Source organism: Kitasatospora sp. NPDC015120, from assembly GCF_043080305.1.
GTDB lineage: Bacteria > Actinomycetota > Actinomycetes > Streptomycetales > Streptomycetaceae > Kitasatospora.
Genome location: NZ_JBIBVJ010000003.1, coordinates 590,179 through 647,424 on the forward strand (window position 1 = coordinate 590,179; position 57,246 = coordinate 647,424).

At 74.0% G+C, this 57,246-nt stretch carries 48 protein-coding genes and 3 pseudogenes (1 of these 51 only partly in view); 32 read left to right on the forward strand and 19 right to left on the reverse strand.

All coding sequences use genetic code 11. The features are described 5' to 3' along the window. The 4 genes in view from ACF1AK_RS11400 to ACF1AK_RS11415 are tightly spaced (at most 4 nt apart) and all read left to right on the forward strand, a layout consistent with a single transcriptional unit that may run on beyond the window. A protein-coding gene (locus ACF1AK_RS11400; RefSeq protein WP_391498537.1) for a hypothetical protein crosses the window boundary here: on the forward strand, nt 1-229 show its 3' end. 1,220 nt of this gene lie to the left of the window's left edge; the window shows 229 of its 1,449 coding nt (coding positions 1,221-1,449); the start codon falls outside the window, past its left edge; the stop codon is at nt 227-229. Further along, entirely contained in the window at nt 226-2,247 is a 2,022-nt protein-coding gene (locus ACF1AK_RS11405; protein WP_391498538.1) for a dynamin family protein, read from the forward strand. The genes ACF1AK_RS11400 and ACF1AK_RS11405 overlap by 4 nt, the downstream gene beginning before the upstream one ends. 4 nt (nt 2,248-2,251) lie before the next feature. Continuing rightward, a complete protein-coding gene (locus ACF1AK_RS11410) occupies nt 2,252-3,196 on the forward strand; it encodes a hypothetical protein (RefSeq protein WP_391498539.1) in 945 nt (314 codons plus the stop codon). Then, entirely contained in the window at nt 3,193-4,668 is a 1,476-nt protein-coding gene (locus ACF1AK_RS11415) for a dynamin family protein (RefSeq protein WP_391498540.1), read from the forward strand. The genes ACF1AK_RS11410 and ACF1AK_RS11415 overlap by 4 nt, the downstream gene beginning before the upstream one ends. Nucleotides 4,669-4,711: 43 nt before the next feature. On the opposite strand, the gene ACF1AK_RS11420 is transcribed toward ACF1AK_RS11415, so the two are convergent. The 5 genes from ACF1AK_RS11420 to ACF1AK_RS11440 all read right to left on the reverse strand — a co-directional run bounded on the left by ACF1AK_RS11420 (nt 4,712) and on the right by ACF1AK_RS11440 (nt 9,247). After that, nucleotides 4,712-5,359, reverse strand: a complete 648-nt coding sequence (locus ACF1AK_RS11420; protein ID WP_391498541.1) for a hypothetical protein — start codon at nt 5,357-5,359, stop codon at nt 4,712-4,714. Between the two features lie 36 nt (nt 5,360-5,395). Continuing rightward, nucleotides 5,396-5,809, reverse strand: a complete 414-nt coding sequence (locus tag ACF1AK_RS11425) for a hypothetical protein (RefSeq protein WP_391498542.1) — start codon at nt 5,807-5,809, stop codon at nt 5,396-5,398. Nucleotides 5,810-6,213: 404 nt separating this feature from the next. Continuing rightward, nucleotides 6,214-7,287: a hypothetical protein gene (locus tag ACF1AK_RS11430; protein WP_391498543.1), complete on the reverse strand. Its 1,074-nt coding sequence runs from the start codon at nt 7,285-7,287 to the stop codon at nt 6,214-6,216. Continuing rightward, complete coding sequence (locus tag ACF1AK_RS11435) at nt 7,284-8,060, reverse strand: Crp/Fnr family transcriptional regulator (RefSeq protein WP_391498544.1); 777 nt, start codon at nt 8,058-8,060, stop codon at nt 7,284-7,286. The genes ACF1AK_RS11430 and ACF1AK_RS11435 overlap by 4 nt, the downstream gene beginning before the upstream one ends. A 284-nt stretch (nt 8,061-8,344) precedes the next feature. Beyond that, the gene (locus ACF1AK_RS11440) at nt 8,345-9,247 is read right to left on the reverse strand and encodes a LysR family transcriptional regulator (protein ID WP_391498545.1); all 903 of its coding nucleotides are present in this window, start codon (nt 9,245-9,247) and stop codon (nt 8,345-8,347) included. Between the two features lie 115 nt (nt 9,248-9,362). On the opposite strand from ACF1AK_RS11440, the gene ACF1AK_RS11445 reads away from it, so the two are divergent. The 6 genes from ACF1AK_RS11445 to ACF1AK_RS11470 all read left to right on the forward strand — a co-directional run bounded on the left by ACF1AK_RS11445 (nt 9,363) and on the right by ACF1AK_RS11470 (nt 14,984). After that, on the forward strand, nt 9,363-10,289 hold the full coding sequence (locus ACF1AK_RS11445) for a pseudouridine-5'-phosphate glycosidase (protein WP_391498546.1): 927 nt from the start codon (nt 9,363-9,365) through the stop codon (nt 10,287-10,289). Nucleotides 10,290-10,292: 3 nt separating this feature from the next. Further along, a complete protein-coding gene (locus ACF1AK_RS11450) occupies nt 10,293-11,198 on the forward strand; it encodes a carbohydrate kinase family protein (protein WP_391498547.1) in 906 nt (301 codons plus the stop codon). A 157-nt stretch (nt 11,199-11,355) separates the two neighbouring features. Next, entirely contained in the window at nt 11,356-11,589 is a 234-nt protein-coding gene (locus ACF1AK_RS11455) for a hypothetical protein (RefSeq protein WP_391498548.1), read from the forward strand. Nucleotides 11,590-11,981: 392 nt separating this feature from the next. Next, a complete protein-coding gene (locus ACF1AK_RS11460) occupies nt 11,982-12,794 on the forward strand; it encodes a putative protein N(5)-glutamine methyltransferase (RefSeq protein ID WP_391498549.1) in 813 nt (270 codons plus the stop codon). An 82-nt stretch (nt 12,795-12,876) separates the two neighbouring features. Then, on the forward strand, nt 12,877-13,740 hold the full coding sequence (locus ACF1AK_RS11465) for an NmrA family transcriptional regulator (protein ID WP_391498550.1): 864 nt from the start codon (nt 12,877-12,879) through the stop codon (nt 13,738-13,740). 128 nt (nt 13,741-13,868) lie between these two features. Beyond that, complete coding sequence (locus tag ACF1AK_RS11470) at nt 13,869-14,984, forward strand: AraC family transcriptional regulator (RefSeq protein WP_391498551.1); 1,116 nt, start codon at nt 13,869-13,871, stop codon at nt 14,982-14,984. Between the two features lie 39 nt (nt 14,985-15,023). Here the strand turns inward: ACF1AK_RS11470 and ACF1AK_RS11475 are convergent, their stop codons facing one another. From ACF1AK_RS11475 to ACF1AK_RS11490, 4 genes are all read right to left on the reverse strand, one after another. Continuing rightward, nucleotides 15,024-15,593, reverse strand: a complete 570-nt coding sequence (locus ACF1AK_RS11475; protein ID WP_391498552.1) for a DUF1772 domain-containing protein — start codon at nt 15,591-15,593, stop codon at nt 15,024-15,026. 90 nt (nt 15,594-15,683) lie between these two features. Continuing rightward, nucleotides 15,684-16,364 carry a histone deacetylase gene (locus tag ACF1AK_RS11480; protein ID WP_391498553.1) on the reverse strand — a complete coding sequence of 227 codons (681 nt, stop codon included), beginning with the start codon at nt 16,362-16,364 and terminating at the stop codon, nt 15,684-15,686. 74 nt (nt 16,365-16,438) lie between these two features. Further along, nucleotides 16,439-17,401 carry an NUDIX hydrolase gene (locus tag ACF1AK_RS11485; protein WP_391498554.1) on the reverse strand — a complete coding sequence of 321 codons (963 nt, stop codon included), beginning with the start codon at nt 17,399-17,401 and terminating at the stop codon, nt 16,439-16,441. A 1,021-nt stretch (nt 17,402-18,422) separates the two neighbouring features. After that, the gene (locus tag ACF1AK_RS11490) at nt 18,423-18,827 is read right to left on the reverse strand and encodes an SH3 domain-containing protein (protein ID WP_391498555.1); all 405 of its coding nucleotides are present in this window, start codon (nt 18,825-18,827) and stop codon (nt 18,423-18,425) included. 241 nt (nt 18,828-19,068) lie between these two features. On the opposite strand from ACF1AK_RS11490, the gene ACF1AK_RS11495 reads away from it, so the two are divergent. Further along, nucleotides 19,069-20,952: a serine/threonine-protein kinase gene (locus tag ACF1AK_RS11495; protein WP_391498556.1), complete on the forward strand. Its 1,884-nt coding sequence runs from the start codon at nt 19,069-19,071 to the stop codon at nt 20,950-20,952. 230 nt (nt 20,953-21,182) lie between these two features. Beyond that, nucleotides 21,183-21,668, forward strand: a complete 486-nt coding sequence (locus tag ACF1AK_RS11500; protein WP_391498557.1) for a histidine kinase — start codon at nt 21,183-21,185, stop codon at nt 21,666-21,668. A 283-nt stretch (nt 21,669-21,951) separates the two neighbouring features. Here the strand turns inward: ACF1AK_RS11500 and ACF1AK_RS11505 are convergent, their stop codons facing one another. Continuing rightward, the gene (locus ACF1AK_RS11505) at nt 21,952-22,140 is read right to left on the reverse strand and encodes a hypothetical protein (protein WP_391498558.1); all 189 of its coding nucleotides are present in this window, start codon (nt 22,138-22,140) and stop codon (nt 21,952-21,954) included. Here ACF1AK_RS11505 and ACF1AK_RS11510 point away from each other — a divergent pair. Together ACF1AK_RS11510 and pepN are read left to right on the forward strand one after the other, a co-directional pair. Further along, nucleotides 22,096-22,266, forward strand: a pseudogene (locus ACF1AK_RS11510) (hypothetical protein); the annotation flags it as partial. The gene ACF1AK_RS11505 and the pseudogene ACF1AK_RS11510 sit on opposite strands and share 45 nt — an antisense overlap. Before the next feature lie 301 nt (nt 22,267-22,567). Next, entirely contained in the window at nt 22,568-24,406 is a 1,839-nt protein-coding gene (pepN, locus tag ACF1AK_RS11515) for an aminopeptidase N (RefSeq protein WP_391498625.1), read from the forward strand. Nucleotides 24,407-24,446: 40 nt separating this feature from the next. Here pepN and ACF1AK_RS11520 read toward each other — a convergent pair whose 3' ends face one another. Next, nucleotides 24,447-25,481: a winged helix-turn-helix domain-containing protein gene (locus tag ACF1AK_RS11520; RefSeq protein WP_391498559.1), complete on the reverse strand. Its 1,035-nt coding sequence runs from the start codon at nt 25,479-25,481 to the stop codon at nt 24,447-24,449. A 76-nt stretch (nt 25,482-25,557) separates the two neighbouring features. Between ACF1AK_RS11520 and ACF1AK_RS11525 the strand changes: the two genes are divergently transcribed. The 5 genes from ACF1AK_RS11525 (at nt 25,558) to ACF1AK_RS11545 (ending at nt 29,436) form a co-directional block, all read left to right on the forward strand. Continuing rightward, complete coding sequence (locus ACF1AK_RS11525; RefSeq protein WP_391498560.1) at nt 25,558-26,793, forward strand: MFS transporter; 1,236 nt, start codon at nt 25,558-25,560, stop codon at nt 26,791-26,793. Nucleotides 26,794-27,083: 290 nt separating this feature from the next. Then, nucleotides 27,084-27,569, forward strand: coding sequence for a hypothetical protein (locus ACF1AK_RS11530; RefSeq protein ID WP_391498561.1), 486 nt, complete (start codon nt 27,084-27,086; stop codon nt 27,567-27,569). Between the two features lie 118 nt (nt 27,570-27,687). After that, nucleotides 27,688-27,996 (forward strand): GNAT family N-acetyltransferase, encoded by a 309-nt coding sequence (locus tag ACF1AK_RS11535; RefSeq protein WP_391498562.1) that lies wholly within the window; start codon nt 27,688-27,690, stop codon nt 27,994-27,996. Further along, a complete protein-coding gene (locus tag ACF1AK_RS11540; RefSeq protein ID WP_391498563.1) occupies nt 27,993-28,481 on the forward strand; it encodes an OsmC family protein in 489 nt (162 codons plus the stop codon). Before ACF1AK_RS11535 ends, ACF1AK_RS11540 begins: the two co-directional genes overlap by 4 nt. Beyond that, nucleotides 28,474-29,436 (forward strand): pirin family protein, encoded by a 963-nt coding sequence (locus ACF1AK_RS11545; RefSeq protein WP_391498564.1) that lies wholly within the window; start codon nt 28,474-28,476, stop codon nt 29,434-29,436. The genes ACF1AK_RS11540 and ACF1AK_RS11545 overlap by 8 nt, the downstream gene beginning before the upstream one ends. Nucleotides 29,437-30,274: 838 nt before the next feature. Here the strand turns inward: ACF1AK_RS11545 and ACF1AK_RS11550 are convergent. From ACF1AK_RS11550 to ACF1AK_RS11560, 3 genes are read right to left on the reverse strand one after another with little or no spacing between them, the layout of a single operon-like run. Then, entirely contained in the window at nt 30,275-30,760 is a 486-nt protein-coding gene (locus tag ACF1AK_RS11550; RefSeq protein ID WP_391498565.1) for a SitI3 family protein, read from the reverse strand. Between the two features lie 22 nt (nt 30,761-30,782). Next, nucleotides 30,783-31,364 carry a putative T7SS-secreted protein gene (locus tag ACF1AK_RS11555; RefSeq protein ID WP_391498566.1) on the reverse strand — a complete coding sequence of 194 codons (582 nt, stop codon included), beginning with the start codon at nt 31,362-31,364 and terminating at the stop codon, nt 30,783-30,785. After that, nucleotides 31,364-31,600, reverse strand: a complete 237-nt coding sequence (locus tag ACF1AK_RS11560) for a hypothetical protein (RefSeq protein ID WP_391498567.1) — start codon at nt 31,598-31,600, stop codon at nt 31,364-31,366. Before ACF1AK_RS11560 ends, ACF1AK_RS11555 begins: the two co-directional genes overlap by 1 nt. Between ACF1AK_RS11560 and ACF1AK_RS11565 the strand changes: the two genes are divergently transcribed. Together ACF1AK_RS11565 and ACF1AK_RS11570 are read left to right on the forward strand one after the other, a co-directional pair. Continuing rightward, the gene (locus ACF1AK_RS11565; protein ID WP_391498568.1) at nt 31,587-31,841 is read left to right on the forward strand and encodes a hypothetical protein; all 255 of its coding nucleotides are present in this window, start codon (nt 31,587-31,589) and stop codon (nt 31,839-31,841) included. The two genes, ACF1AK_RS11560 and ACF1AK_RS11565, sit on opposite strands and share 14 nt — an antisense overlap. 95 nt (nt 31,842-31,936) lie before the next feature. Then, a pseudogene (locus ACF1AK_RS11570) lies at nt 31,937-32,098 on the forward strand (pirin family protein); the annotation flags it as partial. 622 nt (nt 32,099-32,720) lie between these two features. Here ACF1AK_RS11570 and ACF1AK_RS11575 read toward each other — a convergent pair. From ACF1AK_RS11575 to ACF1AK_RS11585, 3 genes are all read right to left on the reverse strand, one after another. Continuing rightward, a complete protein-coding gene (locus tag ACF1AK_RS11575; protein ID WP_391498569.1) occupies nt 32,721-33,797 on the reverse strand; it encodes an RCC1 domain-containing protein in 1,077 nt (358 codons plus the stop codon). 153 nt (nt 33,798-33,950) lie between these two features. Beyond that, nucleotides 33,951-34,700: an NAD(P)H-binding protein gene (locus tag ACF1AK_RS11580; protein ID WP_391498570.1), complete on the reverse strand. Its 750-nt coding sequence runs from the start codon at nt 34,698-34,700 to the stop codon at nt 33,951-33,953. Between the two features lie 89 nt (nt 34,701-34,789). Continuing rightward, nucleotides 34,790-35,620, reverse strand: a complete 831-nt coding sequence (locus ACF1AK_RS11585) for an oxidoreductase (protein ID WP_391498571.1) — start codon at nt 35,618-35,620, stop codon at nt 34,790-34,792. Nucleotides 35,621-35,810: 190 nt separating this feature from the next. Between ACF1AK_RS11585 and ACF1AK_RS11590 the strand changes: the two genes are divergently transcribed. The 5 genes and pseudogenes from ACF1AK_RS11590 to ACF1AK_RS11610 all read left to right on the forward strand — a co-directional run bounded on the left by ACF1AK_RS11590 (nt 35,811) and on the right by ACF1AK_RS11610 (nt 42,442). Further along, nucleotides 35,811-36,812, forward strand: a complete 1,002-nt coding sequence (locus tag ACF1AK_RS11590; protein WP_391498572.1) for an AraC family transcriptional regulator ligand-binding domain-containing protein — start codon at nt 35,811-35,813, stop codon at nt 36,810-36,812. Nucleotides 36,813-37,128: 316 nt separating this feature from the next. After that, nucleotides 37,129-37,932, forward strand: a complete 804-nt coding sequence (locus ACF1AK_RS11595) for a restriction endonuclease (RefSeq protein ID WP_391498573.1) — start codon at nt 37,129-37,131, stop codon at nt 37,930-37,932. Between the two features lie 1,342 nt (nt 37,933-39,274). Then, nucleotides 39,275-39,436: pseudogene (locus tag ACF1AK_RS11600) on the forward strand (pirin family protein); the annotation flags it as partial. Between the two features lie 644 nt (nt 39,437-40,080). Next, the gene (locus ACF1AK_RS11605) at nt 40,081-40,470 is read left to right on the forward strand and encodes a hypothetical protein (protein ID WP_391498574.1); all 390 of its coding nucleotides are present in this window, start codon (nt 40,081-40,083) and stop codon (nt 40,468-40,470) included. Continuing rightward, a complete protein-coding gene (locus ACF1AK_RS11610; RefSeq protein ID WP_391498575.1) occupies nt 40,463-42,442 on the forward strand; it encodes a hypothetical protein in 1,980 nt (659 codons plus the stop codon). Before ACF1AK_RS11605 ends, ACF1AK_RS11610 begins: the two co-directional genes overlap by 8 nt. A 24-nt stretch (nt 42,443-42,466) precedes the next feature. Here ACF1AK_RS11610 and ACF1AK_RS11615 read toward each other — a convergent pair whose 3' ends face one another. Beyond that, a complete protein-coding gene (locus tag ACF1AK_RS11615; protein WP_391498576.1) occupies nt 42,467-43,753 on the reverse strand; it encodes a serine/threonine-protein kinase in 1,287 nt (428 codons plus the stop codon). A 73-nt stretch (nt 43,754-43,826) separates the two neighbouring features. Beyond that, on the reverse strand, nt 43,827-45,788 hold the full coding sequence (locus ACF1AK_RS11620) for an N-6 DNA methylase (protein WP_391498577.1): 1,962 nt from the start codon (nt 45,786-45,788) through the stop codon (nt 43,827-43,829). Between the two features lie 132 nt (nt 45,789-45,920). Here ACF1AK_RS11620 and ACF1AK_RS11625 point away from each other — a divergent pair, with 132 nt between their 5' ends. The 6 genes from ACF1AK_RS11625 (at nt 45,921) to ACF1AK_RS11650 (ending at nt 57,114) form a co-directional block, all read left to right on the forward strand. Then, nucleotides 45,921-47,624, forward strand: coding sequence for a PD-(D/E)XK nuclease family protein (locus tag ACF1AK_RS11625; protein ID WP_391498578.1), 1,704 nt, complete (start codon nt 45,921-45,923; stop codon nt 47,622-47,624). Continuing rightward, nucleotides 47,621-48,853 (forward strand): hypothetical protein, encoded by a 1,233-nt coding sequence (locus ACF1AK_RS11630; RefSeq protein WP_391498579.1) that lies wholly within the window; start codon nt 47,621-47,623, stop codon nt 48,851-48,853. The genes ACF1AK_RS11625 and ACF1AK_RS11630 overlap by 4 nt, the downstream gene beginning before the upstream one ends. Continuing rightward, on the forward strand, nt 48,853-52,431 hold the full coding sequence (locus ACF1AK_RS11635; RefSeq protein WP_391498580.1) for a signal recognition particle: 3,579 nt from the start codon (nt 48,853-48,855) through the stop codon (nt 52,429-52,431). The genes ACF1AK_RS11630 and ACF1AK_RS11635 overlap by 1 nt, the downstream gene beginning before the upstream one ends. Continuing rightward, on the forward strand, nt 52,421-55,375 hold the full coding sequence (locus tag ACF1AK_RS11640) for a pPIWI_RE module domain-containing protein (RefSeq protein ID WP_391498581.1): 2,955 nt from the start codon (nt 52,421-52,423) through the stop codon (nt 55,373-55,375). The genes ACF1AK_RS11635 and ACF1AK_RS11640 overlap by 11 nt, the downstream gene beginning before the upstream one ends. 5 nt (nt 55,376-55,380) lie before the next feature. Next, a complete protein-coding gene (locus ACF1AK_RS11645) occupies nt 55,381-56,760 on the forward strand; it encodes a hypothetical protein (protein ID WP_391498582.1) in 1,380 nt (459 codons plus the stop codon). 198 nt (nt 56,761-56,958) lie between these two features. Then, entirely contained in the window at nt 56,959-57,114 is a 156-nt protein-coding gene (locus tag ACF1AK_RS11650) for a hypothetical protein (RefSeq protein ID WP_391498583.1), read from the forward strand. Nucleotides 57,115-57,246 lie beyond the last annotated feature (132 nt).

Here is a 57,246-nt window from a genome sequence, read left to right on the forward strand (position 1 = left end):
GCCGGCCGCGGACGAGCCGCCGCGCTGGCGGACCCGGGCGGTCGACCCGCGACAGGCCGACCTGTCCGGCATGTTCGGCGAGTTCGACGACGACCCCGGACCGCCGCCGCCCGCCCCGCCCCTCACCCCGCCCCTCACCCCGCCCCTCACCCCGCCGCCCGCCCCGCCGACGAGCCCCTCCGGCGACCCGGGTGCCCGGACCGACCCCGCCACGGGAGAACCCTCATGACCCCGCCCCGCCCCGAAGCCCCCTCCCACGCCCGCGTCCTCGACTTCGCGACCCGCACCGCCGCCCTCCTCGAACGCGCCGCCCGCACGGCCGCCGCCGAAGCGCCCGGCGAGGACCGGCCGGCCGGTGCCGCCGACGGCGCCCGGCGCGTGCGCTCGGAGGCCGCCCGGGCCGCGGGCGGCGCCGCCTCCCTGGTCGTCGTCGGCGAGAAGAAGCGCGGCAAGAGCTCCACGATCAACAGCCTGGTCGGCGTCTGGGACCTCCTCCCGGTCGACGCCGACGTCGCCACCGGCGTGCACGTCGTCGTCCGGCACGGCGAGCGCCCGCGCGCCGAGGCCTTCCTGCTGCCCGGCGCCGGCGCCGGCACCGCGGCTCCCGACGGCGCCGCCCCCGACGCCGCGCCGCCCCCGCAGCCGATCCCGCTGGAGCGGATCGCCGAGTACGCCGCGGTCGACCCGGTCACCGGCCGCCCGCACCGCCTCGACGTCCACCACGTCGAGGTCGAACTGCCCGTCCCGCTGCTCGCCGCCGGCCTGGAACTCGTCGACACCCCCGGCGTCGGCGGCCTGGTCAGCGGCCACGCCCGACTCGCCCTGGCCGCCCTGGAGAACGCCGACGCGCTGGTCTTCGTCGTCGACGGGTCCAGCGAACTCACCCGCTCCGAGCTGGACTTCCTCGCCCGCGCGACCGAACGCACCGCCGAGACGGTGTTCGTGCTCACCAAGACCGACAGCCACGACGCCTGGCCCGCCGTCCTGGAACGCAACCGCGAACTGCTCGCCCGGCACGCCCCCCGGCACGCCGGAGCCCCCTGGTTCCCGGTCAGCAACCGGGCCCGCCGGGACGCCGCCGACGCCGCCGGGGCGGGCCGGCTCCAGGAGGCCGCCGAGCTGCTGGACGAGAGCGGATTCGAGCCGCTGGACGCCCTGCTGCGCCGCCGGATCGCCGCCCGCGGCGCCGAGCTGCGCCTCGCCAACGTGGTGCACGTCGCCCTCGCGGCGCTCGCCGCCCCGCTCGCCGACCAGGAGCTGGGCCTGCGCTCGCTCCAGCAGGACCCGACCCTGGCCGCCGAGGTCGAGCGCGCCGAGGAGGCGCTGCGGCTGCTCCAGCCGGACAGCGCCCAGTGGCGGCGTGTCCTGACGACCGGCGCCCGTGATCTCAAGAACACCCTCCAGCTCGGCTTCCGGCGCAGCCTCAACGACGTCCGTCAGCAGGGCGAGGCGAAGATCGCCACCTCCGAACCCGCTGCGCTGGCCGAGGAGTTCCCGGCCGAGCTGGAGGCCCAGGTGGAGGCGGTCTGGGTGCAGCTGGACAACGCCGCCCGGCGCGGCCTGGCCGTCCTGGAGGAGCGGGTCCGGCGCGAGTGCGCCACCGTCCTGGACGCCGGCCGCACGGACGCCGGAGGCCGCGGCGCGGAGCTCGCCGTGGTGGAGGACGGCGCCGTCCTCCACGCCGAACGCGGCGTCGCCCTCCCGGAGATGGTGCTCTCCACGCACCGCGACGGCGGCGCCCTGGGCGTGATCGAGAACGTCATCCCGTCGGTCGGCACCGCCGCCACCTTCGGCACCGTGGTCGCCCTGGTCACCAGCAGCGTGCTGCTGCCCGCCGTGGCCGGCTACGCGATGCTGGCCGTGCTCACCCGCCGCCGTCGCCAGCGCGCCGAACTCGGCCGGGTGCGCGGCGACGCCACCCGCCACCTCAACCGGGTGCTCACCGAGCTGAGCACCGAGATCCCCGCCCAGATCACCGCACACGTCGACGAGCTGACCGACCGGCTCGCCGTCGCGCTCGACCGGGCGATCGCCGACGAGCGGCTCCGGCTGGAGCGCCAACTCGCCGACCACCGGCGGAACCTCGCCACCGAGGCCGCCGACCTCGCCGCCGCCCGGGACCGCGCCAGGCGGCGGATCGGCTCGCTCACCACCCTGCGCGACGAGGGGATCGCCCTCGCCCACGCCCTCGGCGTCACCCCCGCCGATCCCTCCGACCCCGCCGCCTCCGACCCGGACCGGAGCTGACCGCATGGACCCGATCACTCTGCGCGTGGTCGCCCTCGGCCACTCCAGCGCCGGCAAGAGCACCTACCTCGCCGCGGTGTTCACCCACCTCGCCGCCGGCCGCAAGGGCTTCCGGATGGTCACCCCCGACCGCGCCGCCTCCGAACAACTCATCGCCGCCGGAAAGCAGTTGGCCAAGGGGATCTACCCTCCGCCGACCTCCCGGAGCACCGGCCTCCACGCCGGGCTGGAGCACGGCCGCAGGGAGGTCATGGGCTTCCACTGGACGGACTACCGGGGCGGTGCGCTCACCGGCTCGGCCGCCGACGACCCGGAGACCGCCCAGCTGCTGGCGCGGCTCACCGGCGCGGACGCGGTGGTCGTCTTCGCCGACGCCCACCGCCTCGCCACCGACCCCGACTCCCACGACGAGGTGCGCCGCACCGTCGTGCTGCTGCACCGCGCCGTCGGCGACCAGCCCACCCCGCTGCCGATCGTCCTCGCCTACACCAAGTCCGACCTCGTCACCGACCCCTCCGACTGGGCCCGGGCCCGGGCCGCCGCGGCCCCGCTGGAGGAACTGCTCGCCGGCGGCGGACGGGTCCGCGGCACAGTGGTCGCGCTCTCCTGCGGCCGCTCGCCGCGCGGGGTCGCGGTACCGGTCCTGTGGTGCCTGTCCACCCTGCTCGACCACCGGGCGCGGCAGGCGCAGGACCGCCTGGAGACGGCGAAGGGCGTCGTCAAGGACCTGCGCAAGGAGGCCAACGGGATCGACAGCTTGGTCTCCTGGTTCAAGGGCGTGGAGAGCGCGGCCAAGCGGCTCGCGTCCTGGGAGGAACGGCTGCGCGAGAGCAGGGAGGAGGTCGCCGCGCTGCGCCGCCCCGCCCGGCGCCTGGCGAGACTCCTGGAGCGCGAGCAGCGCGGCACCGCCCCGCCGGCCGGCGCCCCCGCCCCGGCGGCGACGCGGTGACCGCCCCGCAGCCCGGCGCCGAACTCGCCCCGGTGGTGGCCGGGTTCTGCGCCGAGCTGGCGGGCCGGCTGCCACCCGGCCCGCCGGCCGACGCGGTGCGCGGCGTCCAGGAGCGGCTGGCCGGGCGCACCCTGCGGATCGCCGTCGGCGGCCGGATGAACGCGGGCAAGTCCACCTTGGTGAACGCCCTGCTCGGCCGCCGGCTCGCCGCCTCGGCGGCCACCGAGTGCACCACCGTGGTCGCCCGGTTCCGGCCCGGCCGGCTCAACCGGCTGCAGATCCGGCTGCGGGACGGCACCGTCCGCTGGCGGCCCGGCGGCCTGCCGCGCGACCCCCGCGACCTCGGGGTGAGCGCCGATCTGATCGCCGAGGTCGTCGTCGAGGCCGCCGGACTGCGGCCCGCCGGGGACTGCGTGCTCGTCGACACCCCCGGCCTGGACTCGCTCAGCGGCCTCGACGAGCCCGCGCTCGACGCCCTGGCCCGCGCCGACGCGATGATCTACGTGATGCCGCACCCCGGCGCGGGCGACGCCGAGGCCCTGGGCGCCCTGCGCGCCCAGGCGGACGGCCGGATGACCGCGCTCAACGCCGTCGGCGTGCTCAGCCGGATCGATCTGCTCGGCGAGGGCCACGGCGACCCCTGGCCGCGCGCCCGGCAGGTCGCCGCGACCAACGCCGCCCGGCTCGCCGGACTGGTCGACGCGGTGCTCCCGGTGGTCGGCCTGCTCGCCCAGACCGCCCTCGGCGACGACTTCACCGAACCGGACGCCGCCCTGGTCCGCCGGCTCGCCGAGGCCCCCGCCGCCGACCTGCGCCGCGCCCTCTACTCCGGCCGGCGCTTCCTCGACTGGGACGGCGCTCCGCTCACCCGCCCCGAACGGCAGCGGCTGTCCGGCCTGCTCGGCGTCTACGGCATCGACACCGCCCTGACGGCCGCCCGCCGGGCCCGCACCGAGGGCCGCCCGGTCGGGGCCGCCGCCCTGCTCGCCGAGTTCCGGGCGGCCTCCGGCATCGCCGCCGTCGTCGAGCACCTGCGGGTGCGCTTCGTCGACGCCGCCGACGCACTGCGCTCGGCCGCCGCCCTGGGCGCCGTCGAGGCGGCCCTCGGCACCGGCGAGGGCGTGCCCGCCGAGGTGCTGCGGCAGGCCCGCACCCGGATCGGCGAACTGCGCCGGCACCCGGAACTGCGCCGCCACGAACTCGCCCGGGCCCTGGCCGCGGTGGCCGGTCAGCGGCTCGAACTCGACGAGGACACCGGCGCCGCCCTGATCGCCCTCGCCACCGGCCGCACGCCCGCCGCCCGGCTGCGCCTGCCCGCCGGCACCCCGCCCGCCGAGCTGCGCCGGGCGGCGGCGCGGGCCGCCCGGGACTGGCGCCGCCTGGAGGACGGCCCGCTGCGCGACGTCGGCCGCTACGCCCGGATCGCCCGTGAGCTGTGCGAGGGCCTCTACTTCGCCCTCCCGCCGTCCTGACCCGTGGCGGAGGCCGGGACGGCGGGGGCGGCGGGGGCGCGGGTCAGAGCCCGGTGGGCGTGGGCGTGGGGACCCCCGGGCCGGTCGGGGGCGTGGTCGGCCGGGGCATGCAGGGCTTGGTGGAAGTCGGCGCCGGCACGCCGGGGGTGGGGGTGGGGAACTCGCACTCGCTCGGGTAGATCGGCCCGATCATCTGGACGCGGCTGACCTGGTACGGCGCCTGCCCGTACCAGCCGTGGAAGGTGACGGTCACCTGCCGGGAGTCGCCGATGAGGAGGGTCGTGGCCAGGGACTTCATGGTCGGCCCGCTGTCCCAGAGCGTCACCTCGCCGGTGTCCGTTCCGGTCCCGGAGATGGTCACGAAGGTGTAGGGGCCGGACATGTACGCGGAGAACTGGTAGCGGGTGCCGGGGACGACCGGGACCGTCTGTGTGCAGCCGGCGTAGTCCGTTCCGCTGGGGCGGCCTTCGACGGTCTGGCCGGTCTGGACGAACTCGCCCCGGCAGTCCCAGCCCAGGGCGAGCGGGTAGCGGAAGTCGCCGTTCTTGATCCAGTCCAGCGGCGCGGGCTGGGCGGTGGCGCTCCCGTGCACGGCGAACGCGGCGGTGGCGGCCAGGACCAGGGCGCCGAGGGCGGCGCCGAGCGGGCTGCCGGCGCGGGCGTGGCGGGGTCTGGGGCGCGTTGAACGCATGACGTCTCCGATGTGTGTGTGGGGGGCGGGCGTCCGTCAGGGGATGTACGTGCGCCGGCAGGTGGGGGAGGGCGCCGGGGAGGACGGGCCGCCGGTCGCCGTCGGGGAGGCCGGCTCGCCGCAGGGGCTCGGTTCGAGGCCGGGGCCGACGAGGGAGACCCGCCGCACGTCGTAGGCCGCCTGCCCGTACCAGCCGTGGAAGTACACGGTCAGCTCGGAGGTGTCCGGCCCGGTGGTGACCTGCACCGACAGGTCGTTCCACTCGCTCTGTCCGGACCAGGTGGAGGCGTTCTCGCCGGCCGCGCCGCTGACGCCGGCGAAGGCGAACGGCCCGCGGACCGTGGCGGAGAGCGTGTAGCTGGAACTGGGCTGGACCCGCACCCGCTGGGAGCAGCGGGCGTTGCTGCCGGCGGTCGGGCGGCCGGGGCGGGGGTGAACGGATGCACGCATGCCGTCTCCGGGTGGGGGAGTGCCGATGGGGCAGCGGTGCCGGGGAGTGGTGCACACCATGGTGGACACGGCCCACCGCCGTCAAGAGGAGGACGGGGCTCCGGGCGGGGCCGCCGCCGAGCGCGAGCGGGTCGCCAACCTGGTTTTACGTACCGGGAGATGATGGACCATCAGGACGCCTTCGGTGGGGCCCCGTTGACGTCGGGGGAGCGGCGGGAGGTGCTCGCGGGCCCGGTCGGCCCTCCTGTGGTGCGTGCGCCCGTGGCCGAGGGCCGGACCCGTGGCGGGCAGGTGAAGCCGGAGGCGGCCGTCGGCCGGCGGTGGGTGTGGATGCCGGTGCCGCGTCGGCGTCCCGCCGGCCCGGTGCCCGTGGGCTGCCGAGCCGGGGGGATCCCCGGGCGGCCTCAGGGGTGCGGGCCGTGCCACCCGGGGTCCGCCGAGCCGTCGTAGGGGTCGTGGGTGTCGTGGCCGTGGAGGTGCCCGTCCTGGGCGTGCGGGTCGTCGTACGGGGTGCCGGCGTCCGCGTGGTGCGGGTCGTGCTGGTGCGGGTCGGCGGCCCAGGCGTCGGTGTCGTAGCCGTCGTGGTGCTGCCAGGGGTCGTCGTGGTGGTGGTCCGTCCCGTGGTGGTCCGTCCCGTGGTGCGGCCGATGCTCGGCGTGGTGCCCGTGCTGGTCCCCGGGCGTGCCCCCGTGGTGCTCGTCGTGGCGCTCCTCGTGGTGCCCGTGGCGCTCCTCGTGGTGCTGCGGCGGGTCGTCGTGGCCGTGGTGCGGCGGGGTCGCGCCGAGGGCGGCGCCGGCCAGGGCGTCGCCGAGGCCGCGCAGCAGTGCCGAGCCCGCCGCCCGGCGGCGGGAGCCGGGCGGGGCGGGCGACGGCAGGGCCACCAGCGCGCCCGGACCGGGTGTGCCGATCCAGGCGCGCTCCTCGAAGCGCTTGGCCGGGAGGGCCACGGTGATCCGGGTGAACGCCTCCACCGGGACACCGCCCCCGCCCGTCGCGAAGGCGTCGGCGAAGAGGTCGTCGGCGACCACCACCGCCAGGTCGGTGTCCGGTGCGCCCTTGAGCGCGGCCCGCGCCTGCCGACAGTCGAGCAGCCGGCAGGCCGTCTCCACCGAGCGCGCCACGAAGCCCAGTGCCGCCCGCTGCACCCCGCCCTGGGCGAGGGCGGCCCGCACCCGCAGCCGCCCGGCGGTGCCCGGCGCCCGGTTGAGCGTGTGCAGGGCGTCGCGCAGGCCGAGGACCAGGCCCGGCAGCGCCCTCGCCTCGTCGGCGTCGGGCGGCAGCAGGAGCAGTTGGCCGTCGCCGCGGTCCTGGGCCTCGCAGCGCGCCCGGTCGACCCCGGCCCGGGCGCAGGCGTGGTCCAGCGCGCGGTCCAGCCGCTCCTGCACCTTCTGCTGCACCCGGTAGGGCCGGCCGCTGTACGCCTCGATGTCGACGACCAGGCAGATCCGCCGCAGCCGGGGGGCCGCCGCGCCGCTCACGCCCGGCCACCGCCGTCCGGCAGGCGCGGCGGCGGGAGCGCGACGCCGGCCGCCTCGGCCAGCAGCGCCCGGTCGCGGACGACGAGTTCGCGGTAGCTGGTGCGCACGGCGCCCTGGTTCCGCAGGGTGCGCAGCGAGCGTTCGACGCTGGCGGGGGAGAGCCGGGCGAGCGCGGCGAGGTCGGCGTGGCTGAGCGGGATGTCGATCCGCAGGCCGTCCTCGCCGGGGGTGCCGTAGGAGCCGAGCAGGGTGTGCAGGGTGCGGGCGAGCCGGGCGAGGCCGGTGCCGTGGCCGGCGTCGACCCGGTGACGGGTGGCCGAGCGGAGTTTGCGGGTGACCGAGCGCTGGACGGCGAGGGCGGCGGCGGGCCGGTCGGCGAGGAAGTCGAGGAAGGCCGTGGCGCCGATCTCCCGGGTGGTGCTGGTGCGCACCGCGAGGACGCTGGCCGAGCGCGGCTCGCCGTCCAGCACGGCCAGCTCGCCCAGGAGTTCACCTGGCAGTCGGACGGCGAGCAGGGCCTCGCCGCCGTCCTCGGTGGCGGCGACCACCTTGACGCAGCCGGTCAGCAGCAGGGCGGTCCGGTCGCCCGGCTCGCCCTCGATCATCAGGGCCTCACCCGGCGCGTAGACCCGCCGGGTGCCGAGCCGCCCGAGTTCCCGCAGGTCGGCGGCGTCGAGCCCGCTGAACGGTCCGCGCGGGAAGGGGGCGAGCGGGGCGTCGCCGGGTCTGCCCGACCCCCTGTCCGGTCCGGTGACGCCGTGCGCGCTGTGCATGGTGCCTGCCCCCACCCCGGTCGGCAACCCCGCCCCAACGGGGCGATTCCGTACGGAAGATAGCGCACCGCCCGGCGCGGTGTCAGTCCCGGAGCGCCGGGCGCCGCCGGTCCGCCCGGGCCCGGGCCCGGTCGGCGGCAGAGCACAACGACCTCTCACTGCCGTACATGTGACGTATCGTTAGGTCGGTTTGGTGCGTTGACGCCGGAGGGGGTCGGAGGAGGGGCGCCGCCGGCGCCGGTCGTCAGGACCGCGGCGGAGCCGGGTACCGTCCGGGGCGGCCGTCAGAGCGCCTCCAGGGCGGCGGCCTCCTCGCGCACCAGCTCGCGCAGCGCGGCGAGCGCGGGGCGGCGGTCGTCCAGGCGCCACTGCAGTTCCAGCGGCAGGGTGGCCCGCCCGGCCAGCCGCACGGTGACCACGTCCCCGGTGAGGTGGCCGGTCATCGAGGCGGGCACCAGCGAGAACGCCCGGCTCTGGGCCAGCAGGTAGAGCCGGGAGCCGACGATCCGGGCCGGGCCGACCAGCACCGGCGGCTCGACCCCGCGCTCGGCGCACAGCGCCAGCACGTGGTCGTAGTAGCGCGGGCTCTGCTCGCGCGGCCACAACAGCAGGGGCAGGTCGCCGAGTTCGTCCAGCCGCACGGCGCCGCGCCAGGCCAGCGGGTGGTCGCGGCTGACCGCGACCCGTACCGGCTCGTCGGCGATCCGCTCCCGCCGGTAGCCGGGCACGTCGTCCAGGAACCGGCCGAGGCCGAGGTCGGCGAGCTCGGCGGCCAGCGTCGGGGAGACCCGGCCGGTGTCCACCGACAGCTCGGACAGCACCAGGTCCGGCAGTTCCCGCTCGGCGCGGCTGACCACGGCCGGCAGCAGCCGGTTGACCACGGTGGGGGAGGCGACGATCCGCGCCGTGCCGAGCCTGGTCTCCTCGTGCAGCCGCACCCGGGCGAGCAGCGCGTCGGCGCGGGCCAGCAGGCCGGCGGACTCGGCGGCCATCACCTCCCCGGCGGGGGTCAGCCGCACCGCCCGCCGGCTGCGGTCGAACAGCTCCACCCCGACGGTCCGCTCCAGCCGGGCCACCTCCTGGCTGACCGTCGGCTGCGAGATGTGCAGCCGCTCGGCGGCCCGGCCAAAGTGCAGGGTGTCCGCCACCGTGAGGAAGACCTCCAGCTGGCGCAGGGTGAGACTCATAGGCCGGAGTCTATGAGAAGGGCCGGTATTCATTCTGGATCCCGATCCGAGCGCTCCCTACCCTGAAGCCACCGCTGCCACACCGTGGTGGCAGCCTCACAGGGAGCACACCGCCATGACCGGACTGCCCATCCGCATCTCCGAGGAAGTCGCCGGGGCCGTCGCCGCCGGCGCGCCCGTCGTCGCCCTGGAGTCGACGATCTTCACCCATGGGCTGCCCCGGCCGCGCAACCTGGAGGTCGCGCTGGAGGCGGAGGAGCGGCTGCGGTCGACCGGCGTCGTCCCGGCCACCATCGGCGTCTTCGCGGGCGTGCCCACGGTGGGCCTGTCGGCCGGTCAGATCAAGGAGCTCTCCGAGGCCGACGACCTCGACAAGGCCAGCCTCCGCGACCTGCCGGTGGTCGCCGCGCTCGGCCGCCACGGCGGCACCACCGTCGCCGCCACCGCCTTCCTCGCGCACCGCGCCGGCATCCGGGTCTTCTCCACCGGCGGCCTCGGCGGCGTGCACTTCGGCGCCTCCGAGAGCTTCGACGAGTCCGCGGACCTGACCACCCTGGCCGCCACCCCGGTCACCGTGATCAGCGCCGGTGTGAAGTCGATCCTCGACATCCGGGCCACCCTGGAGCGCTTCGAGACCCTCAACATTCCGGTCATCGGCTACCGCACCCGCCACTACCCCGGCTTCTACGTCACCGATTCCGGTCACACCGTCGGCTACCAGGTCGACACCCCCGAGCAGGCGGCCCGGGTGATCGTGGCCCGCGATGGCCTGGAGCTGCCGCAGGCCGTGCTGATCGCCAACCCGGTCGACCCGGACAAGCAGCTCCCGCCGCAGGAGCTGGACGCGCTGCTCACCCGCGCCCGGGCCGAGGCCGAGCGACAGGGCATCACCGGCAACGCCTCCACGCCGTTCCTGCTCGACTTCATCCAGCGCGACACCCGGGGCCGCAGCCTGGAGGTGAACGTCGAGGTCTACCGGGGCAACGTCCGGCTGGGCGGCGAGATCGCCACCGCGCTGGCCGCCGCGCGAAGCGAGGGCTGACCGGTGCTCGGCGTGCTCGGCGACCTCGTCGAGGACATCGTCGTCTGGGTGGCGGGCCCGCTGCGGCACGGCACCGACTCCGACGCCCGGGTCTTCCGGCAGCGCGGCGGCAGCGCCGCCAACGTCGCCGCCTTCGCGGCCGGCCAGTGCCCCACCCGGTTCCTCGGCTGCGTCGGCGACGACCCGGCCGGGCACGGCCTGACCGCCGAACTGGCCGGCCACGGCGTGGACGTCCGGGTCGCGCGGCACGGCACGACCGGCAGCATCGTCGTCCTCATCGACGAGGCCGGCGAGCGCACCATGCTCCCCGACCGGGGCGCGGCCACCCTGCTGCCGAGCGTCCCGGACCCCTGGCTGGACGGACTCACCCATCTGCACGTGCCCGCCTACTCCTTCGACGGGGAGCCGGTCGGCACGGCGGCCGTCGACGCCCTGCGCCGGGTGCGCGCGAGCGGCGCCACCACCTCGCTGGACGCCTCCTCGACCGGCATGCTGGAGGGCTTCGGCCGCGAGCGCTTCCTCGCGCTCGCCGCGGAGCTCGCGCCCACCCTGCTGTTCGCCAACCGCGCGGAGGCCGCCTACCTGGGGCTGCTCACCGACGGGCGCCCCGGGCCGGAGCGGGCCCGGCTCGCGGCGACCACGGTGGTCACCAAGTCGGGCGCCGACGCGACCACCGTCGACGTGCCGGGGGAACGGCCGTTCACCGTGCCGGTGCCGCCGGTCGGCGAGGTCCGCGACCTCACCGGCGCGGGCGACGCCTTCGCGGCCGGCTTCCTCGCCGCCTTCCTGGACGGCCGGCTGACCGGCACCGGGCCGGGGGAGTCCGGGCTGCGGGAGGCCGTCGCACGCGGGCACCGCTGCGCGGCGCGGGTGCTGGCCTCGCCCGGGGCGTCCTGCCCGCCGGACTGAGCCGCCCGGGGGCCGGGGCGCGCGGGGACCCGCGCGGGGGCACCCCTGGGGGCGCGCGGGGACACGCTCACCGACGGCGCAGCGTCCGGCCGGCGGGGCGGCGGGTGCGGTAGTCAGTGGCTGGTCCGATCCCCCACCCGACAAGGGGCCAGCCGTCATGACCTTCACCAGATCCGCCGCCCGCGCGATCGGCTCCGCGCTGCTGATCGCCGCCGCGCTGCTCGCCGTGCCCCTCGCCGCCGCCCCGCCGGCCGCCGCCCAGGGACCGCGCAACGAGAAGGAGGCGGCGGTCTGCCGTCATGTCCTCGGCAGCCTGCTCGCCTTCGCCGGCCGGCACGTCACCGAGGCCTGCGCCGTCCGGCCGGGGGCCACCGCGCCCACGGCCGGCTGAGGGCCGCCACCCGGCGCCGCCCCGCCCTCCCGCACGGGAGGGCGGGGCGGCGCTCTTCCGCTCTTCCGCTCTCCCGGCGGTCCGGTGGTCCGGTGGTCCGGTGGTCCGGCGGTCCGGTGGTCCCGTGGTCCGGCGGGGCGCGGCCGCGCGAGGGGTGCGGTAGGGTGTCGGGCGCCGCAGCAGTACGCAGAGAAACGGGGAGGTGAGAACCCATGACCGCTGTGCCGGAACGGGTGCTCCCCGGCCGCGACCGCGACACCCTCGTGCAGGACCACGCCAGGCCGTAGCGCCGGCGGGCGTCCGGAGCACGCGGGACCGTCCGCCGTCCGGCGCGCATGCGCGGGAGCCCCGGGTCGGACGACGTCCTCCCACCTGTGCTCCGAGGGGTTCCCTTGCCTGTCCACCCGTCCGTCTCCCTCCGCTCCGCCGTCACCTCCCGGCTGCGCGCCGCCGGTTGCGTCTTCGCCGAGGACGAGGCGCGCATCCTGCTCTCCGCCGCCGCGACGCCCGCCGAACTCGCCGCGATGGTCCACGACCGCGCCGCCGGCCGCCCGCTCGAACACGTCGCCGGCTGGGCGGAGTTCGCCGGCCTGCGGATCGCCGTCGACCCCGGCGTCTTCGTGCCCCGCCGGCGCAGCGAGTTCCTGGCCCGCCGCGCCGCCGCGCTGGTCCGGGAGGACGCCCTGGTGGTCGACCTCTGCTGCGGCACCGGCGCCCTCGGTGCGGCACTCGCCGCCACCGCCGGCCACCGCGTCCGGCTGTACGCCTCCGACCTGGATCCGGCCGCCGTCCGCTGCGCGCGCCGCAACCTCGCCGCGACCGGCGCCGAGGTGTCCGAGGGCGACCTCTTCGCCGCCCTGCCGACCGCGCTGCGCGGGCGGGTGGACGTCCTGATCGCCAACGTCCCCTACGTGCCGACCGCCGACATCGCGCTGCTGCCGGCCGAGGCCCGGCTGCACGAGGCCCGCCCGGCGCTGGACGGCGGAGCCGACGGCCTCGACGTACTGCGCCGGGTGGCCGCCGACGCCCCGCACTGGCTGGCCCCGGGCGGCGCCCTGCTCTTCGAGACCAGCGACCAGCAGGCCGACGCCGCCCTCGCGGTGGCCACCGCCGCCGGCCTGAGCGCCGGGCTCGCGCACGACGACGACCTGGCGGCCACCGTGGTCACCGCCACCCGCCCGTCCGGCGCGCCTGCCCGGCGGTAGCCCCGCGGTCGTGGACGCGCGCACATGCGGCTGAGCGTGACGACCATGTCCGGGTGGCGGCGCGCGGAGTTGACTGAGGCCCATGACCGAGAACACCACCAGCGTCCAGCAGTCCAGCACCCCCACCACCACCACCGCCGCCCGGACCGTCCTGGTCACCGGCGGGACCGGCAAGACCGGCCGGCGCGTGGCCGAACGCCTCACCGCGCTCGGCCACACCGCCCGGATCGGCTCGCGCACCGCGCCGGTCCCGTTCGACTGGGCCGACGACTCCACCTGGGACGCCGCCCTCGACGGCGTCACCGCCGCCTACCTCGCCTACTACCCCGACCTCGCCCTGCCCGGCGCCGTGGAGGCCGTCGGGGCCTTCGCCCACCGCGCCGCCGAGGCCGGGGTCGAGCACCTGGTGCTGCTGTCCGGGCGCGGCGAGGAGGCCGCGCAGGCCGCCGAGACCGCGGTCGCCGAGGCCGGCACCGGCTGGACGGTGGTCCGCTGCGCCTGGTTCTCGCAGAACTTCTCCGAGAGCTTCTTCCTGGAGCCGGTGCTCTCCGGCGAGCTGGCGCTGCCGACCGGCGTCGCCGTCGAGCCGTTCGTCGACGCGGACGACATCGCGGACGTCGCCGTGGCGGCGCTCACCGAGGACGGCCACGACGGCGAGGTCTACGAGCTGACCGGCCCGCGGCTGCTCTCCTTCGCGGACGTCGCCGCCGAGCTGTCCGCGGCGACCGGGCGGCGGATCCGCTTCACCCCGGTCACCGTCGAGGAGTACCGCGCGGTGCTGGCGGCGGTCGGCCTGCCGGGCGAGTTCGCCGACCTGTTCACGATGGTCCTGGACGGCCGCAACGCGCATCTGACGGACGGCGTCCGGCGGGCGCTCGGCCGGGAACCGCGGGACTTCGCCGACTACGCCCGCGCCGCCGCGGCGACCGGCGTCTGGAACGCCTGAAGCCCTCTGCCGCATCCCGCCGTTGCCGTCCGGCCCGGAGGTTCCCCGGGGCCGGACGGCCACGGCCGCCCCGGGAGCCCGCGCCCGTCGTTGATCGCGAGGGCCGCCGGTTCGTAGGCTTGCCGGCCATGGACACCCTGACCGGGCTGCTCGACGGCCCCAAGGCGCGGGGCGCGTTCGTGCTGCGTTCCGTCCTCAGCACGCCGTGGGCGCTGCGGATCGAGGACCGCGCGCCGCTCTCGCTGATCACCATGCTGGACGGCGAGGCGTGGATCCTGCCCGACGGCGGACAGCCGGTGCTGGTGCGGCCGGGGGACCTGGCGCTGCTGCGCGGACCGGAGTCCTACACCCTCGCCGACGACCTGCGGACCGAGCCGGAGATCGTCATCGGCCCGGGGCAGATCTGCTCCAAGGACGGCGTCAGCGTCGCCACCTCGATGGCCCTCGGGGTGCGGACCTGGGGCGAGACCCGGCCCGGCGACGAGCGGCCGTCGGTGATGCTGACCGGCACCTACCTGGCCGAGCACGAGATCGGCCGCCGGCTGCTGTCCCACCTGCCGACCCTGCTGCTGCGGCCGGCCGGGGCGGACACCACCGAGGACACCCTGGTCCGGCTGCTCGCCACCGAGGTCACCCGGGCCGAGCCCGGACAGGAGGTGGTGCTGGACCGGCTGTTGGACCTGCTGGTGGTCGGTGTGCTGCGGGGCTGGCTGGCCGCGCCGGACACCGGCGCGCCCGGCTGGCTGCGGGCCCAGGCCGACGACGTGGTCGGCCCGGCGCTGCGGCTGCTGCACGACGATCCGGCCCGGCCGTGGACGGTGGCGGCGCTCGCCGCCGAGGTCGGGGTCTCCCGGGCCGGGCTGGCCCGGCGGTTCAGCACGCTGGTCGGTGAGCCGCCGATGGCCTACCTGGCGAACTGGCGGCTGGCGGTGGCGGCCGACCTGCTGCGCGACCCGGGGCTGACCGTCGCGGCGGTGGCCCGGCGGGTCGGCTACGGCGACGCGTTCGCGCTCAGCACCGCGTTCAAACGGGTGCGGGGGCTGACCCCGCAGGAACACCGCCGGTCGGCCGCCTCGGCGGACGGGCCCGCGGTCGACGGCCCGGTAGCCGGGGGCCCGGCCACCGGGGAGGCGGCGCGGCACACGCCGGCCGGGGACGCGGTGGCGGGCGAGGCCGCGGAGGGCGCGCCCGGGCAGCCGCCGGTGCGGCCCGGGCCGGCCACCGTGGTGCTGGCGGCGGGCTGAAGCTCCGTCGGCTCGGCGCCGGCCCCGCCCCCGCGGGCCTCAGTGCGCGCCGACGCCGCTGTGCACCACCAGCGCCCAGCAGAGGCAGCCGAGCGCCGCCGTGGACAGCAGCGCCCGCGCCGCGCTCCACCGCATCCGCCGGGCTCCGGACGGGGCGTCCGGCTCCGCGTACTCCGTCCGGCCCGGCTCGCCGGCCTCCGCGAGCGCCTGGCTCAGCGGCAGGTTGACCACCCTGGTCGCCACCAGGGAACCGGTGTAGCAGACCAGCGCCCCGACCACCGCCGGCAGCACCCGGTGTCCGTCGCTCGGCAGGTGCAGCACGACCGCGAGGCCGGTGAAGACCAGCGTGCCGACGAAGCCCAGCAGGTACCAGCCGTTGAGGACCGCCACGTTGAGCCGCTGCATCACCTGGACGACGACCAGGCTGTCGGCGGTGCGCAGCCCCGGTGTCACCGAGGCGTAGGTGTAGAAGAGTCCGGAGGTCAGTCCGGTGGTGACGGTCGCCGCCACCAGTGCGAAGACCCGCATCGCCTCCATGCCGTCCTGCCCCCGTCCGCTCGGCCGGCGCCGCCCGGTCGAAGCGGCCCCGCGCTGCCGATCATCCGTCATCGAACGGCCGCTTGCCCACCGAATCGGCCGATAGGGCAATGAGGATGACGCATGGTCATGGCTCCGCGGCCGGAACCCGCCCGCGGAGGATCAGCCTCCGGTGCGCCCGGCGAGCGCGGCGAGCAGCGCGTCGACGGTCCAGTGCCCGGCGGCACCCGGGCGGGTGCTCAGATAGGCGGCCGTGCGGCGCGGCGACCAGCCGTGCGCGTCGGCCAGTCCGGCGGCGAGATTGCGCAGATAACGGGCGCGCGGGGCGTTCAGCCGGGCCTCGGACAGGGTCCAGGGGGCGGTGAAGGTCACCACGGGCACGTCCTCCAGCGTGCCGGGGCACACCAGGGTCTGGTACCGGCCGGGCCCCTGCGGGTCGCGGCCGGTCCGCAGCACGGCGGCCAGATCGAGGTCGGCGCCCGGCCCGCCGCCCATCTCCTGGGCGGCGATGTCGCTGAACTGTCCGATGGTCAGCAGATAGGCCCGGGCGGGGGCGGAGCCGCGCCGGCGGGGGTCGTAGAAGGCCATGCCGCCGCCCCAGGTCCGCGACTCCAGGGCGAAGTAGAGCAGGCCGGGCAGGCGCACCGGCGCCGACCGCTCCGGCAGGCGGGCGTCCCGGCAGCCGGGGTAGTCCCGCTCGCCCTCGGCGGGCCGTCCGCCGTGCAGGTAGCAGGCGAGCCGTTCGGCATGCATGTTCGAGCCGTACGCGGCGTACCAGATCAGCGGCGGCACGGCCGGCGCGGGGCCGGGCGGCGGGATGACGAACGGTCGGATCTCCTCCACGGCCGGTGACGCTACCCGACCCGGCCGTCCGCACCGGACCGGACACCCGGCGGCCCGGTCGGTCGGCGGTCCGGTCAGTCTGCGGCCCCTGCGGCCCCTGCGGCCCCTGCGGCCCCTGCGGCCCGTGCGGCCCCCGACGGCCCCGGCGGTCGCGGCGGGCAGGCTGCGGTGACGGTGTGTCCGGCCGCGCGGGCCGCGAGCGCCCGCCGTGCCGCGTAGCCGCGGTCCGGACCGGCGGCGGCGTCCAGCTCCTCGTCCGGGTGGAACCAGGCCCAGTCGGTGATCTCCCCGTCCGGGCAGCCGAGGCGGACCGCGGCGGGGTCGGCGGTACCGAAGTCGTGGAAGAACTGCACGATGGGGTGGTCCGCGCCCGGGGCCGGATGCTGCCAGACCACCGCGAGCAGCGGCCCGGGCGGCCGGTCGAGTCCGGTCTCCTCGCGCAGCTCGCGGGCGGCCCCGGTCGGCGAGTCCTCGTGCGTGTCGAGCACTCCGCCGGGGAAGTTCCACCGCCCGGCGTCCGGCCGCCGGTCCGGCTCCCGGACCCGCGGCTTGACCATCAGCAGCCGCCCGTCCGGCGCGGTCACCACGGCGGCCGTGCACAGCCAGGCGCGCGGCGTGGTCGCGAGCCACTGGGAGCGCGGCAGATGCGGGCGGGCCGGCGCGTGCGCGCGCAGGAAGCGCACGGCGGCGGGGGAGAGGCCGGGCAGGTTGTCGGTGAAGAACCAGGCGTGCGTGGCGTGCCGGGGGAGGACGAGCCGGTCCATCGCGCCGGGCGCGTACGCGGACAGCGCGAACACCTGCCGCCGCCCCGGCGGCGCCCCCTCCTCGAACACCCCGACCGGTCGCACCGCGCCGGCGGCCACCCCGCACGCCTCGGCCAGCGCGCGCACGGCCGCCGTCCGCGGCTCCTCGGCCGGCCCTACGGTGGCGGCCGGCAACTCCCAGCACCCGTCCGGCCGGCGCAGCAGCAGCACCCGGCCCAGCGCGTCGGTGACGAGCACGACGGCGAGCGGCGGGGGACAGGACGAACGCTCCACCCGGGGCCTCCTTCGACGAGGGGAACGACGGGGCAGGGGCGCGGTGCCGGGACGGCTCGGCGGCCACCGCCGACGTCCGGCCGCAGGTGCCGTCCACCGCACCGGAGCCGAGCCCCCGGCGGCGGCCCGGACGACGCCGCTCGCGCAGGCCGCCGGCCCGCCGCCCGCGGCGTCCCCGCCCACCGGCGCCACCTCCGTCCGCCCCGCCGCGCCGCTCCCGGTGCGGGCCCCCCTACCCGCCCGCACCCGCCCCGGAACCTCCGCCGCACCTCGGGCGCCGCCCCGGCCGACGGCCCCGGCCGGGTGCCGTGACCAGCCGGACTCGGCGAGCACGCGGGCCTCCGGGGTGAGACGGGCCCGGCCGGGGGCCGATTCTCCTCCGGCCGGACGGCGAAGCCTCCGTACCCGCCGGGAAGGCTGGAGCCCGGGGGCGGCGAGCCCGGCCAGGACACCGCCCTTCAGGAGCACCGGGGCCGCCGTGGCACCGAAGCGCTCGGCGCGGACCCGGATCGGGGCAGGCAGGACGCGCTGCCCCGCCCGCACGTCCGCCTCCCGCACCGGGTGCGGCGGTTCGCGCTCCCGCAGCGGAAGCAGGGCCTCGCGTCCGGGGCGGGCGGCAAGGCCGACGGAGCGCTCGCCGCCCGTGGGGCGCCCGGTGCGCCAGGCCCCCGCGGCCGGCAGACGGTGGACCACCTCGGCCGGGGCGTCGTGCCAGGCGGCCCGGTGCGGCGGTGCCCGGCCGCCGCGCCCTCCCGCCCACCGGGTGTCGACCGGACCCGGCGACGTCGCCGCGGCGGCCGGCCCCCCGCCCGGTCGCCCCGGCCACCGGATCCGCCCAGTGGCGCGTGCGGACCCCGGCCCGCCGTCCTCGCCGCCCCGGAGGCGGCCGGGGCCCGCCGGCCGCGCCGCGCCGCCGGCCGGCACGCTCCGGCCGCCGAACCGGAAACCCGAGGGTCCGCCCGCGCCGGGGTCCCGTCCACGCGTCCGGCCCGGTCCACGGGACACGCCGCGGCGGCCGGTGTCACTGGACGCCGGGCGGCGGCGTGGGGCAGGGGGCGGCGGACCGGCCGGGCGGCGCCGGGTGACTGAGCAGGGACCAGAGGACCCAGCCCGTCAGACCGCTGGGTACGACCACGATCCGGCTCCACCGGGTGCCCAGCGGGGAGATCCAGGTGTCGACGATCTCGGCCGGCTCGCCGCACCGGGCCAGACCCAGCACCGCGCCGTCGACCGAGTGCTCACGCCGCACGTTGGCCGCGCTCGCGGCGACGACCCAGCCGGCCCGGGCATCCGGCGGGGGCGGCCCGGGCGGCCCGGGCGCCCGTTCCGGCGGCGGACGGTGGTCGGTCTCCACGGCCACCACCAGGAGGGTGACGACCAGCAGGGACAGTGAGGCCCACGTGGCCCTTGCGACGTGTACGGACATACCGGGACAACGAGCCGGTCGCGCGGTGCGGCCCGCGGCCGGCCCACGGCCACCCGGAAGGCCCTTCCCGCCTCGCCCGGGCGGGTGGCGGCCCCGTCCGCGTGCCGCAGGCCCGGGCCCCGCGCGGCGCCGCGGGGCCGGCTCCGGTGCGGACGGGGCGTCACGGACCGTCCGGCCACCAGGTCACGCCACCCCCCGGGCGGCCGGGGCACTGTCCATGGCGGCCCCTACGATGTGCGGCATGAACACTGGGGCGCCGGAGACGCGGCTCATCGACAACCGCTTCGAACTCATGGAACGCCTCGGCGGCGGGGGCATGGGCCTGGTCTGGCGCGCCCGCGACACCATGCTGCACCGCGAGGTCGCGCTCAAGGAGGTCCGCCCGCCGGACCCGGCCATGGCCGCGGCCGACCCCACGGCCGCCGACGAACTGCGCGAGCGCGTGCTGCGCGAGGCCCGGGCGCTCGCCCGCCTCCAGCACCCGAACGTCGCGGTGATCCACCACATCGTCGACACCCCCGGCCACCCGCACCCCTGGCTCGTCATGGAGCTGGTCACCGGCGGCAGCCTCGCCGAGCGGATAGCCCGCGGCCCGCTCTCCGTCCCCGAGGCCGCCCGGATCGGCCGCGGCGTGCTCGCCGCGCTGCGCGCCGCCCACGCGGCCGGCATCCAGCACCGCGACGTCAAGCCCGGCAATGTGCTGCTGCGCGCCGACGGCACCCCCGTCCTCACCGACTTCGGCATCGCCGCGATGCAGGACGCCACCGCGCTCACCGCCACCGGCGCGCTGATCGGCTCCCCCGAGTACATCGCGCCGGAGCGGATCCGCGGCGAGGAGGGCAATCCGTCCTCCGACCTGTGGTCGCTCGGCATGCTGCTGTACGTCGCCGTCGAGGGTCACCACCCGCTGCGCCGCGCCACCACGCTGGCCACCCTCGCGGCCGTCCTCGACGAGCCGCTGCCGCCGCCGACCCGCTGCGGGCCGCTGGGGCCGGTGCTGGCGGCGCTGCTGGCCCGCGACCCGGCGGTGCGGCCGGACGCCGCGCAGCTCGACCGGGCGCTCGCGGCGGCCGAGGCGGGTGCGGCTCCCGGAGGGCCGCAGCCGTCCTGGTCGCCGGCGCCGCCGGACGCCGCGCACCCGTACGCCGGGCAGCCGCCCGCCGGGCCGTACCCGGGCGCGCCCTCCGGCTCGTCCCCGCACCCGTACGCCGGGCCGCACCCGCACCCGCACCCGCACCCGTACGCGGAGCCGTCCTCGGGGGTGTTCGTGGAGCACTCCTCGGGCACGGCGTACCTCCCCGGGCCCGGCGACGACACCGGGACCGAGCTCCTCGGCGCGACCGGCCCCGCCGCGACGCCCCCGCCGCCCGCCCGCCGCCGGACCGGTGCCACGGTCACCCTCGCGGTCGCCGGGGTCGCCCTGGCGAGCGTGCTCGCCTGGACGCTGCGCCCGGACGGGACGGGCGACGCGGCCGACCCGGGCGCCGCCCCGAACGGGTCGTCGGCCCCCGCCGCCGCGGGCGGCTCCCCGACGGCCCAGGACGCGGCCGCGTCCTCCGGCCCGGCCGCCGCACCCTCCGGGACCGCGTCCGTCGCTCCGCCCGCCGCCGGCACCGCCGCCGGCACCGCCGCCGCGGGCACCGGCACCGCCTCCGCCGCGCCGACCGTCAAGCCGCCGGCGAAGCCGTCCAAGGACCTGCTGACCCCGGACGGCGTGCGCACCGCCGTCGCCGCGATCACCGCCCAGAGCGGCGGCACGAAGGTCAAGTCGCTCAACGTCTACGCGACCTACGCGAGTGCCCAGGTGCCCACGGCCGACGGCCGGAACTACGACTGGTACGACTACCGGGACGGCAAGGTCACCAAGCGCGCCGGGGGGCCGATGGGCAAGGACAAGCCCGTGGACCTCGCCCAGTACGACTGGGACGTCGTTCCCGCGCTGCTGAAGAAGGCCGAGGAGACCCTCAACGTCAAGGACCCGAGCAGCCGTTACCTGGTCATCGACACGTTCCCGCTCGACAACGTGGCGACCATCCGGGTCTACCTCTCCAACGAGTACCACAACAGCGGCTACCTGGTGGCGGACACCAAGGGAACCCTCCGCCACACCTATCCCGCCGACTGAGCCGCACCGCGGCGGGCCCGGACACGGGCCACGCGGCACGGACGGGGCACCCCCGCAGGGCGGGCGGCCGCTTCCGGGCCCAAGCTGGACTGGTCCGGTGGCGGCGCCGACGTGCCACGGGACCGGTCGGCCGGTCAGCCGTCCGTCCGTCCGACCGACCGATCACCCGTCCGACCACAGTCCGACCGGCCGACCGGCCGGCTGGCCGCCGAGCGAGGAGCCGTCACGAGATGAGCGAGAACCACCACGTCCTGCTGCTCGACTTCACCGACCTCGCCGCCTGCCGGGCCGCCTTCGACGAGGCCGCCCACCTGCCCGGCCTGCGCCAGTCCGCGATCGTCGAGCGCCTGGCCGACGGCACACTGGACTTCCCGGCGTCCCAGGTGCGCGGGGCCGGCGCGCCGACCGTGGGCGCGGGCGTGGCCGGCGGCCTCGCCGGGCTGCTCGGCGGCCCGATCGGCGTCCTGCTGGGCTGGGCGGCCGGAACGGCGATCGGCAACGCCGCCGAGACCTGGCGCGACCACGAGGGCGGCGCGGCGCTGATCGTGCTCAGCGAGGAGGTCGACGAGGGCCACTGCATGCTGGTGCTCGACCTCACCGAGGCCTCGCCCGAGCCCGCCGAGGAGCTGGCGGCCCGCCACGGCGTCACCCTCCGCCGCCTTCCGGCCGCCGAGCTGGCCGATCGCGTGGAGGCGGCCCGCCGCGCCGCCGGGTAGCGCAGGCCCCGGCAGACGGATGTCCCGGCAGCCGGATGTCCCGGCCGCCGGAGGCCGCGGAAAGCGGATGCCGCCCGCCCGCCGATGGCGCAGCATGATCCGTATGCCTGATCCCTCGGTCCTCACCCGCGCTGAGGCCGTCGAGCGCCGCCGGCTGCTCGCCGTCCGCACCGTCCACCTCGATCTCGACCTGACCCGCGGCCGGGAGGTGTTCGGCTCCACGACGGTGATCCGCTTCGGCTGCACCGCCCCCGGCGCCGGGACCCACGTGGACGTCGAACCGTCAAGGCTCCGCCGGGTGGTGCTGAACGGCCGCGAGCTGGACGTCGGCACCCTGCGAGCCGGGCGCTTCCCGCTGACCGGCCTGGCGGCCGAGAACGAGCTCACCGTCGAGGCGGACATGGCCTACTCGCACACCGGCGAGGGCATGCACCGCTTCACCGACCCCGCCGACGGCGAGGACTACGTCCACACCCAGTCCTTCCTCGACGACGGCCCTCGGGTGTTCGCCTCCTTCGACCAGCCCGACCTCAAGGCCCCGTACACGGTGTCCGTCACCGCGCCGCCGCAGTGGACCGTGGTCGGCAACAGCACGGGCCGCCAGGTCGCGCCCGGCCGCTGGGAGTTCACGCCCACCCCGCCGATCAGCAGCTATCTGCTCGCGGTCGTGGGCGGGCCCCGGCCCCCCGCGGCCCCCCCCCCCCCGGCGGCCCCCCCGCCCCCCCCGCCGCCCCCGCCCCCCCCCCCCCCCCGGGGCCCCCGCCGCTTGGTCAACCCCCCCCCCCCCACAAAAACGATTCGCTGGCGGGCGGGGCGCGCGCCCCCCCCCCCCCCCCGCCCCCCCCCCCCACGACGGGATCCCGCTCGGCCTGCACTGCCGCCGCTCGCTCGCCGCCCACCTGGGCGCCGAGGCCGCCGAACTGCTGGAGATCACCCGGCAGGGCTTCGACCACTACCACCGGATCTTCCGGCGCCGCTACGCCTTCGACAGCTACGACCAGTGCTTCGTCCCGGAGTTCAACCTCGGCGCGATGGAGAACCCGGGCTGCGTCATGCTGCGCGACGACTACGTCTTCCGCTCCGCGGTGACCGACACCCAGCGCGAGCACCGTGCCCTGGTGGTGGTGCACGAGATGGCGCACATGTGGTTCGGCGACCTCGTCACCATGACGTGGTGGGACGACCTGTGGCTCAACGAGTCCTTCGCCGAGTACATGGCCCACGAGGTGACGGCCGCCGCCACCCGCTTCACCGGCGCCTGGACCGCCTTCGCCGCCGACGGCAAGACCTGGGGCTACGACGCCGACCAGCGCCCCTCCACCCACCCGGTGGCACCGGCCGCGGTGGACGACACCGCCGAGGCGCTGCAGAACTTCGACGGCATCTCCTACGCCAAGGGCGCCGCCGCGCTGCGCCAGCTGGTCGCCTGGCTCGGCGAGGAGGCCTTCCTGACGGGCGTCAATGCCCACCTCGACGCGCACGCCTTCGGCAACGCCACCCTCGACGACCTGCTCCGGGCCCTGACGGCGGCCAGTGGGCGCGACGTCCACGGCTGGGCCGACCGCTGGCTGCGCACCACCGGCGTGGACACCCTGCGGGTGGCCGACGGCCGGATCGCGCACACCTCCGCCGACGGCGTGCTGCGCCCGCACCGGCTGACCGTGGGCCACTACCGGCGCACCGCCGGGGGCGCCCTGGAGCTGTCCGGGCGCGTACCGCTCGACCTGCCCGCCGACGGCTCCGGGGCCCCCGTGAACGGCGCCGAGCTGACGCTGCCCAACGACACCGACCTCGGCTTCGCCAAGATCCGGCTCGACCCCGGCTCCTGGCGGACCGTGCGCTCCTCGCTCGGCGCCGTGCCCGAGGAGCTGGCCCGGGCGGTGCTCTGGGGCTCCGCCCGGGACCAGGTGCTGGACGGCGAGCTCGCGCCGGGCGCGTACCTGGAGCTGGTCGCGGCCCACCTGCCCGGCGAGACCTCGGTGCACCTGGTGGACGCGGTGCTCTCCTTCGCCCGCACCTTCGTGGCGGACCGCGCCGTGCCGCCCACCGGTCGTCCGGCGGCGCTGGCCGTCCTGGCGCAGGTCTGCCGGGCCCTGCTGCGCCGCACCGAGGGCGGGCCCGACCGCACCGGCCTGCGCCTGGTGGCCGTCCGCGGGGCGATCGCCACCGCCGACACGTCCGGGACCGCCGAGCTCCGCGGCTGGCTGGCGGCCGGGACGGTGCCCGGCGGCCCGGTGCTCGACCCGGACCTGCGCTGGCACCTGCTGCTGCGGCTGTGCGTGCTCGGCGCGGCGGGCGAGCCGGAGATCGCCGCCGGGCTGGCCGCCGACCCCAGCGACACCGGCGAGGAGGGCGCCGCCCGCTGCCGCGCCGCGCTGCCCGACCCCGAGGCCAAGGAGGCCGCGTGGCGGGCGCTCTTCCACGGCGACCTCTCCACCTACCTGACGGCCGCCACCGCCGCCGGTCTCTGGCAGCCCGAGCAGGCGCAGCTGCTGGACGGGCTGACCACGCGCTACTTCGAGGACCTGGGGCCGGCCGCCGCCCGCCGCGGCCCCGCACTGGCCCGGGTGCTCACCGGGACGGGCTTCCCCGCCTTCGCCGCCACCGGGCGGACGGTGCGGGCGGCCGAGGCCTGTCTGGCCGGCCCGGACCTCACCGTGGCGACCCGGCGCGGACTGGTGGACCAGCTGGACACGCTGCGCCGCGCGGTCCGGGCGCGGGCGCTGGCAGGCCAGTAGCGCCTCCACCGGCCCCGGGGGGCGCGGGCGGGCGGCGGGCTCAGTGCCGCGCGCCCCGGCCCGTCCCCGCCTCCAGGAGGACCTGGCCCGCCGCGGTGCGGTGGTACAGCACCGCACGGCCCGTCCGGCGGCGCAGCGCGAGGCCGGACTCGCGCAGGATCCGCAGATGGCGGCCCACCGACCCGAGCGGCAGCCCGGTCAGGGCCACCAGCTGGCTGGTGGTCTTCGGCGCCTCCAGCAGGGTGAGCAGCTCGGCGCGGCCCGGCCCCAGCAGGGCGGCCAGCGCCCTCGGCACCGGGGGGCGGTCCTCCTCGGCCAGCACCCCCGAGCACGGGTAGACCACCGCGTACCGGCGGCCCGGCGCCGCGCGCCGCCGCCCGTCGACCGGCGGCACGTCCCAGCAGAGCCAGCTCTGCTGCGGGGTGACCGGGACGAACAGCAGGTGCACGCCGGTGAGGTCCATCGGCTGGGCCCCGTCGTCCCGGTGACCGATTCCCAGCCGGTCGCCGCCGAGCCAGCGCATCCCGGGGCGCAGACCGTTGAGCGCGTCCGCCCAGCCGCCCGCCCCGAGCCGGGCGGTGCGGGCCAGCACGTCCGCCTCGATGATCCGCCGGCGCCGGGCCCACGTCGGCTCCACGGTCTGCGTCCACACCCAGGCCAGCAGGTCGGCGGCGCGCTCCGCCAGGTCCTCGCGCTCCAGCAGGGGCGGTGGCGCGGTGCCCAGGGTCTCGGCGAGGTCCGCCCGGGCGACGGCGGGCGGCGTCGCCCGGACCTCCGCGAGCTCCCGGGCGAACAGCGCCCCGTCCGCGCCGTGCTGCTCGGCGCCCGGGGTCGGAGTGAGGAAGGTGGCGTTCCAGCGCGGGCCGAGCGCGGCCCGGACCAGGGCGGCGGTCACCGGGTCGGCGGCCAGCCGCTCCCGGTAGCGGGGGAGCCCGGCGTCCAGCCACCGCCGCTCGCCCGGGTGGGCGCCGCCGCCCCGGTGCAGGGTCTTCAGCGCGGCGACCGTCTCGGCCAGCGGGGAGAGCGCGAACCGGCTCCCCGCGAGGGTGTCCGCGTCCAGCCGCCACCAGCCCATGCCCCGCCTCCCGCCAGGTTTCGCCGCCGCGCGAAAACCTAACGCCGTGCCGGTCGCGGCGGAAAGACTCCGCCGCATGCGCACCTACCGGGAGCTGTTCCACGACCGCGGGTTCACCGCCCTGTTCCTGTACTCCGCCGCCCAGACGGCCGCCCAGACGGTGGCCGGGCTGGCCCTGGGCGTGCTGGTGTTCCGGCGCACCGACTCGCCGCTGCTCGCCTCGCTCGCGATGTCCGGCCCGGCGCTCGCCCAGCTGCTCGGCGCGGTCACCGTGCTCTCGGCCGCCGACCGGCTCCCGCCGCGCGCCGCGCTGACCGGGCTCGGCCTGCTGCTCGCCCTCGGCACCGGCGTCCAGGCGCTGCCCGGGCTGCCGGTGGCGGCGCTGGTCCCGGTGCTGCTCGCCCTCGGGACGGCCGGCGCGGCGGGCGGCGGAGTGCGCTACGGGCTGCTCCGGGAACTGCTGGGCCGTGACGGCTTTCTGCTGGGGCGCTCCGCCCTCGGCCTGGCGGCGGGCCTGGTCCAGATCGGCGGGTTCGCGCTCGGCGGCGCGCTGGTGGCCGCCCTCGCCCCGTCCGGCGCGCTGCTCGCGGCCGCCGCCCTGCACCTGCTGTCCGCCGGCACGGCCCGCGCCGGCCTGCTCCGCCGCCCGCCCCGGGCGGCCGGGCGGCCGTCCCTCGCCGGCACCTGGCGGGCCGACGTCCGGCTCTGGTCGTCCGCGCCGCGCCGGTCCGTGTACCTGGCGCTGTGGGTGCCCAACGGCCTGATCGTCGGCGTCGAGTCGCTCTACGTCCCGTACCGCCCGGACGCGGCCGGCCTGCTGTTCGCCACCGGGGCGCTCGGCATGCTGGCCGGGGACGTGCTCGCCGGACGGCTGCTGCCGGCCGGGCGGCGGCAGCGGCTGGTCGTGCCGCTCTGCGCACTGCTCGCGGCGCCGTACCTGGGCTTCGCGCTGGAGCCCGCGCTGCCGCTCGCGGCGGCCCTGGTCGCGGTGGCCACCGTCGGCTACGGGGCGGGGTTGCTGCTCCAGGAGCGGCTGGTGGCGCTGACGCCGCCCGAGCTGAGCGGGCAGGCGCTCGGCCTGCACGGCTCCGGGATGCTCGCGCTGCAGGGCGTCGGCGCGGCGGCCGCGGGCGCGCTGGCCGAGGCGACCTCGGCCGCCACCGCGATGGCGGGGACCGCCGCCGCCTCGCTGGCCGTCACCGCACTGCTCGCACCGGGCCTGCGGCGCGACGGCGGGCGGCCGGGCGCCGGCCGTCGCGGCGTGCGCGGGGGAGTGACGGTGCCCGGCGGCAGTGACGGTGCGTGCTGCTAGCATCCGCGCAATCCGAACGAAGATCGAACAGGGTGGGCGCGGTGCAGGAGAACCAGCTGCGGAAGCAGGAACAGCCGCAGGATCCGGACGGGAGAGCGTCGGCCCGTCGCCGCCGCATCGCCATCGGTGTCGCGGCGGGGGTGTGCACCCTGGCGCTGGTGGGCGCGGGCGGCTGGGCGATGACCGGGTCGGACGCCGCGGAGCCGGCGCCGAGTCCGTCGGGCCCGCCGTCCGCCGCGCCCTCCCCGACGGCGGAGAGTCCGACACCCTCCGCTCCGGTGGAGACGCCGGTGCCATCCGACACCCCGGCCGCCCCGGAGCCTGCCGACGCGCCGGCCGCCCCGGCCGTCCCGCCGGTTCCGCAGCCGGAGAGCCCGGCGGCCGCCGAGCCGGCGCCGGACCGGCCGGCCTCGCGGGCACCGGCTCCGGCGACCCCGCGCCCGGCCGCTCCGCCGAAGGCCGCCCCGACCGCGCCTCCCAAGCCCGCCCAGCCCGCCCAGCCCGCCCAGCCCACCCCGCCGCCGGCCGCACCGCCGGCCGCGCCCGCCCCCCAGCCGCCCGCCGCTCCGCCCGCGCAGCCGGCGCCCCCGCCCGCCGCTCCCAAGCCGGCCCCCGGGCCGACCGACGACCCGCGCGAGGGCCCCGGCCCGGAGCAGGGGACCGTGCCGCCGCGTCCGGTCCCCACCCTGCCGTCGCGCCCCGCCTCCTGCCCGCCCGGCCAGATCGCGTCCTGGGACGGCTGCCACCCGCTCCCGCCGCCGATCACCCTCTCCTGACCTCTCGAACCCCCGCCACCACCCCGACCGCCCGGTTCGCGCCGGGCGGTCCTTGATCCACGATTAGTTGAATGCTAAATTACCTCTGACGCCAGGCCCGACACCCCAGGAGGACGAGATGACGACGACCGCCGTCGCCGACAACCCCGAGAAGTCCCGCTACGAGATCACCGCCGACGGTGAACTCGCCGGCTTCGCCGAGTATCACCGCCACGAGGGCGAAATCGCCTTCATCCACACCGAGATCGACCCGCGCTTCGGCGGCCAGGGCCTCGGCGGCGTCCTCGCCCGCGCCGTGCTCGACGACGCCCGCGCCCACGACCTCGCCGTGCTCCCGTACTGCCCGTTCATCCGCGGCTGGCTGACCAAGCACCCGGAGTACCACGACCTCGTCCCGGCCGCCCAGCACGAGCGGTTCGGCCTGTGACCGCCGCGACGACCGGCGGAGCCCCGGACGCGACGGGCGCCGGCACCGGTTTCGTCCGCGCCGCGGCCGCCGTCGCCACCAGCACCGCCGACGACTACCGCGTCGACATCCGCTCCGGCCGCCACCAGCTGGCCGCCGACGAGCCCGAGTCGGCCGGCGGCGCCGACACCGCCACCACCCCGGTCGGCCTGCTGCTCTCCGCCCTCGGCTCCTGCACCGCGATCACCCTGCGGATGTACGCCCAGCGCAAGCAGTGGCCGCTGACCACCGTGCGCGTCCACCTCGGCTACGAGAAGGGCCCGGAGAAGGCCGTCCGCATCACCCGCCGGATCGACCTCGTCGGCGACCTCGACGACGCCCAGCGCGCCCGCCTGCTCGACATCGCCGACCGGACCCCGGTCACCCGCGCGGTCTCCGCCGGCACCCCCATCGTCCCGGCCGCCCCGCGCGCCTCGACCTCCGGAAACGGGACCCACCATGCCTGAACCCGAGCTCGTCACCCCGACCGTGCGCGGCGGCCGCGCCGACACCCCGGGCGGCCCCGTCCACGAACTCCTCGCCCCGCGCGAGACCGCCCTCGGCGGCAGCACCGTCGTGCGCCGCCTCCTGCCGAACCTGGGGCGGCGGATGGTGGGGGCGTGGTGCTTCGTGGACCACTACGGTCCGGACGACATCGCGGACGAGCCGGGCATGCAGGTGCCCCCGCATCCGCACATGGGCCTGCAGACGGTCAGCTGGCTGCACGCGGGCGAGGTCCTGCACCGCGACAGCCTCGGCAGCCTGCAGACCGTGCGCCCGCGCGAGCTGGGCCTGATGACCTCCGGCCGGGCGATCTCCCACTCCGAGGAGTCCCCCCGCCCCCACGCCCGCTACCTGCACGGCGCCCAGCTCTGGGTCGCCCTCCCCGACGCCCACCGCCACCGCGCCCCCGCCTTCGAGCACCACCCCGACCTGCCCACCGTCACCGCCCCCGGCCTCACCGCCACCGTCATCCTCGGCACCCTCGACGGCACCACCTCCCCCGGCACCACCCACACCCCCCTCGTCGGCGCCGACCTCACCCTCACCGCCGGCACCACCCTCGACCTCCCCCTCGACCCCGACTTCGAGTACGCCGTCCTCACCATGTCCGGCCAGACCGACGTCGACGGCGTCCGCCTCGACCCGGGCTCCATGCTCTACCTCGGCACCGGCCGCCCCCACCTCCCCCTCCACGCCCCCACCGACGCCACCTTCCTCCTCCTCGGCGGCGAACCCTTCGACGAGAAGCTCGTCATGTGGTGGAACTTCATCGGCCGGTCCGGTGAGGAGATCCTCCAGGCCCGCACCGACTGGGAAACCGGCACCCGCTTCGGCCAGGTCCACGGCTACGACGGCGCCCGCCTCCACGCCCCGGCCCTCCCCGACATCCCTCTTAAGGCGCGCGGACGCGTGCGCTGACCTGCGAGGTTGTCGCCGATGCGAGGTGCGTGGCCGTTGGTGTCGACGGGGTCGGGTAGGCATGCGCCGGCCTCGACAGAAGGCGGCCGCGCCTCGGCTCGGCATCCGCTTGGGATGCGGTGCGGGTGGCCCTTCGATTCTCAAGTTCGGGCGCCTATCGCAAGGTCTGCTCGTATTGATGCTGACCTCTTGCCGACTTTTCTGATGGGTCGTCAGTAGTTGGCGGCCGACCATCTGCCGGTCCGGCGCTGTCCGAGTTCTGTTGCTGTCGCGGCGATGATCAACCAGACAAACATGAAGCGATCACCCAGAAGGGTGGTTTGCCATGACTCGAACACGGGCGGTTCCCAACGCCCTTCTGTGAGGATCGGTCCACACAAGATCGGGGAACGTCCACGTGGCACGACCGCAAAACCCCCTTCTCCGGCTGCACGCATGATCGCCCGGACAGCTCCGACGGAGCTCCAGGACCTCGGCCGGGTCAGGCAGCTTCTCGTCCGAGTCGACGCATTCCTCGCCGAAGTGTTCGGCGAGGTAGCCGTTGTTCTGAAGCTCGGTGGTCAGGCGGGCGAAGACGAGCTGTAGTGCAACGGTGAGAGTGGCCGTGCGGAGTGTCGATGTGCCGGGTGCGTCGGCTGGTCGTGCCCAGGAACGTGTGGGCTCTGGACCCGGCACCGGCGATGTTCGACGCGATGCTGCGCGGGTGGGAGAAGCAGCAGCGGAGCAGGCTGCTGACGAAGAGGACGATCGGTGACCGGCCGAGCTTGGTGCGGCGGTTCGCGCTGGCCTCGCACCTCCCGGGTGCGGGGCCGTCGGCGTCGGTGCGCAGGGCGCGGGATCAGTCCTCGTCGGAGAAGACGTGTGTCTCGCGGGTGAAGGGGCGGGGGAGGAGGGCCAGGCGGTCGGGCGGCCAGAGGTCGTCCCGTTCGTTGAGGCTGAGCCGGCCGTCGCGCCGCAGGAGCCAGATGATCTCGTAGTGGTACTGGAGCACCGCGTCGCCCGGGATCCGGTCCAGGAGGCCCGCGACGACCCGGACGACGTCGTCCTCCTGCCCTGACAGGTCGGTGGTCTTGTCCAGGCGGAAGGCCACCGAGACGGTCGGGGTGAGGTGGAGATCGGTGACCAGCGGGTTCCACGGCCTGGGGTTGGGGGCGAAGATCCGGATCCAGGTGCCGTACCTGGTGACGACGCCGTCGGTGAGCAGGTCGGCCGCCGCCGTGGTCGGATCGAACAGCCTGGCGCCCCGCGCGACGTCGTCCAGCACGTCGGCCACCTCGGCGAGCGACAGCGGCGTGGCCAGGTTGAAGCTGTGGGAGATTGACATGGCTGGGATCCGTTCGGATGCGCTAGGGGTAGATGTGCAGGATATTGCCCTGCCGGTCGATCACCACGGCCTCCTGGAGCCCTTCGATCGGCCAGTCGTGGAGCTGGGCCTTGAGGGCCGAGACCTCCACCGGGGAGTCCGCGAGGTTGACGACGATCCGGCTGGTCTGGCCTTCCGGCGCCCGGGCGCCCTCGCCGGGATCCGTGAAGGGCAGTTCGTGTCCGGCGTTGCGCTCCGCGTCCTGGTCCTCGGACTTGGCGGTGCTCGTGGCGCTCTCGCCCTCGTTCCACTGCCGGAACGCGTCGGCGGCCCGTTCCCGGGCCCAGGCCAGCGTCCACCGGTAGTCGGCCAGTGCCGTGGAGGCGTCGTGGAAGCAGTCGCCGGCCACCAGCCACTTCTTGGGCTCGCCGTGGAAGGCGCGCCGGAACGCGTCGCCGGCCTTGCCGGACCAGCCGTCGACGGTGTCGATGCGCTTGAGGCCCTCGCCGGTCGAGTGCAGGATGTCGCCGTAGCTCTTGAGCCAGGCGACGGTCGAGGCGATTGTTTCGGGGTTCCCCGGGACGATTTCCCTCGGGTCGCCGGTCTGCCCGAGGTTCTTGGCCACTACTGCACCCCGGGGTCCTCGCCGCCCGGGCGGGTCACCGTGCCGCCCGGCTGCCCGAAGAGGGTTCCGTCGACCTCGCGGTAGGCCTTGACGCTCGCGGTCAGACGTTGCGAGACCTGGGCGGCGTCCTTGATCAGGTGCTCGACGCCGATCTCCCAGCGGGTGCAGAACTTCTCCAGGACGTCGGCCAGGTGTCCGTGCCGGCGGATCAGCGTCCGCGAATTGGAGGCCGCCACCCCGGCCGACGCCCTGGTCCCCGAGGACATCGCCCGGGTCTGCAGCCTCGGCCTGCGGGCCGTCGCGAGGGTCGGTGACGGACCGGATGTCCGTGGACGGATCATCCCCAGCACCCTCGACACGGGCACCGCCACCGCCACCGCCACCGCCGACGCGGTCACCCCGTACGCCGACGCCTTCCTGCTGACCGACACCGCCGCGAACAAACTTTGTCGAGGCGGCGGAGCGAGCTGGGGCTGAGGTCGCGCTGACCTGCTTTCCACTCGGTGACGTACTCGTGGAACTGCATCGGGCTGTACTGCTGGATGCGCGCGGCCTTGTGCTGGCCCGCCCGCTGGTGGAACTTCGTCGGCCGCACCGGCGAGGAGATCCTCCAGGCCCGCACCGACTGGGATACCGGCACCCGCTTCGGCGAGGTGCACGGCTACGACGGTGCCCGCCTCCACGCCCCCGATCTGCCCGCGCTGCCGCTGAAGGCGCGTGGGCGGGAGCGCTGACCCGGGGGAGGTCCGTGAGTTCCGCTCCTCGTGCCTGCCTCCTCGGAAAGGCGCCTTGTAGGGCCGGTCGATTCTCAGGTGTGGGCACCTGTCGCACGGTCTGCCCGTATCGGTGCTGACCCATGGCCCGCAGAGGCTTCGTTCCTTCGGCGGGAATGCGGGCACGCTCAGCGGCCGGGCTCCATCTCGACGGGGGAGGGCGAGGGGTTCGTCGATTCGGTCTCCGCTCCGTTCCAGCTGGACCTGCACGTTGCAGTGGCCCGCCTGTCCTCCTGGAACAGGAACGCGCATGCTCCCGGAGCGCCGGGACCCCCCGGCCGGAACGATGTGGTGACTGAGCAGTTCGAGTAGCGATATGTGTGCGCACGACCCTTGATCGATCCTGCGGATCGCCCACAGCCGAGCGTCCGGGCGTTTCGGCGATGAGGGAACTCGTGGTGCGGGAGGTGTGGGCGGGCGAGCTTCGGGTGCCCGCGCCACGCGAGTCCCGGGGGACGCTCCGGCGACGGTGACGATGACGTCGGATTCGAGGCCGAGGGAGCCGGCCGTCGGCCGCTTCGCCGTCGAGCGCGCGGCCGCCCGGCCCCGGCCCCGGCGCCTTTGCCGGGGCCGGGGGGTCGGGTCAGTTCGCGATGCTGAAGTCGCCGCCCGCGGGCGCGGCGATCTTGTCGGCGCGGGTCAGGCCGGTCTGGGAGGCGACCGGGGTGCTGCTGTTGGTCTGGGTTCCGTCGGCGAGCTGGCCGGAGCTGTTGGCGCCCCAGGAGCGCACGGTTCCGTCGCCGAGCACGACGACGGTGTGCTCCCGTCCGCCTGCGGCCAGCTGGACGCCGGTCAGGCCCGGCACGGTCACCGGCTTGTAGCTGCTGTTGGTGGTGCCGTCGCCGAGCTGGCCGGAGGTGTTCTGTCCCCATGTGCTGAGGTGCTTGTCGCTGCCGGTCACGGCCAGGCTGTGGTTGCCGCCGGCCGCGATCAACGAGACGGTGCCGGCCCCGAGTTCCACCTCGACGGGCGTGTAGCGTTTGATGGTGGAGCCGTCGCCGAGTTGTCCGCCGGCGTTGTCGCCCCACGCCTTCACCGTCGCGCCGCCGACCAGGGCGAGGCTGTGGTGGGCGCCGGCCGCGATCCGGGTCACTCCGGTCAGGCCGGGGACCTGGACCGGTGCGTTGCTGCCGGCCTCGCTGCCGTGGCCGAGCCGGCCGTTGAGACCGTGGCCCCAGGCCCAGACGGTGCCGTCCTCGCGCAGCGCCAGGCTGTGGTGGAGGCCGGCGGCGAGGGCGACCACCTTGTCCAGGCCCTCGACCCGTACGGGCACGCCGCTGTCGGTGTTGGCGCGGTTGCCGAGCTGGCCGTAGTTGTTCCTGCCCCAGGCGACCACGGTCTTGTCGGCCAGCAGCGCCAGGCTGTGCGCGCCGCCCGCCGCGACGTCGGTGGCGTTGGACAGGCCGACCACCGGACCGGGCGTGTTGCGGCCGAACGTCGAGCCGTCCCCGAGCTGGCCGGAGCGGTTGGAGCCCCAGGACAGCACCGTGCCGTCGGTGAGCAGGGCCAGGCCGTGACCGTTCCCGGGGCCCTCGGCGCCGGCGGCGATCTTCACCACGTCGGTGCTGCTCAGGCCCTGGACCGAGGCGGCGGTGGCGCTGAAGCTTCCCCAGGAACCGTCGCCGAGCTGGCCCTCACGATTGTTCCCCCATGCCTTCACTTGCTTCTCCTGCGCCATCGACATCTCCCGGACGAGTCGGCGAGACGCCCGCGCGCCTCACTCCTCCGCATCCTCCAGCGCCCGGGAACCCGAGCCCGTGCCCAGTCCCGATCTTCACTCGAACGAGTGGAAAGGTTGCCGGCAAGCCACCGGTCACCCCGTCGGCCACTCCCGCCGGACACTGCTGTGCCGCGGTCGGCGATGAGCTGGAGCAGCAGGTGCATCGGGGCGGTCATACTCGGCTGCCGCGTGGTTGATGTCGGGGTTGCGCAGCACGGCGGGCGCGCCGCTGTCCGGCCGGGTCACGGCGAGCATGGCGCGGCCGACGGCGTCGGTGGTGGTGATGTGCCGGGGGAAGAGGCGCTTGAGCAGGGGGTGGAGGGCGGCGGTGGCGCGGTAGAGCCCGCGGTAGAGCGGGGTGCGGGAGACGGCACCGTCGACCGGCTGGACGAAGCCGGGACGGAACACGTGGACGGCCATCGGCAGGGCGCGCAGGTCGTTCTCGGTGCGGCCCTTCACCCGCGCCCACATCTGCCGGCTCCGCCCCGTGGGGTCGGCGCCCTCCCCGGAGACGTAGACGAAGGCGGGGCCGGGGCCGGCGGTGGTCAGGGCGCGGGCGGTGGCCAGCGGGTAGTCGTGGGTGATACGGGTGTACTCGGCCTCGGTGCGGCCGACGGCGGAGACGCCGAGGCAGTAGAAGCAGGCGTCCAGGCCGGTGAACTCGTGCTGGATCGCGCTGTAGTCGGTGAAGTCGGCGTGGACGATCTGCCGCAGCTTCGGGTGGGCCGCCTCCAGGGGTGTCCGGACGACGGCGAGGACCTCGGTGACCGCCTCGTCCCGCAGGGCGGCGCGCAGGGCTCCGTGCCCGATCATTCCGGACGCTCCGAAGACGATGACGCGCATGTGGTTCTCCTGATGGCTTGGATGGTGGAGACGGCAGGGTGCCGGACCGCCGCGGGCGAGGCCGTCCGCCGCGGCCCTCGCCCGGGAGGTCAGCGGGAAGAGCCGATGGAGCGGGAGATCACCGCGTCGAAGGCCCGGTCGGGCAGCAGGCGCCGAAGGGCGAGCAGGGGGCGGGCACCGAAGCCGGTGGCGTAGCGGGTCCTGGGCCGGCGCGCCGTGACGGCCTTGCCGATGGCGTCGGCGATCACGGTGGGCGACGACATGCGCCTGGCCATGCTCTCGGAGCGCATGGACGCGGCGACCGCGGCGGACTGGCCGGCGTAGGCGCCGCCGGCGGAGGACTTCTCCAACTGGTCGGCGGCGATGCCCGACCACTCGGTGGCGATGCCGCCGGGCTCGATGACGACGACGTCGATCCCGAACGGCTTCACCTCGACCCGCAGGCAGTCGCTGAGGCCCTCCAGGGCGAACTTGGTGCCGTGGTACCAGCCGCCGAGCGGCGTGTGGATCTTCCCGCCCATCGAGGTGACGTTGACGACCGTCCCGCTGCGCCGGGCCCGCATGTGGGGCAGGACGAGCTGGGTCAGGCGCACGGCGCCGAAGACGTTGACGTCGAACTGGCGGCGGGCCTCCTCCTGGGGGACGTCCTCCAGGGCGCCGTACGAGCCGTACCCGGCGTTGTTGACCAGGACGTCGATGCGGCCGGTTTCGGCGATGACGCGCTCGACCCCGGCGCGCAGGGAGTCGTCGTCGGTGACGTCCATCGCCAGCGGGCGCACGCCGTGTCCGGCGAGCTTCTGGAGGCGGTCGGTGCGGCGGGCGGCTCCGTAGACGGTGAAGCCGAGCGCGATCAGCTTGAGGGCGGTCGCTTCGCCGATGCCGGAGGAGGCACCGGTCACGAGGGCGGTCTTGGTGGTCATGGGGATGGATCCTCATCGTTGACGGGAGCGGGTTCGTGGTTTCCACGGTAGGTGGCAGGCCCCGCCAGGGAACTAGCCGACAACGCCCTTCTTCTTGCCGTTCGCGCCACCACCGTGGTGGCGCCTTCCGCATGCCGAACGGCGCGTGCGGCATGCCCCGCGCCGACTGCGGAGGCCTACCCTGAGGGGCATGGCTACTGAGCGGTTCACCCTCGACCCGGGGACCCGCGCGCTCCTGCGCGACCTCGGGATCTCCCTGGCCCGGGTCCTGCGGCGGGCGCACCTGCCCGCCGGCGTCTTCGCGCACGGCCCGGTCACGATGACGGCCGAGGAGTACTACCGGTTCTGGGCGGCGCTGGACGACGAGGCGGCGGATCCCGACCTGGCGGTGCGGATCGGGCGGGCCCTGTCCGTGGAGGTGTTCAACCCGCCGATCTTCGCGGCGCTGTGCAGCGCCGACCTGCGCACCGCGGCCGAGCGCATCGCCGCCTTCAAGCCGCTCATCGGCCCGGTCGGGCTGGACGTCACCGCCGGCCGCGCAGGGCTGACGATCGCCGTCCACTGGCCCGACGGACCGCCACCGCCACCGCTGCTGACCGGTGCCGAACTCGCCTTCTGGGCGGCGCTGGCCCGCATCGGCACCCGGCACGAGGTCCACCCGACCCGCGTCACCATGCGCCGGCCCCCGCGGCCCACCCCCGCGACGAGCGCCTACTTCGGCACGCCGATCAGCGAAGGAGCGGCGGACACCGTCACCTTCTCCACCGAGGACGCCGCACGGCCCTTCCTCACCGAGGACGAGGCCCTGTGGACCTTCTTCGCCCCGGAACTGCGCCGCCGCCTCTCCGAACTCGAAGCGTCCGCCACCACGACCGACCGGGTGCGCGCCGCCCTCCATGAACTCCTGCCCGCCGGCCGCAGCTCCATCAACGCCGTCGCCGCCCAGCTCCTGACCAGCCCCCGCACCCTCCAGCGACAACTCCGGACGGAGGGCACCAGCTACCAGGCCGTCCTCGGCGACACCCGCGAGAAGCTCGCCCGCCGCTACCTGGCCGACCGCTCCCTGCCCACCTCCCAGGTCGCCTACCTCCTCGCCTACGACGACACCAACTCCTTCTACCGCGCCTTCCGCCGCTGGACCGGAACCACCCCCGAAGCCGCCCGCACCGGCCAGCAACTCACCTCCGCATGAACGGCGCCCCATCGCGGCGGCCACGTTCCGTGCCGATCGGACATTGATCCCGCCCCGTGGCTACCGGTGACAGAACAGGCAAGTGGCGTACTGGACACCGTAAACGGAACCTACTCGAACTTTCACCAAGGGGCAGGCGAAGACGCAACGGCCGACCTGGTCTGCCTGCTTCGGTCGGGGGTTGCGAGAACGGTGAAGGAAATCGGATTGGATGAGGTCGCCGAGGCCGGTCTCTGGCGCCACCAGTGGGTCCGACCGGGCTCCGCGGGCAAAACAGACAGAAACTAGCGCCACTCGCACCTACTGGAGTATTCAATTGGCCCGGATACCAGAATGGCAGAAATATCAAAAAGAAGTTTCCTCCTTCTTGTCTGAGCTCGGGTTCGATGTGCGCGTCGATGAAACCATTGAAGGTGCACGAGCCCAGCACGACATCGACGTATCGGCCCGTATGAGTACTGCTGGGGTAGATATTCTATGGCTGGTCGAATGTAAGGCGTGGGGGCGACGGATCCCGAAGGAAAGAATCCTCACCCTCCAGGGAATAGTCGATGACATCGGAGCCGACCGCGGACTTGTCTTCTCTGAGAGCGGATTCCAGGCCGGAGCGATTCGAGCAACTCGGAGCACAAATATCACCTTGACCGGCCTGGAAGACTTCAGGATGAACTTTCAAGATGAGGTCTCACCGACGAAGGCAAGGGCTCTCGACGAGCGAATTGTGCGCCTCCTGCAGGCAATTTCGGCGGTCTGGGATTTGGCAGAGTCGGAGCGAAAGTCGACACTTGCCCGATATTCCGGACCCTCCGGGTTAATTTTCCCCAAGGGTGACCCCCATGCCGTGGTTGGAGTTACTTCCCACCTCAGTCGAATGCGAACGTCGCTGGAAGATGCGCGATTCGGCCGGTGGCCAGTGACTTATGTTCCACTGGATCTCGTTCTCGGCGAGGTTTTTGATATCAACGACTGGGAGGGCCTGCTATTCGTCGCTGAGAAGTCCATGGTTACCTGCGGTCGAATTTATGATCACATGATGACCCCTGGGTCGATTCCAGTCGACTGGAGGGTCCTGCAGCCGCCAGAGCTGACTAGCTTGCTCAGTAGCATTCGCGGTCAGTGAGTGAGGCCCGGGCCCAGTGGGCGGACGGCACTTTGGACTTCGAATACGAACGCACATCATAGGAAAGGAGGACAGGCAGCACGGGCAAGGGATTTGGTCGACCCGGTCAAACGCTCAAATTTCTTGACACCAGACAATAATAGCCTACCCATCTGGTCGATTTCGATCATTTTCGGGAAATTTGGAATATCTTGCACACCTGCACATGCAGAGCCGCTTCTCTGTGTGGATGCACATCGGCGGGGTTTCGACGATTTGCTCGGATGCATGCGACCTTGATGCGCTGGTTGTGCCGTACGCGGGTGAGGCGGCGGTCCGGGATCGGCTGCTGCTCGGCGGCGGCCCGGCTGGCCGGTGGGCGACGTCGTGGACGATCGACGGTAACCAGGTCGTCTGGCCGGTGCGGGACCTGGAGTCGGTGGCGGTGCTGTCGTCGCAGCCCGTGCGGCGATTCACGTGGTTTCCGCGCCAGTTGCAGCGGCCTGGGCTGGAGTTCCTGGTATCGACCGGGCGGATGCACGGCTTCGAGTCGCTGGAGGAGCGGTCCCTGCTGCTGGCGCTGGACTGCGTCGGGGTGACGGAGGTACTGCCGCAGCTGTTCCGGTTGGACTTCGAGCACGTCGGCGGGCGGTCGGCGCACGTTCCGGACTTCCTGGCGGTGATGCCGGACGACGGCCGGTGGGTGCTGGACGTCCGGCCCGCCCGCCTGATCCGAGACGACGAACTGGTGAAGGTTCGCCGCGACGAGGGAGGCCGCGGCGAGTGCCGGGCGGCGCTACAGCGTGATGGCGGGGTTGGCGGCATGTGCTGGGCGTGGTGGACACGCTGTCGGCCCGGCGGCGCCCGCGCTCGGACCGGCTCGGGCTGTAGCCGCTGCTGGAGAGGGCCACGCGGGGGCCGTTGCGGTTCGGCGACCTGGTCGGTTCGTCTCCGTGGCCGCTCCTGGCCCGGGCGGAGGCGGACCATCTGCTCTGGCAACGCCGCCTGGGCGTTGACCTGGCCGAGCCGCTGGGCGACGATTCGTTGGTCTGGGCCGGCGGCGACGCGGCGGCGGTCAGAGGCAGGTCGTGAGCCGGAGCGTCCTGGTCCTGGCGCCCGGGTCGGCCATCGAGGTCGACGGGGTGGAGTGGAGGGTCGAGGCGGTGGGACCTCACGTCGGCTGTCGTGAGGGCGCCTCGGCCACCGGCTCTCGGGGTGCTCGCACTCCTTGAAGAAGCTACCTATGCCGCGTACGAGGTTGATGGTGGCCATGTGTCGACTCCCGGTTCTTGCTGACCTTTCGCTGGCCCCGGATGGTCGATCAAGCCCCTGACCTGGGGCGAAACGGCAGAGGCGTGCTCTGTGGTGGAAATTCATCGGCCACACCGGCGACGAGATCCTCCAGGCCCGCAACGACTGGGAAACCGGCACCCGCTTCGGTGAGGTCCACGGCTACGACGGCGCCCGCCTCCACGCCCCGGCCCTCCCTGACATCCCCCTGAAGGCCTGCGGGCGCGTGCGCTGACCTGGCTGTTAGCCGCTCGGGGGCACGGCGGCCGAGTCCGCCGCACCCTCGAACCGAAGTTTCCCTACGCCCACCCCGAAGTGCCCCTGTCGACAGTCGCCTCCGTACTCGGCATCCGGCGGCGGGAGCGTCCCCGGACACGGACGACGGGCGTGTGTCTGCGTCGGCCCCAGGTGCGGGCGCGCGGCGGCGTCATCGCGAACCCGGCCCCGAGCGCCGCTGCGGTGCTTTTTCGGCGCCGTACGTGGCCTGCTTACCAGCCCACATCGAACACCGAAGGTCCTCCGCAGAGCAGCGACCTTTGCACGGTGAGCGACATTTGCACTACTCTCTGTCGCGAGCGACTTGTTCGACGCCTACCATCACGGCAACTGAGCTCGCCTCCGCCATCAGGAGCGGCTGAGAAAGCACCGTTGCCTTGCCGCGCTCCCTCGGGACCGGGACGATCCTCTGTCTCCCCCCTCGGGCCGGATGATGCGAGGCCCGGACGGCATCGGAGGTCCCGTGCGCTCTCGCACGGCGACCGACACGGATGGAGGTCGGCGGTCGGGTTGTCCGCGCTCTCGCTCTGCCCGGTCCGCACGCGGCCGGGCAGTCGGATGCCGCAGACCGATGACCCGTCGGCCGACTTCTGGAGCGCTCCCTTGACCGAGGCGATCGATCACGCCGTCCCCCTCGACCAGTCCCAGGTCAACCTGGTGGCCGGTGTACTGCAGCAGGCCCTGTGGGACTGCCGGCCACTCGCCGACCAGGGCGGGCGGGACCTCGGGGTCACGCTCAGTCGTCTCGCCGCGCACTGGACGGGCATCGCGGAGCGCGAAGAGCACTGTGACGTCATCAATGTGAACGGCGAGCGGCTCTACGTGGTGTCCCTGTCCCTGGAGGGCTGGTACCAGGTGCGCGCCGCGCTCAGCGAGTACACCACACGGCTGCCGCTCAAGCCGTTCGGCAGTCCGGAGACCCGCGAGAACCGGCGGCGCGTACGGCAGGCCCTGCTTCTCGTGGATCGCATCAAGGAAGCAGTCCATGGTTGACGAATTCGCCGGTGGTTCGGACGAGGCCCTGTCGGGTTGGCAGCCGCCGGCCTTCAAGCTGCCGCGGCCCGCGGCGGTGGACAATCTCGCGACCGCTCTCGCGGCCCGGGGGCTCTCCGAGGCCACGGCTTGGACATTGGCACGGTCCGCCGTGCGCCCGGACGACATGCGGCGCAAGCTGGCCGAAGCGACCGAGCTGCGCGTGCAGGGTGGGACCCTGTCCATCGTCGAGACCCGGCTCTGGTCCGCCGCGGTGATCCCCCATCCTGCCAACCCTCGCGAGTACGGGCACCGTCGGTACCCGCTCGGCGGCTCCGGCGGTGCCGTGACGACCTCTCCCGAGCCGGGTTCCTCGGCAGGCCTCACCGCCGAGCTCGAACTCCGCTGCCCGACGGCCGATCTGCTGGCGCAGCGTCTGGAGGAGACGAAGGACCGCCTGCTCCGGGAGAACCCCCTCGCGTACGACATCGCCGCGGAGGGCGTGCTGCAGCCGCTGACGGTGGTCGCGCTCACCGTCGTGCACGCCGATCGGCACCCCTCCGCGTCCCTGCTGGTGGCCGCGGACGGTTCGAGCCGGGTGTGCGCGGTCCATTCGATCCTCGACTACTCGCCGTGCAGGGTGGCCTACGAGTGGGGGCGGGACGACCGGAAGTACCGGAAGGAGATCAACCGCTGGATCCGGCACGCGCAAAGGCAGGGGTGGGACGGCCTCCGCGAGGACGAGCGCCAGAGACTGCGGGCGCTCACCGTTCCGGCCCGGGTCGTGGTGGGTTTCGACCCGCACCCGCACACCGGCCAGCGGTTCCACACGGCCGTGCGCAACTTCATCGGGCTGACGCACATCCGTCCGCCGCGGCCCTACGGGCCCGCGGTGGAGAACGAGGCGAAGGCGGACGCAGTCCTGGACAGCCTCGCCGAGCCGACGCGTACCGGCGCGGTCCACCTCACGGACGCGGAGAAGGCCTGGTTCGCCGCGACCGTCACCACCGAGGAGGCGCGGGCCAGGGGACTCAGCCCCCATGCAGACGTCAGGACGGAGAACATCGTCAGGTCCCTGCTGGGTGGCGGCGTCAGCACCAGCCGTCGGGTGAACGAGGGCATCCGGTCGCTGACGGCGAAGATGAGGCCCAAGCGCGAGGAACGCGTCGACATCGCCGTCGAGCTGATTCTCCGGCCGTTGCGCGCCGCGGAGGAGGGCGACCCCGGCGTCGTCCGGTCTCGTCGGGCGGCCCTGCAACGTGCCTACCGGCTGCCCGAGATCGAGCGCCTGCCCGCCGGCCGACCGATCGAGTCGGACGGCGGGGAGGGGCCGGGCCTGCGACGGTTGCGTGACCAGGCACTCGAGGAGGTCGAGCGCGGGAGCGGTAATGACGGTCGGCTGGGCACTGCCCAGACGGAACTCGCGGTGAAGGCGGTCTACTACATGGTGGCGGCGGAGCCGATGGCTCTCCAGCGGGAGGTCTTCGGCGGGTCCGGGGGCGAGGACGACCGGTCTCCGGCCTCCGTGCTGAGGGCGATGCTGTCCTGCCGCCGGGGTGTCCTCCAGGCCTACGAGATCGTTCGTTCCGGACGCCGGGGCGACAGGCTCTACGAGGTCACGGAGTCGGGCCACCGGGCCGTCGCGGCCACCGGAGGCCACAGGGAACTGACCGACGGCCTGGTGCGCCACATCTACACCGGCGAACCCCTCGCCGTGGCGGCGGTCGGATACTCGGCGGCCGCCCACTGCTGGGCAACGGTGAGGAATTCCGTGGACTCGCTGCAGAAGAACGTGAAGGCGATGGCGGCAGTACCGCAGCAGGTCGGCGGCCGGAGCCAGGTCGAGGAGGAGGGCTGGGAACCCGCCGAGGTCACCGCCCTCCGCGGCGACCTCGATCTCATCGACCGGCGCATCGCCCGCTGGTCGGACCGCCACCGGGAACTTCAGTCGCTGCGCGAGGCCGAACAGGACCCCGCTGGCGCGATCGAATAGGGCGATCTGCGGAGCGCCCACGCCTCATCCGCACCGCAGCATGCCTTCCGAGGCCTCCTGGACATACTTCTCGAGTGACGGCACCCCAACGGTGTCGCGGTGCGCTTCCTGGTACGCCAGGAAGGCCTCGCTGCGGTGCCCCCCGTTCTCCAGGGCTTCGGCCAGCCGGAACCGCAGGTCCAGCACGTAATTGTCGATCCTCCCGTAGTGCCTCATCGCGTCGGGAAGCCGCCCTTTGATCATTTGGACCGCCCGGGCCGGGTCGCCGGGCATCACGGCTTGGGCCCGCCGGCACAGGTCCTCGACCTCGCCGCGGTGCCGGAACGAGGGGAGCACCGGGGTGGAGGGGGCGTGTCTGCGCGGCACGGGCACCGGTTCCATCGGGGCGCACGGATTCCGGTGCGGCAGGGTTGGATCGTGCACGACCATGCCTTCGGGGGCGGGGCTCCCGCTCTTCGGCAGGTACCTGCGTAGCCCGCGATTGACCTCGTCCACGGTACCGGGCCGGGCCGCGGGGTCCTTGCTCAGGAGCGAGTCGGTCAGCTCACAGAACTCGCGGGGGTAGTCGGGCCTCAACCGTTCTAGCGGAATCGGCGACTCCTCCAGGTGCCACCGGTGGTAGTCGAAGACAGTGGTCCCCTTGAACACCGATTGTCCCGCCGCCATCTCGTAGATGACGCCGCCGAGGGAGTACAGGTCGGACGACTCCGTGGCGACGTGCCCCTCGAACTGCTCGGGAGCCATGTAGGCGATGGTCCCCGGCCGGTCCCCCGTCTTCGTGAGCCTGGTCCCGCTGATCTCCTCGGCGAACCGAGCGATGCCGAAGTCCAGTACCTTAACCAGGCCTTCCCGCGCGGTGATCATGATGTTCTCCGGCTTGATGTCCCGGTGCACGATCCCCAACCGGTGCGCCTCTGCCAGCACATGGCAGATGCCCACCGCCACACTGGCCACCACCTCCGGATCCAACGGGCCGTGTTCCGCCATGAAGTCCTTCAGGGTCAGCCCTCTGATGTACTCCATGACCAGGTAGGGGTGGTTCCCCTCCTGTCCGTAGTCGAAGATGTGCGGAGCCCCCGCCACCTCGACCCTGGCGGTCGCGACCACCTCCTGGACGAACCGCTTGACCAGGTTGTCCCGCCCTTGCGGGTCCGCCGCGTCCAGTTGAGGGAACTTGACGACGACAACCCGCTCCATCCTCTCGTCGTACGCCTTCCAGATCTCTCCCATGCCTCCGTGGCGGAGGACCTCGTCCAGGCGGTAGCGACCGGCCAGGACCAGTCCCCTACGGGATTTCAGCACTGATTCCACCTTCCCCGGGATTCTCCCGAGCCGTGCGTCGACGCTCCGAAAACGCGTCGGAGCCCTCTCCCCGTGTCCGTGCTCAGCTGTGCGGCGGGTCCTCCACCGGTTCCACGGAGCCGACGGCCAGGGCGTCCAGTAGGCGCTGGGCCATGTCGTGCCCGTCCCCGGCCAACCCGTTCAGCGCCTCGTTGAACCGGGCCAACCGCTGGAAGGCTCGCCCGATGCTCCGCTGTTCGTCCAGACCCCGGACCGGTACGGACAGGCGGGCGCTGTCGACCCGCGTACGGCTGCCCGGGCTCGACATGACTCCCGCTTGGCGCCTGTTCGCACCGTGGGCGAGCGTTCCCGCCAGGAACCAGCCGTCCACCACCGACGGGTCGGGCCTGAGCACTGTCACTCCGGGCCCGGGGACGGCCCCGTATTCGGCCGGGTCAGCCGGCCTGGTCCCCTCGCTCCCTCCGTTGAACACCAGGACATCGCCCTCGGCCACCGCTTCCTCGGGCAGGGCGAGGATCCGCTCCGTCGGCTCCGTACGGGCGATCCCCTGGCGCACGGTGATGACAAGGTGTTCCACCACTCCCTCACGCGCGGAGTCACGTCTGGACTGGCCGCGCCACATCCTGACCGCGCCGGTGCGGACGAGGTCGTCCAGGGAGGCCACCGCTGGGGGTTCGGCGACGCCTTCCACCACGACCGGCGGACCGGCCGACAGCTCCATCAGGCCCTGCCGGAATCGCGAGCCGTCCTCCTCCAACCGCCGCAGGTCGACGGCCTCGACGGCTTCCGGCTGGACGTGCCTGCTTGGGGTGAGGTTGACCTCGTCGTCCAGGAGGTCGTGCGCCGGCAGTATCCGGCAGACCTCGCTGTCGGCTCCGGTCCCGTCGAGGAACGCCCGCCACTGGGAGACCACGATGCGGTGGACGAGCGGCCACTCGGTCCCCTCCCTGTCCCCGCTGGCAGCCGAGGCGGGAACGTTCTCGGCATCGATGAGCAGGATCCGCGGGGTGCCGTGGTCCTCCGGTGGCCCGGCGAGCCAGAGATGGGTTCCCATCCCGTGGACGGACGAGGCGCCGGAAGGCAGCGCGACGACGGCGCGCAACGCGCCGCGACGGACGAGTTCGGCCCGGATCCGTCGTCCGGACGGCCGCACGGCGGCGGCCGCGGGCATCAGCACGGCGGCGTGCCCGTCGCTGTCGAGATGCGCAAGCGCGTGCTGTAGCCACGCCAGTTCCGGTTCCGCGTTCGGCGGAAGGCCGTAGCTCCAGCGCGCGTCGTAGCCCAGTTCGTTCCGCCCCCAGGAACGCTGGCCGAACGGCGGGTTGCACACCACGGCCTGAACGCGGTGCTCGGGGAAGGCGTCGTCGAGCAACGCGTCACCCGCCGAGAACACGGACTCTGTGTCCGACTTGAGCCGGAGCCGGATCCGGGCCACCTCGGCGAGGTCCGGGTCAAGCTCTTGGCCATACAGGACCTCGGCCCCGCTGTCGGCCATCGCGCTGAGCAGTCCTCCCGTCCCGCACGCGGGGTCGAGGACCGTCCTCGGCGCGCTGCCGTCGCCGACCGCCACCACGTCGGCCATCAGGGCGGCGACCGGCGCAGACGTGACCTCCACCTGCCGCGCGTGCGCCTGGCTCCATCGATCCAGCAGTTCTTCGAACAGGACTGACGCGCCGAGGTCGGCGCTGAGCCGTCGTGCTTGGTCGACGAAGCCCTGGGGCAGGCCGGTCCCACCGTCGCCGCAGCCGGGCTGCCGTCCGTCCGCGATCACGGCCCCGGTGGAAGCCAGCACCGCGGCGGGACGCGCGGGGTCCCGCAGTGCGCTCATCCACCGCCAGAGCTCCCCGAGCGGCGACACCGTCACCGCGCGTCCGTGCTCCCGGAGCCAGGCCACGACCTCGTCGAGCGAGAACTGCGGGCTGGCGGCCGTCCCCGCCACAGGTCCGGGAAAGTCTGGGTGCCGTCGACGCCAATTGCTGACAGCGGCGGACCCGACGCCAGCGATACGCGCGATCTCGGCAGCCGTCACCAGCGCACCACTCATCGTTGCTCCCTCTGCTCGAACCGATCGAATCCCAGGCGGCTAGTGAAGTCAAGTCACTCGATCGTGTTGGTTGATGTATTTCACACGCCGTGCTCTCATTGTGCCCCCGACCCCACAGACCTGGAGGCCGCCGTGGCGAGCTGGTTACCGCCGCCGAACAGCACCGGACGCACCGACCTGATCCGCACGTTCTCCGGATCGGCCCGCGCTTCGGAACGAGGGTGCGGGTACAAGACCGCCTTCAAGGCCCGCCCCGGACTGAGGCCGCCCACAGGGGCGCTGCCCGGCTACAAGGCCGACCCCCGTGAGGGCTTCAACCTGGGCCCGACGGGCACCGCACTGGACCTCATCGAGTATGAGGAGGTCTCGGTCGAGGCCGCGCTGGCCCGCGCGCTGCGGACCGAGGACGGCCGCCCGGCGATGGACGCGGGCCTCGCTGCCTGGACTCGCACCGCGGTCACGCAGTACCTGTCGGGCGGCGACCAGGGCCTGGTTCCGGTCCGGCACCCCTGGGTAAAGGTGACCGCCCTGGACGCCCCCGACGAACACGGCGCGCGCCGCTACGAGGAGTGCGTCTGGGGCCGTCCCTACGCAACACCCGACGGCTCCGTCCGTGAACTGTGGATCCCGGTCGCCCGTTCGCTGTCCGCGGAGGGGCCCGACGCGGGCTGGCTGGCCGTCGCCGCCATGGTCGTCGCGTTCGGGACCCCGCACCGGCTGCCGGACAGGTTCCACTGGAAGCGGAACGCCGAACCGGTCGAGGCCGACACCTCGGACCGATCCGGGCCGCCCGGTCTTGTCCGCATCCGCGAGGTCAGCTGCCTCGACGGGGAGCGGCGGACCGTAGAGGAAGGCACCCTCGGGGAGATCGAGGAGCGGTACCGGCGGATCGGACGGCCGGGGCTCGCCAAAGCGGTCTCCTCCCGCGCGTTCTCCCCCGGCCACGACTGCCAGGACTGCAAGCTCGCCCCGGTCTGCCCCGCACTCCCACGGGCGCCCGGTCTCCTCTCGATCGAGGACGCCACGCGGCCCCGTCGGACTTGGTCCGTCACCAACGGCCGCTCGTACGCCGGGCGGGCTGGCCGCGATGAGGCGTGCCCCGCCCGCGACCGGCTCCGCCGGCTCCGGCTGCCGGGCCGGGCCGACCGCTCGCGCACCCCCGCGGTCATCCGGGGCCACGCCGTCCACGCCTGGATTCAGCAGCAGCACGAGCGCCGTCCGGGCGTCGCCTGCCGGGCGGAGGACGCGCCCGACGGTGGCGCCCCCTGGTCGGCAGGGAAGTGGACGGTGCCGCAGGAGGAAGCGCACATCGGGGCGCGCATGGTGGCGGCCCACGCGCGGCACTGCCCCTACCGGCTCTCCACGGTGACGACGCTTGTCCACGAGAGGTCCATCACGATGCACGACACCGCTGCCGACGTGATCGTGACGGCCAAGGCCGACCTGCTGTACCGGGACGGCGCCTCCTGGGTCTACCGGGAGGTCAAGACCGACGCGCGGTTCCGTCCTCCGAGCGAGGCCGACGTGCTCCGCGAGATCCCCCAACTGGCCCTCGCCGTCCTTCTGATGGAACGGGCTGACGGCGACCTCGCGGCTTCCCGAGTCGAACTCGAACTGCTCGGCTCGAACCAGGCCCGGCTCGTGATCGTGGACCCGTTGGACCCCCTGCGTCAGGCCGAGGCCCGCGAGGTCGTCCGCGAGCTGGCGGCCGACTGGCACACGGACACAACCGCGCTCCCCCGGCCCGGCCGGCACTGTCGGTCCTGCGACATGGCGGAGTGGTGCCGGCCCGAGGTCCTGCCCGCCCCGCAGGCCGGACAGGAGGTGCGGCCGTGATCCCGGCCCCGCGGCAACCAGGCGACCCAACGCCTCGAACAGCCCCGTTCGAGCACCCGGCCGCACCGGGGTGGTCCGACCGGCAGGGGGTCCTCCTGTTGCGCGGTATCGCGACGGCCCTCGTCCACCTTGGCGAGGTCCCCAATCCGGGGACCTTCACGTTGCCATACCCCGCTCCGGTCCAGCAGGCCCTGGACGGCGTCGTCCTCACCTGCCTACTCATGAGGGCCCAACCCCCGGAGAGCGTGCCCCAGTTGGTGGAGTGGTGTGCGAACCTCCCGATCGACAACCTGGCCTTCCCCGTGCCCGTCGGCCTCGCCCCGCCGGGGTCCTTCCTGTTGGACCCGACGACACGCCAACCTACGCAGATCTGCCATGAGTTGGCGCTCGGCGGCATCGACCCCACCGCGCAGCAGGTCGGGCGCCAGGCCATGGCGGACGCCGCCGAAATCTGTCGTGACGACGACAGCCCCGATACCTACCTGGCCTTCCGTGAGCTCCTGGTCAACCGCCCGGTCCTGACCGGACGCGAGCTGGCGACACTTCCCAACGAGGGAACGGGCCTCGACCTCCTGACGGCCCCACTTCGCGCCCTCTACATCCCGGCGGCGGCGAGCTATCGAGCCCCTGACACCACGGTCTATACGGCTTGCGGACACTGCCGCGCGCTGCTGCACCCCACGGTGGACCGTGGACTCGTCTGTGAACGGGACGCCTGCCGGGTGCTGGGCGAGGTCGAACGCGGCAGGGAGTACCGGCCGGACGACAACGACGGCGGCACCCACCAGCTGGTCCGGCCGATCCGCCAGTGGGTGTCCGGGCCGGGAATCATGGAACAGGGGCTGGCGGCACGGCTGCGGAAACTCGGGGCCGTCGTACAACTCTGGCCCTCCTACGGCACCTACGGGCTGCACGTTCTCCTCCCCGGTGGACAGTCGTGGGCGGTGGAGGTCAAGGACTGGTCCAGCGCCACCCTGCTGGCAGGTTCGGCCCGGCCGCCGATCCCGGACCCTCCGTACGACCGCTGCTTCTGGGCGGTGCCACGCGTCCGGCTCCAAGCGGACGCCCGCTACCGGCGCAGCTTCCGGGAACACGGGACCGGTCCGACCTCCCGACTCGAACTCGTCGGCATTGAGGAGCTCGTACGGGCCGCCCGCCGCGAGCCGACCGCGGCTTCCGACTGCCGCTCTCCGAGCGGGCGTCCCCTTCCACCCGAAGGACTCTTCTGATGCGCGACCGTACCGAGTGGTACGCGAAACTCAGGCCGCAGATCCGTCAAGCCTGGCCTGCCGGCACCGGACGACGGCAGGCGACCCGTCTGTGCGCGGTCGAACTCGCCATGTACCTGTTGGAGCGTCTCTGCCCCGGGGAACCCGCCTTGTCTGCCTGGTCACTGCTCGGCGGCTACCGGTTCGGGCTTGTCTGTCAGGACACCTCGGAACGCCGACGGGTGTTCCGGATCGCCCGCCACCGACTGTGGCGCTACCGCAGGCCCCGAACCTGGGAGCGGGCCCTCGAACAGTACCGTTCCTTTCCCGAGGAGGTCCGCGGCTACGACGTCACCGACCCGTCCCTGCCCCCGCGGCGGGTGACCACCCCGGTGGCACCGGGCCGCTGGAGCGTGTACGAGGAGGCTCTGACCGACGAGCCGTCGTTCCGCCTCCGGGACGGGCTTCCGCTGGCCGAGCCCGGTCGGACCTACCGCTTCGTCCAGGGAAAGCTCCAGACCTCCGTCTCACTGCCCGACTTCCTGCCCGTACGGGAGGCGCGTCCGCACGCCCTCCACGTCCCCGTTCCCAGAAAGGCAATCGTCACAGCCGACCGTGAGGGCCTGCTCGCCACAGCCGCGTGGATGGACACCATGCTCGGAATCGAGGAGAAGCACAAGACCTGGCACTACCGGGTGGGCCGACTGGAGTTCGACGTCCTCGATCCCGTCTGCCAGAAGTTCGTCGCGGGCGAGACGCTGTCCGTCGACGGATTGCTGCACCTCGTGGGCATGGTGGGTGCGGGTAAGAGCACCCTGCGCGACGTACTGAGCGTCCACTTAGCCCTCCACCACCGGAAGGTCACCGTCGTCGTCGGCGACGTCGCGGAACAGCTGAACCTCATCGGACTGCTGCGCCGGCTGCCCGGCATCAAGGCGGCCCCCGTGCTCGGCACCTCCACCCGGGTCAGGAACACGCAGCGCATGCACCGGCGGCTCTCCTCCCAGGGTTCCGGCAGCCTGCTCACCCATGAGGCCGAACACTTCACCTACCTGAGCACGGCCTGCCCGCTCGACGCCCTGCGCGGTGTCGAGGCGGCGGGACCGCCGCGAATCGCCGAAGCCCCCTGCACCGGGCTGCATTCGGTCGATCCTCCCTCCTCCACCGCCTCGCCCGTCCAGATCCACGGACCGGCCGCGGAGGCCGACGCCGCGGCTCCGGACGGCCCGACCGAGGCCCGTGCACACGGCTGCCCGCTCTGGAGCAACTGTCCACGGCAGCGCGGCGCCGTCGAACTGGTCGACGCGGACATCTGGGTGGCCAACCCGGCGAGTCTGGTCTACGGGCTCGTTCCCAGGCACCAGAACCGGGAGCGCGCCCGCTTCCTGGAGGCCGCCGTCCACCGCAGCGACCTGATCATCGTCGACGAGGCCGACCGGGTGCAGATGCAGCTCGACAGCATGTTCGCTCCCTCGGCCACCTTGGTGGGACGCTCGCCCGACTCCTGGCTCGACAGCCTGCAGAGCCACACCGCGAGCGAGCTGGCCCGCCGGGGCCGGCTCCAGCTGTCGAACTCCGACGTCGTCCGCTGGTCCGCGGCCCTCACCCTGGTGATCGCGGCGACCAACCGGATCTACGCCATGCTCATTCGGCACGAGAAGCTGAGCTCATGGGTGCAGGCCGACTACTTCAGCACCTGGACGATCCAGCAGAAGCTCGTGGACGACTGGTTCCGCGGGGAACACAGCCCTGAGGAGGAGCAGGACGAGGAACCCGACCTTGATCCGGAGCACGACACCGACGAGGAGGACGACCCGGAGGAGACCGGAGCCCGGGTGCCCCGGGACAGCGGCGTCATGAACGCGCGGCAGACCCGGCGGGACGCTGTGACGGCCCTCCTCGATGAGTTTCGCGACGACCCCCTGGGCGACCGCCGGCCCACCGACCCGGAGCACGGGGAGTTGGTGCGGCTCGCGCAGGACCTGCTCCACACGCTGGACGACGAGGAGACCCACGCCCACGCTCGGGCAACCCTGATCGGCCTGCTCCGGGACCCCTTCGACGACCGCGTCGACCTCCGGACCCGCACGCACCGGCTGGAGTTCATGCTCCTGCTTGCGGTCCTTCAGCATCGCCTCGACGTCCTCACGGAGTTGTGGCCGCTGGTCGAGGCGCGTCTCAACCTGGAGGCGACCGACAACCAGCTGTCGCGACGCCCTCCGGCGGACTTCAGCCCACTGGTGCCCGAATCGCCGATGGGCAACATTCTGGGCTTTCAGATCCTGCGGGAGGAGGAACCCGGCGCCGAACCCGGCACCGGCAGCCCCGTCCTGCGGTTCTTCCGGTGTGCGGGCGTCGGCCGTTCCCTGCTCCTCGGGCTCCACGAGATGACCGGCCCGGGGGACACCGCCCCACCGCACGTCCTGCTGATGTCGGGCACGAGTTGGGCCGGCACCGCTGCGGGCGCCCACGTGCAGGCCCCGGTCGGCGCGATCCTCAAAGCACCTCCCAAGGAGCGCCAGGCGATCCAACGGACGACGTTCCGCAAGCTCTTCCTGCGGGGGCCCGACGGCAAACCGCTACACCTGTCGGGAACGCGCCCGGACCGACGCCCGAAAGTCCTGGAACTGATGCTGGACCGGCTCGCCCGGCCCCGTGACGGCCGGGCGAAGAGCGACCTGGACCAGGAACTGGACCTGATCACCTCCGGGCACCGACGTCATCTGTTGCTCCTCGTCGGCTCGTACGAGGAAGCACGGATCGCGGCGGAGTTCCTGAACGGGATCCCCCGGTGGCAGGGCAGGGTCTGCCGTCTGGTCGCCGACGACGTCGAGCTGGAGGTCTCCTTCGGCGGCGCTGCCCCGGACGGGTCGGGCTTCCCCTTCACCGACGACGAGCCCAAGGTGCTGCGCCGTGGTGATGTCGAGAGGTTCGCCGCCATGGGAGCCGAGATCTTGATCGCACCGCTGCTGTCCGTGGAGCGCGGTCACAATATCCTCAACGACCTCGGGCAGGCCGCCATCGGATCGGTATTCTTCCTCGCTCGCCCCCACCCGAGGCCCCATGACATCAATCTGGCCGTGCAGGGCATCAACAGCTGGGTCACCAGGTTCCTCCGGGAGGGGGGCCCCTTCGACGAACTGGTCGCCTCCGCGGAGAGCCTGGATGCCGCCGGACGCGCCTTCCGTAGCCAGGCCCGCAGTCACTGGCGGCGCCTCCTCACTCGCCCGATGGCCTGGCGAATGCTGTCGGACGAGGAGAAGGAGGCCTTCACCTGGGACAGGACTGTCGTCATGTGGCAGGTCATCGGCCGACTGGTACGCGGCGGGGTACCGGCCCGCGTCGTGTTCGTCGATTCCAAGTTCGCGGAGCGCGAGGCCGCAGGCCGGGGCCCCGACACCTTCCGCACCGGCCTGCTGGCCAGCATGCTGCATGTCCTGGAGCCTTACCTGACGGACGATCCGGGCAAGCCGCTCGAAGACCGCCAACTCGTCCGTGCCCTCTACGAGCCGCTCTACCACGCGCTCAAAGAGATGCCCGCGCACCACCCGGACACCCGTTCCCGCATCAATCGGCGAGGAGAACGCCATGGCCGTTGAACCCTATGGCCTGGTCCGGTCGGCCGCTTTCGCTCCGCCAGAGGGGGCTCGGTGGGAGATCCCCTACTACACGCTCAGTCTGCCCGAACACATCCGCGGAGCCCTCCGTGACCTGTACCGCCTGAAACTGCGGAGGCCCGAACTCTGCCGGTCGTTCCCCATCGGCCGCTTCAACAACCTGCTCCAGGCCCTGGCGCCCGACGTGGTCTCCGTGGCGAAGTGGATCGACGTGGACCACGACGAACCGTGGCTCTATGCCCGCCGTCCGGTCTCCTCTGACGTGATCGGCACCCTCTTCCGGGCCTGGGTGCGGGACCTCCGGCCCGAGTCCGAGTACGGGAAGTACGTCCGCCGGCTCCTTTCCGAGGAGCTCCACCCCGGACAACTCGCATGGGAGCTAAGGAATGTGGACTTGTTGGCACGGACCTCCACCCCCGGTGGCACCGCGCAACCCGACGAGCGGCTGTACCAGCTGCTTCCCGACGCGCTTGTCGGCCAGGCGCTGGCACTGGACCCATTCGGGTACAATGGCGGGTCGCTCGCGTTCCGCGGGGTGGCGCGCAGGCCGTCCGACCGGGGGGCGGAGATGGTCTCGTGGCCGCCGGACGACTACGTCGACAAGGACGGCGTCCGCTGGTGGTACTCCGCGCGGGTGGCCGTCACCCTCCACAGCGTCCCCTTCGACGGGGCCCCGCAGATCCACGTCAGGACCGGCGTCCGCAGGTGGGCCACCCGCGTCGGGAAGAACGGGCTCCACCTTGCCCCGGCCCGTGCCACATCCGTCCACCTTCTGACCGACGCCCCCTGGATCGCCGACTCCTCGGACTCCTGGGTGTCCGAGCGGTTCTCGGTGGCCCGGATCCGGTACGACCGGAAGCTGGGCAGGCCCCGCTGGGAGGCCGGCGGCAGTGACGGGATCCTCTCCCGGATCCCGTTCCACCAGGCACTGCCGGAGCCGTCCGACCTGACTGGTCAGCCGGCGTACTGGCTTGGACGGACGAAGGGCGTGAGGGCGGCCGTCGTCCACAGCACCCTCATGGGCGCACACGGCGTCCTGCCCGGGCTGATGCCGGGCGACCGGGTGCCCCTGACCGAGTGGTTCGAGACCGCCCTGCCGGACTGCCTGCCCAGGGTCCCCGACCTGGTCCGAACCGACCGCCATCGCGTCAACCCGCGCCCTTACCGTCCGGCGAAGCCCGAAAGCGGAACGCATCCTGAGCGCTGTGACCAGCAGCAGCGCGCGCACGCGGAACTCCGCCGCGGTCTCGCAGAGTTGACCGGCGGTGCGCCGCTTCAGCTGGAGTTCCTGTGGAACACTGCGGTCCACCGGGACACCGGGGTGAAGGCGCTGGCCGCCGTTTTGGGCGTCGAGGGAACGGGTCAGGAGAGCGGCCCCGGACCGGAGACACTCGTCTGGAAGGTTCCCGAACTCACCGTCGAACTGCGACTGGAACACGTCGGGGACCTGGCGGCCGCACTGAACGTCGCCCGGGGGACGAAGCGGAAGACGGAGGCGCTCCACGCGGAGATCGGACGACGGCGGGCGGCTGTGGCCGGACGGTTGGATCCGGTCGACGCATCGGCCCTGCCCACGCTGGCCCTCGTGGAGACCCTCCACCCGCGGAGCTACGGCCCGCGCGACGCCGACCCGAAGTTCGCGTTGCGCCTCGGCTTCGCCGACGTTCGTCGGCTCACCCAGTTCGTCGTCACACCGCGCCGCCCGGACCACCGGGAGAAGGCCGCCGAGGCCCGGTTCGAGAAGCTGAAGTCGTGCTGGCAGGACGGTCTACGCCAACTGGGCCACCGGATCGTCCCGCGGCACAGCCTTGGCGCCGCCGTTCCCGCGGATGTCCAGTACGTGGCGTTCTGGCTCGTCAAACGGCGTGCGGACGGCCCCACCCGGGAGTCCGGACTCGTCCCCGTGGCCGTTCGCGTCCGGCCCGGCGCACACGGCGGCGAGGCCCTGACCGGCTGGGACCACGTCAACGGCAGCTGGCTCCCGTACCCGGATTTCCTCCTGCGGCTCTCCCGGCAGGCCACGCTTCCTGTGTCGGACGATGACGTATCCGACGACGACGCGCCCGACGGCTCCGATCCGGCGGACGAGGACTGGCCGGCCGACCCGTTGGATGGTGCCGAGGAGGGCGACGACCAGGACGTCGCAGGGGAGGGGGGTCACCCCGCCACGGGGCGGCTCGAAGAGCAACGCGCCCTGGTCGCCGGCGCCGTCCAGGAGCTCCTCTTCAGCCTGCGGGACACCCCGACCCTGCTCCTGACGCACGCGCAGAACTCCCGCCGATTCTGGCCCTGGCTGCAGAACGCCGTCGTGCGGAAGGACCACATGCAGATCCACGGCGGGCCCGTGCAGCGCCTCGCACTCCAGGGCCCGCACCTGCGGCTCGTCCGTCTGAGGGACCGGTCGGGCGACGAGACCCCCCAATGGTGGGCCCGTGACGAGCGTCGTCGACCGGCTGACGAGGAGCCGGCGCCCGACCGCGTCGGGATCGCGAAGGGCCTCTGGAGGAGTCCCGCGGGCGCGGCGGACGACCGCGTGTTCGCCAGCACTTCTCCCAAGCCGTCGACAGCGACGCAATCCGCGGTGGTCGCCTCGCGTTGGGCCTTCCGGACCTATGTCCGGGACGGCAAGACGGGCATGACCATCGACACCGCCAAGCCCGCCTGGAACCCGACTCGACTGGAGATCGCCGTTCTCGGCTGCCAGGCCGGGGACGACCCGGAAGCCTGGGCTGCACTCACACACCAGCTGCGCATGACACCGGACTACCGCGACATGCTGGCACTGCCGCTGCCCGTGCACCTGGCGCGCAAGGCACAGGAGTACGTCCTGCCCGTGCAACGGACCGGCGACGAACCGTCACCGGAGGACAACGTGCCGGCCCAGCTCGTCTTCGACCTCTTCGAGACCACCACGGACGAGGGGTGACCCCGATGGACCTCCACCGGATGTGGGCCGATGCCCACCAGATCTACGCCGTACCCGCTGCCAGCTACGCGCCCGAGACCGACCGGTCGTTGTCGGAACAACGGGCCGTGTGGTCCTCACGCCTCAGCGAAGAGGCCCCCAACGGACAGCTGCTCAAGACGAACGTTCTGTTCGATATGCTGCGGACGGCTGAGAAGATCCATCTCCTGCATGTCACCCACGCCTTCGAACGCATCGTGCACGACGGCGCCCTCCGTCCCTCCGGCGGGTGCCTCGTGGGCAGCATCTACTGCGCGCCGCTGATCCCCGAAGCGGGCGGACTGCGCATGCACAACCTGGCCTCGTACATCCTCACCCAGGAGGTCCCCGCCACACTGAGCCGTTCCGGCACGCCCGGCCGGGTCCCCACCCCCCTGGTGCTGGAGATCACCATGCCGCCCCACGCCTACCGCGAACTTGCGGGACTGGACTACCTCCGGCTCGGATCGATCCACCTCCACAACTACCATGTCCTGGAATCGCTGCTCAGCCGGGAGGAACGGCACCGGCTGCAGGAGACGATCGTTGGGAAAATCAAGAACTCGGCCGTCTTCCTGTCGCTGGCCGCCACCATCGCCCACCGCGGGCACTCCGGCGAGGGCGACTTCTCCCGCATCCTCGACGCCGCCATCCGGTACCTGCCCATCCTCGGCTACATCTACTTCGAGGCACTCGCCGAGTATCTGATGCTGTACTCGCGGTCCCCGGAGACCTGTCGGCTCGCGGAGCGGGGAGAGCTCAACAACTGGCTCTACAAGAGGCTCTTGTTCAGCACCTTCCCCGGAACACCCGGCCGTTTCGACCTTTCCCGCTTTCACCCCCGGCTGGACGACCTCGACGGCCTGCTCGCCGGCCTTGATCCGACGCTCGACGGACGGCACGCCCGGGCCTTCCTCATCGGACGCATCAGCTACCTCACCGCGGCCCGCCTCTTCACCCCGGGGCAGGTGCCGGACGACTGGCACCGCACCCGCTGGGACTTCGAGAACGCCTCACGACAGTTTGGTCCCCTGCTAGGCCACCTCATCCACCGCGAGCTCCGCTCCTTCTCCCGCTACCCGGACTTCTACCACTACTTCGACGAGTCCAAGGCCCTGCAGGCATGGAACTACTGGAACCATATGGACATCGTGATCCCCTTCAACGGAACGATCCCCAAGGGGGAGGTCGGCATCAACCCCGCCTACGCGGACGCGCAGTACAGGGTCTGGCGGGCGGAGGCCGACGGCCACGGACGGGTCCATCCCGTCGAGGAGGTCGCACTCAAGATCGCGCCCCGGCTCATCGACACGAAGCACACGCTGATGCGGAGCACACCACTCACGCGGACGTCTCCCGTCGGCTGAAGCCAACCGATCCGCGTTCCCAGGCCCGGACTGTACGCCCGCGTCCGGGCCGGAAGCCGGCACCGAGGGGTGATCGCCGGTGACCGGTCACCGCGCGGGGGCGGGTGCGTGGCCGCCCCACCGGGCTGCGCACCCGGATTGGGCTCCGGGGGCCGCCTGGTCGCCCGGTCGAAGCTCAACCTCCCCTTTGCCGCACGTTTGGACGCCGTCGGCTGGCTGGCCCTCATCACCGGGCGCACCGGAATCTCCCCCGCTCGCGCCGCCCAGGGCTACCTCTACGAGCCCGACAAGTTCGCCGCCGGCCTCACCGAGCAGCCGTCAGAACTCCTCTCGCCGTTGCTGGTGGCCGCGTGACCGGTCCAGCTGGAGTGCCTAGGGCCCACGTGGCCGGCGAGCTGGTCGTCCCCAGCACCTCCTACGTCGACCCACTCTGCTGGCCACCGAGGACCAGGCCTGGGTGAAGCAGCAGCGGATGTTCGGGGGCTG

Excerpts from the sequence above, each read along its gene's own strand:
- ACF1AK_RS11405 (WP_391498538.1), top strand. The coding sequence starts at position 226 with ATGACCCCGCCCCGCCCCGAAGCCCCCTCCCACGCCCGCGTCCTCGAC.
- ACF1AK_RS11410 (WP_391498539.1), top strand. The coding sequence starts at position 2,252 with ATGGACCCGATCACTCTGCGCGTGGTCGCCCTCGGCCACTCCAGCGCC.
- ACF1AK_RS11420 (WP_391498541.1), bottom strand. The coding sequence starts at position 5,359 with ATGCGTTCAACGCGCCCCAGACCCCGCCACGCCCGCGCCGGCAGCCCG.
- ACF1AK_RS11425 (WP_391498542.1), bottom strand. The coding sequence starts at position 5,809 with ATGCGTGCATCCGTTCACCCCCGCCCCGGCCGCCCGACCGCCGGCAGC.
- ACF1AK_RS11435 (WP_391498544.1), bottom strand. The coding sequence starts at position 8,060 with ATGCACAGCGCGCACGGCGTCACCGGACCGGACAGGGGGTCGGGCAGA.
- ACF1AK_RS11440 (WP_391498545.1), bottom strand. The coding sequence starts at position 9,247 with ATGAGTCTCACCCTGCGCCAGCTGGAGGTCTTCCTCACGGTGGCGGAC.
- ACF1AK_RS11445 (WP_391498546.1), top strand. The coding sequence starts at position 9,363 with ATGACCGGACTGCCCATCCGCATCTCCGAGGAAGTCGCCGGGGCCGTC.
- ACF1AK_RS11455 (WP_391498548.1), top strand. The coding sequence starts at position 11,356 with ATGACCTTCACCAGATCCGCCGCCCGCGCGATCGGCTCCGCGCTGCTG.
- ACF1AK_RS11465 (WP_391498550.1), top strand. The coding sequence starts at position 12,877 with ATGACCGAGAACACCACCAGCGTCCAGCAGTCCAGCACCCCCACCACC.
- ACF1AK_RS11470 (WP_391498551.1), top strand. The coding sequence starts at position 13,869 with ATGGACACCCTGACCGGGCTGCTCGACGGCCCCAAGGCGCGGGGCGCG.
- ACF1AK_RS11475 (WP_391498552.1), bottom strand. The coding sequence starts at position 15,593 with ATGACGGATGATCGGCAGCGCGGGGCCGCTTCGACCGGGCGGCGCCGG.
- ACF1AK_RS11490 (WP_391498555.1), bottom strand. The coding sequence starts at position 18,827 with ATGTCCGTACACGTCGCAAGGGCCACGTGGGCCTCACTGTCCCTGCTG.
- ACF1AK_RS11495 (WP_391498556.1), top strand. The coding sequence starts at position 19,069 with ATGAACACTGGGGCGCCGGAGACGCGGCTCATCGACAACCGCTTCGAA.
- ACF1AK_RS11500 (WP_391498557.1), top strand. The coding sequence starts at position 21,183 with ATGAGCGAGAACCACCACGTCCTGCTGCTCGACTTCACCGACCTCGCC.
- ACF1AK_RS11520 (WP_391498559.1), bottom strand. The coding sequence starts at position 25,481 with ATGGGCTGGTGGCGGCTGGACGCGGACACCCTCGCGGGGAGCCGGTTC.
- ACF1AK_RS11525 (WP_391498560.1), top strand. The coding sequence starts at position 25,558 with ATGCGCACCTACCGGGAGCTGTTCCACGACCGCGGGTTCACCGCCCTG.
- ACF1AK_RS11535 (WP_391498562.1), top strand. The coding sequence starts at position 27,688 with ATGACGACGACCGCCGTCGCCGACAACCCCGAGAAGTCCCGCTACGAG.
- ACF1AK_RS11545 (WP_391498564.1), top strand. The coding sequence starts at position 28,474 with ATGCCTGAACCCGAGCTCGTCACCCCGACCGTGCGCGGCGGCCGCGCC.
- ACF1AK_RS11550 (WP_391498565.1), bottom strand. The coding sequence starts at position 30,760 with ATGTCAATCTCCCACAGCTTCAACCTGGCCACGCCGCTGTCGCTCGCC.
- ACF1AK_RS11580 (WP_391498570.1), bottom strand. The coding sequence starts at position 34,700 with ATGCGCGTCATCGTCTTCGGAGCGTCCGGAATGATCGGGCACGGAGCC.
- ACF1AK_RS11585 (WP_391498571.1), bottom strand. The coding sequence starts at position 35,620 with ATGACCACCAAGACCGCCCTCGTGACCGGTGCCTCCTCCGGCATCGGC.
- ACF1AK_RS11590 (WP_391498572.1), top strand. The coding sequence starts at position 35,811 with ATGGCTACTGAGCGGTTCACCCTCGACCCGGGGACCCGCGCGCTCCTG.
- ACF1AK_RS11610 (WP_391498575.1), top strand. The coding sequence starts at position 40,463 with ATGGTTGACGAATTCGCCGGTGGTTCGGACGAGGCCCTGTCGGGTTGG.
- ACF1AK_RS11620 (WP_391498577.1), bottom strand. The coding sequence starts at position 45,788 with ATGAGTGGTGCGCTGGTGACGGCTGCCGAGATCGCGCGTATCGCTGGC.
- ACF1AK_RS11635 (WP_391498580.1), top strand. The coding sequence starts at position 48,853 with ATGCGCGACCGTACCGAGTGGTACGCGAAACTCAGGCCGCAGATCCGT.
- ACF1AK_RS11640 (WP_391498581.1), top strand. The coding sequence starts at position 52,421 with ATGGCCGTTGAACCCTATGGCCTGGTCCGGTCGGCCGCTTTCGCTCCG.
- ACF1AK_RS11645 (WP_391498582.1), top strand. The coding sequence starts at position 55,381 with ATGGACCTCCACCGGATGTGGGCCGATGCCCACCAGATCTACGCCGTA.